General features: G+C 66.1%; 37 protein-coding genes, 5 tRNA genes and 2 pseudogenes. 18 read left to right on the top strand and 26 right to left on the bottom strand.

The window, feature by feature from the left end; translation table 11 throughout:
- Positions 1-281: pseudogene (locus G3N92_RS06230) on the bottom strand (DNA mismatch repair protein MutS); the annotation flags it as partial.
- A gap of 174 nt (positions 282-455) precedes the next feature.
- The gene (gene trxB, locus G3N92_RS06225) at positions 456-1418 is read right to left on the bottom strand and encodes a thioredoxin-disulfide reductase (RefSeq protein ID WP_206126581.1); all 963 of its coding nucleotides are present in this window, start codon (positions 1416-1418) and stop codon (positions 456-458) included.
- 294 nt (positions 1419-1712) lie between these two features.
- Here trxB and G3N92_RS06220 point away from each other — a divergent pair, with 294 nt between their 5' ends.
- From G3N92_RS06220 to G3N92_RS06175, 10 genes are all read left to right on the top strand, one after another.
- Positions 1713-4016 carry a DNA translocase FtsK gene (locus G3N92_RS06220; RefSeq protein ID WP_206126580.1) on the top strand — a complete coding sequence of 768 codons (2304 nt, stop codon included), beginning with the start codon at positions 1713-1715 and terminating at the stop codon, positions 4014-4016.
- A 44-nt stretch (positions 4017-4060) separates the two neighbouring features.
- On the top strand, positions 4061-4744 hold the full coding sequence (gene lolA / locus G3N92_RS06215) for an outer membrane lipoprotein chaperone LolA (protein WP_206126579.1): 684 nt from the start codon (positions 4061-4063) through the stop codon (positions 4742-4744).
- 219 nt (positions 4745-4963) lie between these two features.
- Positions 4964-6274 (top strand): replication-associated recombination protein A, encoded by a 1311-nt coding sequence (locus G3N92_RS06210; protein ID WP_206126578.1) that lies wholly within the window; start codon positions 4964-4966, stop codon positions 6272-6274.
- 97 nt (positions 6275-6371) lie between these two features.
- Positions 6372-7661, top strand: coding sequence for a serine--tRNA ligase (gene serS, locus G3N92_RS06205; RefSeq protein ID WP_206126577.1), 1290 nt, complete (start codon positions 6372-6374; stop codon positions 7659-7661).
- A 149-nt stretch (positions 7662-7810) separates the two neighbouring features.
- Positions 7811-7901: transfer RNA gene (locus G3N92_RS06200), tRNA-Ser, on the top strand.
- 328 nt (positions 7902-8229) lie between these two features.
- The gene (locus tag G3N92_RS06195) at positions 8230-8868 is read left to right on the top strand and encodes a GNAT family N-acetyltransferase (protein WP_241014616.1); all 639 of its coding nucleotides are present in this window, start codon (positions 8230-8232) and stop codon (positions 8866-8868) included.
- 163 nt (positions 8869-9031) lie between these two features.
- Positions 9032-9805 carry a septum site-determining protein MinC gene (minC, locus tag G3N92_RS06190; RefSeq protein WP_206126575.1) on the top strand — a complete coding sequence of 258 codons (774 nt, stop codon included), beginning with the start codon at positions 9032-9034 and terminating at the stop codon, positions 9803-9805.
- Positions 9806-9863: 58 nt separating this feature from the next.
- Positions 9864-10679 (top strand): septum site-determining protein MinD, encoded by an 816-nt coding sequence (gene minD, locus G3N92_RS06185; RefSeq protein WP_206126574.1) that lies wholly within the window; start codon positions 9864-9866, stop codon positions 10677-10679.
- Positions 10680-10691: 12 nt separating this feature from the next.
- On the top strand, positions 10692-10946 hold the full coding sequence (minE, locus tag G3N92_RS06180; RefSeq protein WP_206126573.1) for a cell division topological specificity factor MinE: 255 nt from the start codon (positions 10692-10694) through the stop codon (positions 10944-10946).
- A 295-nt stretch (positions 10947-11241) separates the two neighbouring features.
- Positions 11242-11562: a YXWGXW repeat-containing protein gene (locus G3N92_RS06175; RefSeq protein ID WP_206126572.1), complete on the top strand. Its 321-nt coding sequence runs from the start codon at positions 11242-11244 to the stop codon at positions 11560-11562.
- A 168-nt stretch (positions 11563-11730) separates the two neighbouring features.
- Here the strand turns inward: G3N92_RS06175 and G3N92_RS06170 are convergent, their stop codons facing one another.
- The 10 genes and pseudogenes from G3N92_RS06170 to rph form a co-directional block, all read right to left on the bottom strand.
- Positions 11731-13041, bottom strand: a complete 1311-nt coding sequence (locus G3N92_RS06170; RefSeq protein WP_206126571.1) for an MFS transporter — start codon at positions 13039-13041, stop codon at positions 11731-11733.
- 276 nt (positions 13042-13317) lie between these two features.
- A complete protein-coding gene (locus G3N92_RS06165; RefSeq protein ID WP_206126570.1) occupies positions 13318-13797 on the bottom strand; it encodes an energy transducer TonB in 480 nt (159 codons plus the stop codon).
- Between the two features lie 170 nt (positions 13798-13967).
- Entirely contained in the window at positions 13968-14333 is a 366-nt protein-coding gene (locus G3N92_RS06160) for a hypothetical protein (protein WP_206126569.1), read from the bottom strand.
- Between the two features lie 621 nt (positions 14334-14954).
- Complete coding sequence (locus G3N92_RS34875) at positions 14955-15155, bottom strand: HNH endonuclease (RefSeq protein ID WP_241014615.1); 201 nt, start codon at positions 15153-15155, stop codon at positions 14955-14957.
- A gap of 683 nt (positions 15156-15838) precedes the next feature.
- Positions 15839-15949, bottom strand: a pseudogene (locus G3N92_RS06150) (tail assembly protein); the annotation flags it as partial.
- A 61-nt stretch (positions 15950-16010) separates the two neighbouring features.
- Entirely contained in the window at positions 16011-17213 is a 1203-nt protein-coding gene (locus tag G3N92_RS06145; RefSeq protein ID WP_206126567.1) for a phage major capsid protein, read from the bottom strand.
- 120 nt (positions 17214-17333) lie between these two features.
- Positions 17334-17421, bottom strand: a tRNA-Ser gene (locus G3N92_RS06140).
- A gap of 66 nt (positions 17422-17487) precedes the next feature.
- The gene (gene hemW, locus G3N92_RS06135; RefSeq protein ID WP_206126566.1) at positions 17488-18729 is read right to left on the bottom strand and encodes a radical SAM family heme chaperone HemW; all 1242 of its coding nucleotides are present in this window, start codon (positions 18727-18729) and stop codon (positions 17488-17490) included.
- A complete protein-coding gene (gene rdgB, locus G3N92_RS06130; RefSeq protein WP_206126565.1) occupies positions 18726-19355 on the bottom strand; it encodes an RdgB/HAM1 family non-canonical purine NTP pyrophosphatase in 630 nt (209 codons plus the stop codon). Before rdgB ends, hemW begins: the two co-directional genes overlap by 4 nt.
- A 1-nt stretch (position 19356) precedes the next feature.
- Positions 19357-20088, bottom strand: coding sequence for a ribonuclease PH (gene rph / locus G3N92_RS06125; protein ID WP_206126564.1), 732 nt, complete (start codon positions 20086-20088; stop codon positions 19357-19359).
- Between the two features lie 197 nt (positions 20089-20285).
- On the opposite strand from rph, the gene G3N92_RS06120 reads away from it, so the two are divergent.
- The 4 genes from G3N92_RS06120 (at position 20286) to G3N92_RS06105 (ending at position 24587) form a co-directional block, all read left to right on the top strand.
- Positions 20286-21209: a YicC/YloC family endoribonuclease gene (locus G3N92_RS06120; protein WP_206126563.1), complete on the top strand. Its 924-nt coding sequence runs from the start codon at positions 20286-20288 to the stop codon at positions 21207-21209.
- A 6-nt stretch (positions 21210-21215) separates the two neighbouring features.
- Positions 21216-21890, top strand: a complete 675-nt coding sequence (gmk, locus tag G3N92_RS06115; protein ID WP_206126562.1) for a guanylate kinase — start codon at positions 21216-21218, stop codon at positions 21888-21890.
- A gap of 59 nt (positions 21891-21949) precedes the next feature.
- Positions 21950-22153: a DNA-directed RNA polymerase subunit omega gene (gene rpoZ / locus G3N92_RS06110; RefSeq protein WP_006400783.1), complete on the top strand. Its 204-nt coding sequence runs from the start codon at positions 21950-21952 to the stop codon at positions 22151-22153.
- Positions 22154-22217: 64 nt separating this feature from the next.
- Positions 22218-24587: a bifunctional (p)ppGpp synthetase/guanosine-3',5'-bis(diphosphate) 3'-pyrophosphohydrolase gene (locus G3N92_RS06105; RefSeq protein ID WP_206126561.1), complete on the top strand. Its 2370-nt coding sequence runs from the start codon at positions 22218-22220 to the stop codon at positions 24585-24587.
- 201 nt (positions 24588-24788) lie between these two features.
- On the opposite strand, the gene G3N92_RS06100 is transcribed toward G3N92_RS06105, so the two are convergent.
- Together G3N92_RS06100 and G3N92_RS06095 are read right to left on the bottom strand one after the other, a co-directional pair.
- Positions 24789-24865, bottom strand: a tRNA-Arg gene (locus G3N92_RS06100).
- A 62-nt stretch (positions 24866-24927) separates the two neighbouring features.
- A tRNA-Arg gene (locus G3N92_RS06095) sits at positions 24928-25004 on the bottom strand.
- Between the two features lie 125 nt (positions 25005-25129).
- Between G3N92_RS06095 and greB the strand changes: the two genes are divergently transcribed.
- On the top strand, positions 25130-25693 hold the full coding sequence (gene greB, locus G3N92_RS06090) for a transcription elongation factor GreB (protein ID WP_206126560.1): 564 nt from the start codon (positions 25130-25132) through the stop codon (positions 25691-25693).
- A 91-nt stretch (positions 25694-25784) separates the two neighbouring features.
- On the opposite strand, the gene G3N92_RS06085 is transcribed toward greB, so the two are convergent.
- Both G3N92_RS06085 and G3N92_RS06080 read right to left on the bottom strand, forming a co-directional pair.
- Entirely contained in the window at positions 25785-26936 is a 1152-nt protein-coding gene (locus G3N92_RS06085; RefSeq protein ID WP_206126559.1) for a porin, read from the bottom strand.
- A gap of 543 nt (positions 26937-27479) precedes the next feature.
- Positions 27480-27725: a hypothetical protein gene (locus G3N92_RS06080; RefSeq protein WP_206126558.1), complete on the bottom strand. Its 246-nt coding sequence runs from the start codon at positions 27723-27725 to the stop codon at positions 27480-27482.
- Positions 27726-28123: 398 nt separating this feature from the next.
- On the opposite strand from G3N92_RS06080, the gene G3N92_RS06075 reads away from it, so the two are divergent.
- Together G3N92_RS06075 and G3N92_RS06070 are read left to right on the top strand one after the other, a co-directional pair.
- The gene (locus G3N92_RS06075; RefSeq protein WP_206126557.1) at positions 28124-28327 is read left to right on the top strand and encodes a cold-shock protein; all 204 of its coding nucleotides are present in this window, start codon (positions 28124-28126) and stop codon (positions 28325-28327) included.
- A gap of 116 nt (positions 28328-28443) precedes the next feature.
- On the top strand, positions 28444-29613 hold the full coding sequence (locus G3N92_RS06070) for an exonuclease domain-containing protein (RefSeq protein ID WP_206126556.1): 1170 nt from the start codon (positions 28444-28446) through the stop codon (positions 29611-29613).
- Between the two features lie 82 nt (positions 29614-29695).
- On the opposite strand, the gene G3N92_RS06065 is transcribed toward G3N92_RS06070, so the two are convergent.
- From G3N92_RS06065 to pepN, 6 genes are all read right to left on the bottom strand, one after another.
- Positions 29696-30283 carry a chorismate mutase gene (locus G3N92_RS06065; protein WP_206126555.1) on the bottom strand — a complete coding sequence of 196 codons (588 nt, stop codon included), beginning with the start codon at positions 30281-30283 and terminating at the stop codon, positions 29696-29698.
- A gap of 224 nt (positions 30284-30507) precedes the next feature.
- On the bottom strand, positions 30508-30654 hold the full coding sequence (locus G3N92_RS06060; RefSeq protein ID WP_206126554.1) for a hypothetical protein: 147 nt from the start codon (positions 30652-30654) through the stop codon (positions 30508-30510).
- Between the two features lie 368 nt (positions 30655-31022).
- Positions 31023-31274 carry a GlsB/YeaQ/YmgE family stress response membrane protein gene (locus tag G3N92_RS06055; RefSeq protein WP_206126553.1) on the bottom strand — a complete coding sequence of 84 codons (252 nt, stop codon included), beginning with the start codon at positions 31272-31274 and terminating at the stop codon, positions 31023-31025.
- A 317-nt stretch (positions 31275-31591) separates the two neighbouring features.
- A tRNA-Thr gene (locus G3N92_RS06050) sits at positions 31592-31667 on the bottom strand.
- Between the two features lie 313 nt (positions 31668-31980).
- Complete coding sequence (locus G3N92_RS06045) at positions 31981-33000, bottom strand: class 1 fructose-bisphosphatase (protein ID WP_206126552.1); 1020 nt, start codon at positions 32998-33000, stop codon at positions 31981-31983.
- Positions 33001-33217: 217 nt separating this feature from the next.
- Entirely contained in the window at positions 33218-35923 is a 2706-nt protein-coding gene (gene pepN, locus G3N92_RS06040) for an aminopeptidase N (protein ID WP_206126582.1), read from the bottom strand.
- A 209-nt stretch (positions 35924-36132) separates the two neighbouring features.
- Between pepN and G3N92_RS06035 the strand changes: the two genes are divergently transcribed.
- Positions 36133-36840: a DUF4136 domain-containing protein gene (locus G3N92_RS06035; RefSeq protein WP_206126551.1), complete on the top strand. Its 708-nt coding sequence runs from the start codon at positions 36133-36135 to the stop codon at positions 36838-36840.
- Between the two features lie 97 nt (positions 36841-36937).
- Here the strand turns inward: G3N92_RS06035 and guaD are convergent, their stop codons facing one another.
- The 4 genes from guaD to xdhC all read right to left on the bottom strand — a co-directional run bounded on the left by guaD (position 36938) and on the right by xdhC (position 41852).
- A complete protein-coding gene (gene guaD, locus G3N92_RS06030; protein ID WP_206126550.1) occupies positions 36938-38275 on the bottom strand; it encodes a guanine deaminase in 1338 nt (445 codons plus the stop codon).
- 37 nt (positions 38276-38312) lie between these two features.
- Positions 38313-39689 carry an NCS2 family permease gene (locus tag G3N92_RS06025; RefSeq protein WP_206126549.1) on the bottom strand — a complete coding sequence of 459 codons (1377 nt, stop codon included), beginning with the start codon at positions 39687-39689 and terminating at the stop codon, positions 38313-38315.
- A 101-nt stretch (positions 39690-39790) separates the two neighbouring features.
- Positions 39791-40816 carry an adenosine deaminase gene (locus G3N92_RS06020; protein ID WP_206126548.1) on the bottom strand — a complete coding sequence of 342 codons (1026 nt, stop codon included), beginning with the start codon at positions 40814-40816 and terminating at the stop codon, positions 39791-39793.
- Between the two features lie 19 nt (positions 40817-40835).
- On the bottom strand, positions 40836-41852 hold the full coding sequence (gene xdhC / locus G3N92_RS06015) for a xanthine dehydrogenase accessory protein XdhC (protein ID WP_206126547.1): 1017 nt from the start codon (positions 41850-41852) through the stop codon (positions 40836-40838).
- Positions 41853-41989: the final 137 nt, after the last annotated feature.

Raw genomic sequence — 41989 nt, 5'->3', positions numbered from 1 at the left:
CGCGGCGCGGCGGCCAGCGGCGTGATCGCGCCGATCTCGTTGCGGAACAGGTTGGCGTTGACGGCGGCTTCGCGCGCCTCGCGCGCGGCCTGCGCCTGCTGCTTCTCGCGCCGCTCGGATTCGCCCTTCAGCGCATCGCGCAGCGAGCCGAGGCCGGACAGGCCCTGGCCCTTCAGCGCGCCGGGCGCGGGCATGGGAGCGGCCGGCACGATCGGCTCGGCCGGCTTGAGGGCGGCGCGGCGCTTGGCCGGGTCGCTCGGATGGTGCTGGTTCTTCGCCATGATGGTCTACGGATCGAAGTGGGGCGGGAGTGCCCGGGAAACGGGAGGCGGCCCGGCTGGCCGGACGCGCATGCAAAAAGGCCGCTGCGCGGGGCAGCGGCCTTCGGAAAGCGGAAGCGGGCTGCGGCGCATGGCTGCGACATTGTAGCGTCGCAGCCCGGCCGCGTGGCCGGCTTACTTGCCGTCGTGCAGGCTTTCGAGGTAGCGCTGGGCGTCCAGCGCGGCCATGCAGCCCGTGCCGGCGCTGGTGATCGCCTGGCGGTAGATGTGATCCTGCACGTCGCCGGCCGCGAACACGCCCGGGATGTTGGTGGCGGTGGCGTTGCCGGCCAAGCCGCTCTTCGTGACGATGTAGCCGTCCTTCATTTCGAGCTGGCCCTGGAACAGGTCCGTGTTCGGCTTGTGGCCGATCGCGACGAACACGCCCTGCAGCGCGATCGCCTCGGTTTCGCCGGTGCCGGTGTGCTTGATCTTCACGCCCGTCACGCCGGACGCGTCGCCGGTCACTTCGTCGAGCACGTGGTTCCACTTGATCTCGACCTTGCCTTCCTTTTCCTTTTCCAGCAGGCGGTCGATCAGGATCGGCTCGGCGCGGAACTTGTCGCGGCGGTGGATCACGGTGACCTTCCTGGCGATGCCGGTGAGGTACAGCGCTTCCTCGACGGCCGTGTTGCCGCCGCCGATCACGGCGACTTCCTGGTTGCGGTAGAAGAAGCCGTCGCAGGTGGCGCAGGCCGACACGCCCTTGCCCATGAACGCTTCTTCCGACGCCAGGCCGAGATACTGGGCCGACGCGCCGGTCGAGATGATCAGCGAATCGCAGGTGTACTCGCCCGAATCGCCGATCAGGCGGATCGGCTTTTCTTCCAGCTTGGCCGTGTGGATGTGGTCGAACACGATTTCCGTGTTGAAGCGTTCGGCGTGTTCGAGGAACCGCTGCATCAGTTCGGGGCCTTGCACGCCGTTCGGATCGGCCGGCCAGTTTTCGACGTCGGTCGTGGTCATCAGTTGACCGCCTTGCGCGAGGCCCGTGATCAGGAGCGGCGACAGGTTGGCGCGGGCGGCGTACACCGCGGCGGTATAGCCGGCGGGGCCGGAACCGAGAATCAGGACTTTCGCGTGTTTGGGCATGGACATGTGCAGGATCCGTAAAAAGCGGCCGAACGGGCGGGTGACGCGGCGAACGGCGGGGACGGCATGCGGGCCGGCTGCGCGATCCGCGCGCCGGGGACGATGCCGTAGATGGGTACCAGACGCGCATTATAAAGGGGCGTTTGCTGCACTGCCGGATCGATGTTTTTATCGATCCGATAGAACGCATCGATCGGCCGGTTACCGTCATTTACACTTGGCCGATCGCGCCAGCGTTTACAATATTCGCGATCGAACGATCGGCGGCGCCCGGCGCGGCCGCCCTCTCTACACGGATTCATGGCAAAAGCACCCTTTACGGCTCAGGCGCAGGCGCTGCCGCACCGCATGTCGCGGCTGTTCGTCGAGATTCGCTGGATTCTTCAGGTCGCGGTGTTCGCGTTCCTGCTGATGGCGCTGCTGAGCTACAGCCGTCGCGACCCGAGCTGGACCCACGCGGTCCAGATCGACCACATTTCGAACTGGGCCGGGCGCGTCGGCGCCTGGACGGCCGACATCCTGCTGCTGCTGTTCGGCATCTCCGCCTATTGGCTCGTCGTGCTGCTGGCGCGCCGCGTCGCCGCCAATTACCGGCGCATCACGCGCCACGAGGCGTTCGACGAGGAACCGGCGCGGCCGGCCGGCTGGCTGGCCGAGGGCTTCGCGTTCGTGCTCGTGGTGCTGGCGAGCGACGGCATCGAGGCGCTGCGCATGTGGTCGCTGAAGGTGCCGCTGCCGCGCGCGCCGGGCGGCGTGATCGGCGAAACGGTGGCGCGCGGCGTATCGCATGCGCTCGGTTTCACGGGCGGCACGCTGTTCCTGCTGATCGCGCTGGCGATCGGCCTTTCCCTGTATTTCCGCTTTTCCTGGCTGTCGGTGTGCGAACGCGTCGGCGACGGCATCATCAACGCGTTCACGCTGGCCAAGCTGCGCCGCGAGGCCGGCCGCGACCGCAAGCTCGGCGAGGCCGCCGCCGTGCGCCGCGAGGGCAAGGTCGAGGAGGAACGCGTGCGGATCGAGGATCACGAGCCGGTCACGATCGTGCCGCCGATCGTCACGCCGGCCAAATCCGAGCGCGTCGAGCGCGAGCGCCAGGTGCCGTTGTTCACGGATCTGCCCGGCGATTCCACGCTGCCGGCCATCGGCCTGCTCGATCCGGCCCAGCAGAACCAGGAAGCGATTCCGGCCGATACGCTCGAATTCACGTCGCGTCTGATCGAGAAGAAGCTCAAGGATTTCGGCGTCGAGGTGGGCGTGGTGGCCGCGTATCCGGGCCCGGTCGTCACGCGCTACGAAATCGAGCCGGCCACCGGCGTGAAGGGCAGCCAGATCGTCGGCCTGGCCAAGGATCTGGCGCGCTCGCTGTCGCTCGTGTCGGTGCGGGTGGTCGAGACGATCCCCGGCAAGAACTACATGGCGCTCGAACTGCCGAACCCGCGCCGCCAAACCGTGCGCCTGTCCGAAATTCTCGGCTCCGAGGTGTACGCGGCCTCGGCGTCGGCCTTGACCATGGGCCTCGGCAAGGACATCGGCGGCAAGCCCGTGTGCGCTGATCTGGCCAAGATGCCCCACCTGCTCGTGGCCGGCACCACCGGTTCGGGCAAGTCGGTCGGCATCAACGCGATGATCCTGTCGCTGCTCTATAAAGCCACGGCCGAGCAGGTGCGGCTGATCCTGATCGATCCGAAGATGCTCGAAATGAGCGTCTACGAAGGCATCCCGCACTTGCTTTGCCCGGTCGTCACCGACATGCGGCAGGCCGGCAACGCGCTGAACTGGACCGTCGCCGAAATGGAGCGGCGCTACAAGCTGATGAGCAAGCTCGGCGTGCGCAACCTGGGCGGCTACAACAACAAGATCGACGAAGCGGCCAAGCGCGAGGAGAAGATCCCGAACCCGTTCAGCCTGACGCCCGAGGAGCCTGAACCGCTGGGCCGCCTGCCGAACATCGTGGTGGTGATCGACGAGCTGGCCGACCTGATGATGGTGGTCGGCAAGAAGGTCGAGGAACTGATCGCGCGGATCGCCCAGAAGGCGCGCGCGGCCGGCATCCACTTGATCCTCGCCACGCAGCGCCCGTCGGTCGACGTGATCACCGGCCTGATCAAGGCCAACGTGCCGACGCGGATGGCGTTCCAGGTGTCGTCCAAGATCGACTCGCGCACGATTCTCGATCAAATGGGCGCCGAATCGCTGCTCGGCATGGGCGACATGCTCTATCTGCCGCCCGGCTCCGGCCTGCCGGTGCGCGTGCACGGCGCGTTCGTGTCCGACGATGAGGTGCATCGCGTGGTCGAGAAGCTCAAGGAGCACGGCGAGCCGAACTATATCGAGGGCCTGCTCGAAGGCGGCGTGGCCGAGGGCGAGGACGGCGCCGCGGGAACCGGCGAAGGCGGCGGCGAGTCCGATCCTCTGTACGATCAGGCGGTCGAAATCGTCGTCAAGAACCGCCGCGCCTCGATCTCGCTGGTGCAGCGCCATCTGCGCATCGGCTACAACCGCGCCGCGCGATTGCTCGAACAGATGGAGCAATCGGGGCTGGTGTCGGCCATGTCGTCCAGCGGCAATCGCGAAATTCTCGTACCGGCCCGCGACGCGGAATGACGCCGCGTCGGCGCCGGTCCGCCAATCAGGGAGAAAACCACCCCATGCAAGCTTTTCCGTTCGTGAAGTCCTCCTCCGTTCGCCGCTTCGCCGCGGCGCTCGCCGGCACCGCGCTGATGGCCGTGGCCTCGCACGCGTTCGCGGGCGGCACCGACGAGCTGAAGTCGTTCGTCGCGCAGGTCAAATCGGCCAAGGGCAACTTCACGCAGCAGATCGTCAAGGCGCCGTCGAAGGCGGCCAGCGGCGCGATCGCCACGTCCAAGCCGAACGACAACTCGAGCGGCAGCTTCGTGTTCGCGCGCCCCGGCAAGTTCGTCTGGGCCTACGAAAAGCCGTACCAGCAACTGTTGCAGGCCGACGGCGACACGCTGTTCGTCTACGACAAGGATCTGAACCAGGTCACCGAGCGCAAGCTGGCCGGCGCGCTCGGCGCGAGCCCGGCGGCGATCCTGTTCGGCAGCAACGACGTCGACAAGAACTACACGCTGCGCGACGGCGGCGTGAAGGGCGGCATCGACTGGGTCGAGATGCTGCCGAAGTCGCAGGACACGCAGTTCCAGCGCATCGGCATCGGCTTCAAGGGCGGCGTGCTCGCCGCGATGGAACTGCACGACGTGTTCGGCAACGTCACGCTGCTGACGTTCACGAACATCCAGACCAATCCGTCGCTGCCGGCCGACCAGTTCCGCTTCGCGGTGCCGAAGGGCGCCGACGTGATCAAGGGCTGAGCGCCCTCCGGCGTTCGCACGGGCCTGCCAGCGATGGCAGGCCCGTTGCGTTTCGGGCGCCGCGCGCGCCGCCTGGCGTTGCGCCCGCCGGGGCCGCCGCCTGTCGCCAGACGCCGAGTCGCTGTCCGATCGGCCGAGGGTGCGCCGGCCGACCGGCTGTCATAATGTCCGGCTGCGCGGCGATGTGCGCCGCGCCGGCCATTCCAGGAGTCGAGGTCCATGTCCGACCTGTTTGAAACCGAACCGCGCCGACCGCTCGCGGAGGCGCTGCGCCCGAAGACGCTCGACGAGGTCATCGGCCAGACGCATCTGCTCGGCGAGGGCAAACCGCTGCGGCTCGCGTTCGAATCGGGCCGGCCGCACTCGATGATCCTCTGGGGGCCGCCCGGCGTCGGCAAGACCACGCTCGCGCGCCTCACCGCCCACGCGTTCGATTGCGAGTTCATCGCGCTGTCGGCCGTGCTCGGCGGCGTGAAGGACATCCGCGAATCGATGGAGCAGGCCAAGGACACGCTGAACCGCAACGGCCGCCACACGATCCTGTTCGTCGACGAAATCCACCGCTTCAACAAGGGCCAGCAGGACGCGCTGCTGCCGTTCGTCGAATCGGGCCTCGTCACGTTCATCGGCGCCACCACCGAGAACCCGAGCTTCGAGGTCAATTCGGCGCTGCTGTCGCGGGCGCAGGTCTATGTGCTGAAGTCGCTCGACGAGGCCGAGATGCGCCAGTTGCTCGCGCGCGCGCAGCAGATCGCGCTCGACGGCCTGAGCTTCGACGAGAAGGCGGTCGATACACTCATCGGCTATGCCGACGGCGACGCGCGGCGCTTCCTGAATCTGCTCGAACAGGCGCAAACGGCCGCGCTGTCGGCGCGCACCAACCGGATCGACGCCGATTTCGTCTCGAACGCGATGACGCTGAACGCGCGCCGCTTCGACAAGGGCGGCGACAACTTCTACGACCAGATCTCGGCGCTGCACAAATCGGTGCGCGGCTCGAGCCCGGACGGCGCGCTGTACTGGTTCTGCCGCATGATCGACGGCGGCGCCGATCCGAAATACCTCGCGCGGCGCATCGTGCGAATGGCCTGGGAAGACATCGGCCTGGCCGATCCGCGCGCCATGCAGATCGCCAACGACGCCGCCGAAACCTTCGAGCGGCTCGGCTCGCCCGAAGGCGAACTGGCGCTCGGGCAAGCCGTCATCTATCTGGCCTGCGCGGCCAAGAGCAACGCCGGTTACAACGCGTTCAACGCGGCGATGGCGTTCGTCAAGCAGGACAAGTCGCGCGAGGTGCCGGTGCACCTGCGCAACGCGCCCACCAAGCTGATGAAGGAGCTCGGCTACGGCCACGCGTATCGCTACGCGCACGACGAGCCGAACGCCTATGCCGCCGGCGAGAGCTACCTGCCCGACGACATGCGCGAGCCGCGCTGGTATCAGCCGGTGCCGCGCGGGCTGGAAAGCAAGATCGCCGACAAGCTCGCCTGGCTGCGCGAACTCGACCGCGAAGCCGGCAAGCCCGAATAAGCACGCGTTTCGCGCCGATTGCGCGCGCCGGGGCTGCCGGGCGCGCCCCGCGGTGCGTTAGAATTCGCGTCTCACACAACGAAACTTCTGTCCTCCCATGCTCGACATCCAGTTGCTGCGCAAAGACCTCGACGGCGTCGCCAAGCGCCTCGCCGATCGCGGCTACACCCTCGACGTCGCCAGGTTCTCCTCGCTCGAGGCGGATCGCCGCGCGATCCAGACCCGTACCGAAGAACTCCAGGCACGCCGCAACAGCCTGTCGAAGCAGATCGGCGCGATGAAGGGCCGGGGCGAGGACACGTCGGCCGTGATGGCCGAAGTGGGCGGGATCGGCGACGAGATGAAGGCCTCGGCCGTGAAGCTCGACGAGATCCAGGCCGCCGTGCAGGCGCTGATGCTCGAAATGCCGAACGTCGCGCACGAGAGCGTGCCGGTTGGCCGCGACGAGGCGGACAACGTCGAGGTGCGCCGCTGGGGCACGCCGCGCAGCTTCGATTTCGAGGTGCGCGATCACGTGGATATCGGCACGCCGCTCGGCCTCGATTTCGAAACCGGCGCGAAGCTCTCGGGCGCGCGCTTCACGATGTTGCGCGGCCCGATCGCGCGCCTGCACCGTGCGCTCGCGCAGTTCATGATCGACACGCACACGCAGCATCACGGCTATACGGAAACCTACACGCCGTACATCGTCAACCCGGAAATCCTGTTCGGCACCGGCCAGTTGCCGAAGTTTGCCGACGACATGTTCCGCGTCGAGAAGGGCGGCGACGACAACACCGTCACGCAGTATCTGATCTCCACATCGGAAATCACGCTGACCAACAGCGTGCGCGATTCGATCCTCGATCCGGCCGCGCTGCCGGTCAAGCTGACCGCGCATTCGCCGTGCTTCCGCTCGGAGGCCGGTTCCTACGGCCGCGACACGCGCGGCATGATCCGCCAGCACCAGTTCGACAAGGTCGAGATGGTGCAGGTCACGTCGCCCGATGCGTCGTACGCGGCACTCGACGAGATGGTCGGCCACGCCGAGGCGATCCTGCAGAAGCTCGAGCTGCCGTACCGCGTGATCACGCTGTGCACGGGCGACATGGGCTTTTCGGCCGCGAAGACGTTCGACCTCGAAGTGTGGGTGCCGGCGCAGAACACCTACCGCGAGATCTCGAGCTGCTCGAACACCGAAGCGTTCCAGGCGCGCCGCATGCAGGCGCGCACGCGCAACGCGCAGGGCAAGCCGGAACTCGTCCACACGCTGAACGGTTCGGGCCTGGCCGTCGGCCGCACGCTGGTCGCGGTGCTGGAGAACTATCAGAACGCCGATGGCTCGGTCACGATCCCGGTCGCGCTGCGTCCGTACTTCGGCGGTCAGGAGACGATCGCGGCCGCGTGATCGTGCGAGAACGGCGCGTCGTGCCGGCCCGATCCCGCAGCTGAAAATTTTTTGCGGAAAGGGCTTGGAAAAACGAAACGAGTTGTTCTATAATCTTTGCTTCGCCGGGACGAAGACCTACGGAACGGTGAAGCAGCAAAGCAGTAGAAGGAAAGGTGGCAGAGAGGTCGAATGCGCCGGACTCGAAATCCGGTGTACGGTTATTCCGTACCGTGGGTTCGAATCCCACCCTTTCCGCCAGAATACGAACCCCTCGGTTCCGAAAGGAATCGAGGGGTTTTTGCTTTTCGGGCGGTAGTTGCGCGCGCATCGAAAATCGCGCCATCGATTACCTCGATGAAAAGCGCATGGGTGAATGCCTGCGCAACAGGCCGCCGCCGATTCGGATGAAAATACCAATCCGAAAATCGATAGGTGACTGAAGAATCGATATTGCTGCGACGCCGCATTTTCTCCGGCGAAGCCGCGTCGAGCCGCGGCTGGCGGGCATTGCGCGTGACCGGAAATACCTGACGCGAAAGAGAATTGGGCGTGGTGTTATAAGCGGTAATACGATGTGCGTCGCACCATGCGCTTTCCGTTGCGCGGCTTGGCTTTCCGCCTCTCTCGATTTGCCCGATCGTTTGAAAATAACGATTTGACTCATACCCCGCTTTCGGTTGAAGCTAATAGCTTGCTGTTCGAAGGATGTCCCCGCATGAGTTCGACTTTGACCGTCCGCCGCATCGCCGCCGATCAGGGCAGTGTGTACCGTGAACTGCGCGCCGCATCGCTGCGCGAGCCGTATGCACCCGGCGAAGCACCCGAGGCCGAATTGGCCGTGGACGCGGACGCGGCCGACGCGATCGCCGCGCAGCGCGCCGGTTCCGATCAGTCCACCACGTTCCTGCTGTATACCGAAGGCCACCCCGCCGGCATGATCGGCGCGTATTTCGACAGTTCCGCCGAGCGCCGCGCGTTCGTCAGCGAGCTGTGGGTCGCGCACGCCGTGCGTCACCTGCGCGGCGGCGTGCTGCTCGTCAACACGGCGCGCAACTGGCTGGCCGGGCAGGGCGCCACCGAGATCTACGCCTGGATCGCCGAGCAGAACCGCAACGCCATCCGTTTCTACGAGCACATGGGCTTCACCAACCTCGGCGAGCACGCGCCGATCGCCCGCGTGCCCGGCGCGATGAAGTCGCTGTTCGTCTGGCGCTTCGATGCCTGAGCCCGCGTTGCCGTCCGCCTCGTTCGAGCCTTCCCAAGCCTGAATTTTCCTCGCCCGTCGTGTTGTCCCGCCGTTGTACGCGGCTTCGTCCGCGTCATCCCGAAAATGATGGCCGCCCGCCCGGACGCCTGTAAAATACGCAAAAATTTTTTGCAGGACGTTCATGTCGCTTAAAAAATCGCCATTCTTCGAGCTTCGCAGCGGCTCGGTCGACTCCTTGCTGTTCGTCGTGAAGACGGCCGACCTGGACGCGCTGCGAACCGAACTGGTCAAGCGTTTCGAGGCGACGCCGGAATTCTTCGCCGACGACGTGGTGGCGATCGACGTGCGGCGTCTGGCCGAGGGCGAGCAGGTCGAGCTCGACGCGATTCAGCAGATGCTCAACGACGTGCGGATGCGCCCGATCGGCGTGGTGGCCGATGCGGCCCAGCGCGAGTGGGCCGGCGCGAGCCGCTTGCCGCTGCTCGAAGCGCGCGACCGCCGCGCCGCGCCGGCCGCCAAGGCGGCGCCGGACGAATCCGCAGCCGACGAGCCGCAGCCGGCCACGCCGGCTTCGGCATCTGTCGCGCAGGACGCACCGGCGCAGGGCCCCGTGACAGCGGTTCAGACGCTCGTGATCGACCGGCCGTTGCGTTCGGGCCAGCAGATCTACGCGAAGGGCGACCTGGTCGTGCTCGCGCCGGTCAGCAACGGCGCCGAGGTGATCGCGGAAGGCAACATCCATGTGTACGCGCCGTTGCGCGGCCGGGCGCTGGCCGGCGTGCTCGGCAATCACGAAGCGCGGATTTTCTGTACGTGCCTCGAGCCGGAACTGATTTCGATTGCAGGCATCTATCGAACCACCGAGAACCCGCTGCCGGCCGATGTGCGCGGCAAGCCGGTGCAGATCCGGCTCGAAGACGAAAAACTGATGATCGAACCGCTGCGACTGACCTGAGCGCCCAAGCGCGACGCGGCGGATCGATCGACCTCATTGACGAACACAGGGTAGGGTAATGGCAAAAATCATCGTGGTGACTTCGGGCAAGGGCGGTGTCGGCAAGACGACGACGAGCGCGAGCTTTGCCTCCGGACTGGCGCTGCGCGGCCACAAGACGGCCGTGATCGACTTCGACGTCGGCCTGCGCAACCTCGACCTGATCATGGGCTGCGAACGCCGCGTGGTGTACGACCTGGTCAACGTGATCCAGGGCGAAGCGAACCTGAACCAGGCGCTGATCAAGGACAAGCAGTGCGAGAACCTGTTCATCCTGCCGGCGTCGCAAACGCGTGACAAGGACGCGCTGACGCGCGAGGGCGTCGAGAAGGTCATCAACGACCTGATCGCGATGGATTTCGACTACATCGTCTGCGATTCGCCGGCCGGTATCGAATCGGGCGCGCTGCACGCCATGTACTTCGCCGACGAGGCGGTGGTGGTGACGAACCCGGAAGTGTCGTCGGTGCGCGACTCGGACCGCATCCTCGGCATCCTGTCGTCGAAGACCAAGCGCGCGGCCGACGGCGGCGATCCGATCAAGGAACACCTGCTGATCACGCGCTACAACCCGAAGCGGGTCAGCGAAGGCGAAATGCTGTCGCTCGAAGACATCAGCGAAATCCTGCGCATCAAGCTGATCGGCGTGATCCCCGAATCCGAAGCCGTGCTGCACGCGTCGAACCAGGGCCTGCCCGCCGTTCACCTCGACGGCACCGATGTCGCCGAAGCCTACAAGGACGTGGTGTCGCGCTTCCTCGGCGAGGAAAAACCGCTGCGTTTCGTCGATTACATCAAGCCGGGCCTGCTGCAGCGCCTCTTCGGCAGCAAGTAACGGAGACGCCCTATGTCGATCCTTTCGTTTCTCCTTGGAGAGAAGAAGAAGTCCGCCGCCGTCGCGAAAGAGCGCCTGCAGCTGATCATCGCGCACGAGCGCATCGGCGGCCGTCCGCCGGCGGATTACCTGCCGGCGCTGCAGAAGGAGTTGCTCGAAGTCATTCAGAAGTACGTGAAGATTTCGAACGACGACATCCGCGTCAGCCTCGAACACCAGGACAACCTCGAAGTGCTCGAGGTCAAGATCGAGATTCCGCAGTCCTGATCGATCGCCGCGCATCGTGCCTCGCGATGCGCGGTTTTTCTTCGTACGCCGTACTTTCCCGCCTTGCCCGCGCGGTTCGTCTCGCGCTCATTCCTCCGACGTTTTCGCCGTGTTTGCCGCCGATTCTTTCGAATCGCGCGCGCCGTCTTTCATTCCTATTTCCGTACTTACCGGCTGTTGCACTTTGCCCCGCGCCGTAACACGGCGTCTGTCGGCCATTGCCCGGGCTCGCGCATTGAACCGGTATGCACGCGTTGAATGCGTGTCCGAATCGAACGACGACAAGGAGGTTCATATGATTCGCACTGCTGCCCGTTATCTGGTTCCGCTCGCACTGGCCGCCGCGACGCTGAGCGCGGCCGTCGCGCCGCTGTCGGCGAGCGCCGAGGAAGTCGTGATCGTGGCGCCGAGCGCGCCGCCGCCGGTGCGCTACGAAGTGGTGCCGGCCGCGCGCGTCGGCTACGTGTGGGATCACGGCCATTGGCGCTGGGATCACGGCCGCTACGTGTGGGTGCGCGGCCATTGGGAGGCCGAACAGGTGGGCCTGCACTGGGTGCCGGGCCACTGGGATGCGCGCGGCCCGAACTGGTTCTGGGTGCGCGGCCACTGGGCCTGAGGAGCGCGATCATGAAACGAACCCTGTTCGTCGTCGCGCTCGCCGCGATCGTGCTGGCCGGCTGCGTGGTCGTGCCGGCGCGGCCCGTGTATTACCACCCGGCGCACGTCGTGGTGTATTGATCGGCGGCAACCGCGGGCAGGCGTCGCGCCTGCCCGCCGCCGTCGATCACATCAGCTTGGCGTCGCGCGTCTCGCGCATCAGCAGCACGCCGATCACGCTGATCACCGCGGCCGTCGACACATAGCCGCCGACCCACGACAGCCCGCCCTGCGCGGCCAGCACCTGCGCGATATACGGCGCGATCGACGCGCCGAGGATCCCGCCGAGGTTGTAGGCCACGCCGGCGCCCGTGTAGCGGACGTGGGTGGGGAACAGCTCGGGCAGCAGCGCGCCCATCGGCGCGAACGTCACGCCCATCAGGAACAGCTCGATGATCAGGAACAGCGCGATCAGCGGCATCGAGCCGCTGCCGAGCAGCGGTTCCATCGTGAAGCCGGACAGCAGCGCGGCGATGCCGCCCGCGATCAGCACCGGCTTGCGGCCGAAGCGGTCCGACGCCCAGGCCGACAGCGGCGTGGCGATCGCCATGAACACCACCGCGATGCAGAGCAGGCCGAGGAAGCTCGGGCGCGCGATATGCAGCGCGCTGACGCCGTACGACAGCGAGAACACCGTCGAGATATAGAACAGCGTGTAGCAGACCACCATCGCCAGCGCGCCGAGCAGCGTCGGCGCCCAGTGCTGCGAGAGCAGCGAGGCGACCGGCATGCGCACGCGTTCGTTGCGATCGATCGCTGCCTGGAACGCCGGCGTTTCCGTGATCTTCAGGCGCACGTACAGGCCGACGGCCACCAGCGCCGCGCTGACCAGGAACGGCACGCGCCAGCCCCAACTGCGGAACTGCTCGTCCGACAGGCCGAGCGCGAGCGCGAAGAACAGGCCGTTCGACATCAGGAAGCCGATCGACGGGCCGAGCTGCGGGAACATGCCGAACCAGCCGCGCTTGCCGGCCGGCGCGTGCTCGGTGGCCAGCAGCGCCGCGCCGCCCCATTCGCCGCCGAGGCCGATGCCCTGGCCGAAGCGCAGCACGCAGAGCAGCACCGGCGCGAGCGCGCCGATCGTGTCGTAGCCGGGCACGAAGCCGATCGCCGTGGTCGACACGCCCATCACCAGCAGCGAGGCGACCAGTGTCGATTTGCGGCCGAAGCGGTCGCCGAAGTGGCCGAACAGGAACGAGCCGATCGGTCGCGCGATGAACGCGATGCCGAACGTGACGAACGCCGACAGCGCCTGCGCCGTGGCCGAGCCGTGCGGGAAGAACACCGGGCCGATCACGAGCGCGGCGGCCGTGGCGTACACATAGAAATCGTAGAACTCGATGGCGGTGCCGATGAAGCTCGCGAACACGATGCGCCGGTGGCTGACCGGCTGCGAGCCGTGCGACGCAGTGCCGGCGGCGGGAGAGGTAGAGGACATGATGGTTCCGTGGTGCGGGTTCGAACCGCGTGCGGGGCGGCTCGGGTGATCGGGTCTCAATTCGTTTCATCCCGCGGCGCTGCGCAAGGCGGCGGCGCGGGTGCCGGCTTCGAGGGCCGGCGATGCATCCGGGGCGGGCTGCGCGCGTCGCGCAAGCGGCCTTGTCGGGCTCGCGCGACGGGCCGGCCGGGTAGGCGGAACGTGGCGAGCCGTCCTGAACGACGGATCGGGTAGCGGCGAATTATAGCAAGCGGGATTGGCGCGCTTTCGGCGCGGTCAATCGATCGTCTGGGCCTGCTGCTCGGCCCGCGTGCGCAACTGGAACTGGCCGTTGTCGTTGAACAGCCAGCTTTCCATCATGTCGAGCTGGCCGTGCCCGTCGAGCAGGCCCGCGGGCGGGCGCGGCAGCGGCGCGGCACGGCGCAGCGATTGCAGGGCGATCGCCTCGGCGCCGTCGTCGCCGTTGCTGCGATAGACCGACGAACGCACCAGCCGCCCGTCGCGATCGACGGTGAACGCCACCACCACGAGCGAGCGCAGCATCGCCTGCGGCGCGCCGTGCAGCACGCGCGAGGCGTTCGCGTCGAGGATCTGCCGGGCCACTTCGTCGCGATAGCCGGCCTGCGACGCGGCGCTCGCGCCCGGGGTGGGCGACAGGATCAGCGCGCGCTGCGGCAGCGTGACGGTGCAGCCGGCGGCGACGAGCGCGCCGGCCAGCAAGGCGGCCAAGCGCGAGACGTGATGTATCCGTTTCATCGGCCATGCCGACGAAACGGAGCGCAGACGGGAAAAAGCGGAGAGCGGGAACATGGAAACGACCGTGCGCGAGCGTTCGGACGTTTCCAGCATAGACGCTGGCGGCGCGGAGTACAGCGGAACGCGCATCGCGCCCGCTGCGCCGCACGGCCGGCGGCGATGCCCGGCGATCAGGCCGGCTGCGCGTCCGGATCCTTCTTGAACGTGCCGAGCTGCGCCCAGATCCGGCCGCCGTCGCCGGTCACGTAGGCCGAATAACGGTGCTTGGACGTGGAACTCGTCGCGGCGGCGCAGGCCAGCGACAACGCTTCGGCGCGCGCCGAGACGGGATCCATCGCGGTGATTTCGAGGTTGTATTCCCCGGGCGGCAAGCGGTACATCACCTGGCTGCTGTCGTCGATCACGTAACGGACGTAACCGCGCGCATGCATTTCGGCATGCAGCTTCTTGTACTCCTTGGAATCGAGCGGATATTCCTTGGACCGCTTGTCATCCATGAACAGCATGACGCGGGCGGTGACGTAAAACTCCGGCATTTCGTGGCTCCCAATGGCAGAAACAGGATTTCGGGTTCGGGGAATTGCTTGGCGGTGCGCCGGAAGGCGGGCTTGGCGGCCCGACCGGCGAACAGTGACAAACCAGGGATTCGCGTGCGCATTGCCGTGCCGCCGCAATGCGTGCCATTGCAAGGTGCAGGCGCGATTGCGCACGCGCTGAAATGGGTGCCATCTGGCTTATAGCACAGGGCGTTAATTGACGTGATGAAATGCGCGATGGGTGCCGGGCGGGGATGACGCCGTAACTGGCCGGCTGGTGGCGTGCGCTGAGTGACCCTGATGCAGATCCGAAGCCCTCGGCCCCGTCGGGGGCTTTTTTCGCTGGCGTGGCTGGGAAGGGGGGAGCCCCGTTTGAGTAACGTTCCTCGCACGCTGCCAGGGCGGGATGGTTTAACGTCCGGGGCTCGTGATCCCCGTTTGAATAAGGCACCTCCCGCCTCGTGGCAGTCGGCTCACCCCCGGGAATCAACCTCGATTGTAGCGGCACGCGAACGGTGCGCAAGGCGGCTACGTTGTTGACACGTTGAAGAAACGGCGGTTACGCGTCTGGATCGCGAGTCAAAATCGGGAGCCTATACCCAGTGACATCTCCAGCCCCGCTCACGAGGAGATTGAAGCGGTCTGGATGTTCGACGGATCAAGCCGCAAGCGATTGTCACCACGGTGCGGTATGACGTGATCGCCGATGTTGCCGAGCGGCTCAACGACACCACGCATCGCACACTCGATTACCACAGCCTCGGGCGACCAACCAGCCATGCCAATATCGCGTAGGCAAAACACACAATGCGGATGCGCCATGAGGTGCGCCGCTCGCAACTTCTGCCACTTGTAGTCGTATCCTCGGGCGGAACTGCTCGTCTTTCCGGCTCGCCATGAGCCCACCTCGACAGCCTTGACCCGAGCACCAAGCTGAGATAGTCGCGGCGCGAGAGTCTTGAGACGAGGCACATCACCACCTGTAAAATCGGCGAGCCGGAATGGCCGGCAATACAAATGCACGGAGGACGAAATGCAAGGCAACGGAGGCCCAGCTTTTCCCGTACCAGAAATTCACGCAACCGCACCATCACGCCCCGCACAACACGCGGGACAAACGCTTCGCGATTATTTTGCTGCCGCAGCCTTGGGAAGCATCCTCCTGAGAACGCCAGAGGGGTACAAGCCTGACAATGGCAGCTCACCGCAAGACGAAGTTGCACGCCACGCGTATCTCATCGCCGACGCCATGATCAAAGCACGCGGCTAAGCTAAAACAAAAAGCCCCGCGCAGCTTTCACCGGGCGGGGCTTTCATGTAAGGCGCAAACTCGAAATTCTGGTGCTTCACCACGAGAGATGTACCATCGGTTGCCCGAACCGTCTCTCTCAACGTGCGAAACGATGGCGAAGCACGGACGATTTTACATCGCCCAAGCAAAAAGCCCGCTGGGTTTTCACCTAGCGGGCTGAAGTTATGTTCTCGCTGTCTGTCTTTCACATCACGAGCGCGCGCACGGCCTCTGCCGTCGACGAGACGGCCAGCCGAAACACCCGTCCAAACGTTTTTGCCAAGACGCCATACAAGCGAATTGTGCGCAGCTTTTCGTTTTTCATCTGTAAATCTCCTGATGAAGTGGAAACCGCCCCTGAAAACTCAGGAGCGGCTCGCTGTGAGTTAGCTTGCGACAGCCTCAATCACGGTGATCGCCTGCGGGTAGTTCGCGATCACGTCGACGCGGGCGTGGCAGAGAAAGCCGATTTCACCGGTCTTTGCGTAAGCTTCGCGCAGCAGTCCGATATTCAGCGTCTCGCGCAGAGCGTATTGCACTGTCGAGAAGTTGCCGACGAATACCAGGCTCTTGGCGTTTCCGTCGCCCAGATTCGTCGGAACGCCATTGGTTGCCAGTTGGCGCACGTTCGATAGCAAAGGCGGTGCGCTGAGCGGCTGGCCGGTCGTGTCCACCAAGCCGGCCAGGCCCACAAGCGTGCGCGGGGCCATGATCGCGGCCGTCGGTGCCGGCGCCTTGCGCTCGAGCTGCGTTTGGTACGCGGCCAGCATGTCACCATAGGCGAACTTGGCGCCGATCTGCTCGATCTTGTTGACCGCCTCCATGCCGTACAGGCCAAGCGGTTGCGGCGCCACACCATTACCCACCAGGCCGGCGCGGTCGAACTCCAGCGCGAACGCCTGCGAGATAGCCTGAGTCACTGCGCGCGAGACGTCGTCTGCATCGGCAAGCAGTTCGCGGCTGATACGAACGATGCAAGTCAGCGACCGGGGCGTCGCCACCACGCCGCGGAACGTCGGTTCGCTTTCGGCGACAGCGCCCAGCTCGTTACGCCATGCCGGCGTGGGCAGCGTGTCGATGCCTGCCACCGTCACGCTTTTCGCGCCATCCGTCACAGGCAGGATCCCCGCACCAGCGGTAAGCAGCGCGCTTTGATCGACCAACGCGTCGAGGATCTTCGGCATCACCACATTCGGAACGGCATAGCCGCCTGCCGAATCCGTACCGACAGACAGCGACGCTTTGACCGCATCCGAGCACTTCATGCCCGCCACGCCGCGCAGGAAGTCGGCCATGTTGATGCTGGTGTCTTCACCGGCCGCCTTGGCGCGCTGGTTGTAGTGCGCCGAGATTTGCGCAGCACGCAGGCCGCGAGCCGCATAGATCGGCTGCTGCTCATCGCGCGCCGCACTACCAGCACCAGCGCCGCTCATCTGGTGCGCAGCCATCATCACCGAATGCGTGTCGACAGCCTCGCGAAGCTCGGCGATTTCGGTCTGGTGGGATTGCTTGAAGTCGGCGAAGGCCTTGGTGAGGTTTGCCGCGATGACGTTGATGTCCGGCGCACCGCCTTCCGCTCGAACGGCCATGATGCCGCGCTGGACTTGACTTGAGACAACGAAAAAGCGGCTAGACGGGCTGAATGCCTTGTCTGGCTTGGCTTTGGGAGATTTGGTGAGTTGGGCTGAGACGCCCTGAGAATGATGCGGTGGCGGAAGCGGTGAGATTCGAACTCACGGACGGTTGCCCGTCGCCGGTTTTCAAGACCGGTGCCTTAAACCACTCGGCCACGCTTCCACGGCCGGCATTGTAACCGAAATGCCGGCGCTGTCCTCGGCTTTGCGAGCGATGCCGCGCCGCGCATCAACCCGCGTTGCCGTCCTTGTCATCCTCGTCGTCACGCAGGAACAGCTCCTGCAGATCGTTGAGAAAACGCTGCCCGAGCGGCGTCGGCGCGATGCGTTCGTAGTCGCGCACGATCATCCCGCGCCGTTCCGCCTCCGCCAGCGCCGGCTCGATGGTGGAGAGCGGCAGCCCGGTGCGTTCGGCGTAGCTGGCCACCGGAAAGCCTTCGGCCAGCCGCAGCGTGTTCAGCATGAACTCGAACGGCAGATCGCGCGGCCCGACTTCGCGCTCCTCCTGCACCGGCGTGCCGGCCATCGCCTGCTCCATGTAGGTGCCGGGATGCTTGTAGCGCGCCTGGCGCAGGATGCGATTCGGAAACGAGAGCTTCGTGTGCGCGCCCGCGCCGATGCCGAGGTAATCGCCGAAGCGCCAGTAGTTGAGGTTGTGCTTGCACTGCCGGTTCGGCTGGGCATACGCAGACACTTCATAGCGCCCGTAGCCCGCCTCTGTCGTGCGCTCGTGGATCCATTCCTGCATGTCGGCCGACGCGTCGTCGTCGGGCACGACCGGCGGGTACTTCGCGAACAGCGTGTTCGGCTCGAGCGTCAGGTGGTACAGCGACAGATGCGGCGGCGCGTACGACAGCGCGGTTTCGATGTCGGCGCGGCATTCGTCGAGCGTCTGCTTCGGCAGCGCGAACATCAGGTCGAGGTTGAAATTGTCGAACGTGTTCGCGGCGATCTCGACGGCGGCGCGCGCCTGCGCCGTGTCGTGAATGCGCCCGAGCGCCTTCAGGTGCGCCTCGTTGAAGCTCTGGATGCCGATCGACAGCCGGTTCACGCCGCTTGCGCGGAACTGCGCGAATTTGGCCGCCTCGAAGGTGCCGGGGTTCGCCTCGAGCGTGATTTCGGCGTCGGCGTCGAGCGGCAGCAGCGCGCGCACGTCGCTGAGCAAGCGGTCGAGGCCGGCAGCCGACAGCAGGCTCGGCGTGCCGCCGCCGATGAAGATCGTGTGCACCTGGCGGCCCCACACGAACGGCAGCGCCTGTTCGAGATCGGCGCGCACGGCGTCGAGGTACTGCTGCTCGGGAAAGCGCTCGCCCTTCCATTCGTGCGAGTTGAAATCGCAGTACGGGCACTTGCGCACGCACCACGGGAAATGCACGTAGAGCGCGAGCGGCGGCAGCGCGGTGAGACGCACCTTGCCCGGCGATGCGAAGGTCGCGACGATGCGCTGACCGGTGTCGGCGGCCTGGCTCACGCGTCGTCTCCGAGCCGCGCGAGCAGGGCGCGCAGCGCGAGCGCGCGATGGCTGACGGTGTTCTTGACGGCCGGCGCCAGCTCCGCCACGGTGGCGTTCAGCGCCGGCAGCAGAAAATGAGGATCGTAGCCGAAGCCGTGCTCGCCGCGCGGCGCGTCGACCACCTCGCCATGCCAACGGCCCTCGGCGAACAGCGGCTCGGGATCGTCGGGATGACGAACCAGCGCCAGCACGCAGCAGTAATAGGCACGGCGGTCGTCGACGCCCTGCAACTGCGAAACCAGATGCGCGTTGTTCGCCGCGTCGCTCTTCTCGAAGCCGGCGCGTTGCGCATAGCGCGCCGAATGCACGCCCGGCGCGCCGTGCAGCGCACGCACGCACAGGCCCGAATCGTCGGCGATGGCGGGCAGCCCGGTGGCGCGCGATGCATGACGCGCCTTGGTCAGCGCGTTTTCGATGAAGGTCAGATACGGCTCGTCGGCCTCGCTCACGTCGAGCTGGCCTTGCGGGACGATCTCGATGCCGACCGTCTCGAACAGCGCCGCGAATTCACGCAGCTTGCCCGCGTTGTTCGACGCGAGCACGATCCGCGACAAGCCGCCGGCGGGCGTGGTGGGATGCGTCATGTCAGGCGTCCCGCGCGGCTTGCTGCAGCGCGATCAGTTCGCCGATGCCCTTCTGCGCGAGATCGAGCAGCACGTTCATCTCGTCGCGCGTGAACGGCACGCCTTCGGCCGTGCCCTGCACTTCCACCAGGCCGCCCTTGCCGGTCATCACCACGTTCATGTCGGTGTCGCACTTCGAATCCTCGGCGTAATCGAGATCGAGCACCGGCGTGCCCTGATAGACGCCCACCGAGATCGCGGCAACCGAATCGTTGATCGGCGACTTGGCCAGCTTGCCCGCGGCGATCAGCTTGGCGACGGCATCCTGCACGGCGACGAACGCGCCGGTGATGCTGGCCGTGCGCGTGCCGCCGTCGGCCTGGATCACGTCGCAATCGATATGGATGGTGCGCGGGCCGAGCTGCTCGAGGTCGACCACGGCGCGCAGCGCGCGGCCGATCAGGCGCTGGATTTCCTGGGTGCGGCCGGTTTGTTTGCCGCGCGCGGCTTCGCGATCGCTGCGCGTATGGGTGGCGCGCGGCAGCATGCCGTATTCGGCGGTCAGCCAGCCCTGGCCGCGATCGCGCAGGAATTCGGGCACGCGCTCGGCCACGCTGGCCGTGCAGATCACCTTCGTATCGCCGAATTCGACGAGCACCGAGCCTTCGGCGTGCTTCGTGTAGTTGCGGGTCAGGCGCACGTCGCGCAGCTGGTTCGCCGGGCGGCCGCTCGGGCGGGAAGAGGAATTCGTCATGGGGAAGTGAGGCATCCGGAGGGAAACCGCGATTTTACCGCGCATGCCGCCGCCGCACCGGGCCGCGATGCAGCGCTCACACGGGCGGGGGCGCCGCCAAAAATGGGATAATGGCGGTTTCGCGCCCCGTGCCTCGTGCGCACCGGGCGCCTCTGGATTTCCGGGCCGTATCGGCCCTCTCACCGGCGAGACCAACCATGATCTATAGCATGACGGGCTATGCGAGCGCGACCCGCGAACTCGTGGCCAACTCCGGTAACGGCGCCACCAGCGTATCGGTCGAACTGCGTACGGTGAATTCGCGTTTCCTCGACCTGAATTTCCGCATGCCCGACGACGTGCGCGTGTGCGAACCCGCCCTGCGCGAGATGCTGATGAACAAGCTCTCGCGCGGCAAGGTGGATGTGCGCATCAACCTGCAACGCAGCGAACAGATGAGCCAGGCCGGCGCGCTGAACCGCGCCGCGCTCGACCAGCTCGCCGAACTCGAGCGCGCCGTGCTCGTGTCGTTCCCCGATTCGGAGCGCCTGCGCACCGGCGAAATCCTGCGCTGGCCCGGCGTGCTCGCCGAGAGCGGCGTGTCGGCGGAAACGCTGCGCGAAGCCGTGCTCGCCTGCGGCAAGGAAGCGATCGGCGAGCTCGTGGTGGTACGCCAGCGCGAAGGCGCGCAACTGGCCACGATGCTGCTCGGTAACGTGACGGAGATGGAAGCGATCGTCGCGCGCATCACGCCGCTGGTGCCGGAGCTGATCGCCAAGCATCAGCAGAAGATCGTCGAGCGCCTGCAGGAAGCGCTCGGCCTGGCCGCCTCGGAAAGCGGCCAGACGGTCGTGACGCGCGAGGAAGCCGCCGAGCGGATCCGCCAGGAAGTGACGATGTACGGCATCCGCATCGACATCGCCGAAGAACTGCAGCGGCTCACCGCGCACCTGAACGAAACGCGTCACGTGATCGAGAAGGGCGGCCGCGTCGGCAAGCGTCTCGACTTCATGATGCAGGAACTGAATCGCGAAGCGAACACGCTCGGTTCGAAGGCCGCGGCGAAGGAGCTCGCCGATGCGTCGATGGCGCTGAAGCTGTTGATCGAGCAGATGCGCGAGCAAGTGCAAAACCTGGAGTAAAGCAAGATGACCGAATCGAACCGCGACGCGCACGCGCTGCATGCCGGCGCGTATCCCGGCAACCTGTTCATGGTGGTGGCGCCGTCCGGCGCGGGCAAGTCGACGCTCGTGAACGCGCTGCTCGCGAAGGACAGCGAAATCTGCCTGTCGATCTCGTACACGACGCGCAAGCCGCGTCCGGGCGAGCAGGACGGCGAGCATTACCACTTCACCACCGTCGAGGATTTCCGCGCGCGTCACGCGCACCACGAATTCCTCGAAAGCGCCGAGGTGCACGGCAACTACTACGGCACCTCGCGCGTGTGGATCGAGCAGCAGATGCAGAGCGGCCGCGACGTGCTGCTCGAGATCGACTGGCAGGGCGCGCAGCAGGTCAAGAAGCAGTTCCGCAATGCGGTCGGCATCTTCATCCTGCCGCCGTCGCTCGCGGCGCTCGAGGAGCGTCTCAAGAAGCGCGGCCAGGACGAGCCGAACGTCATCACGCGCCGCCTGCTTGCCGCGGGCAGCGAGATCGCGCACGCATCGGAAGCCGAATACGTCGTGATCAACGAGCACTTCGAGACGGCGCTCTCGGAGCTGCAGCGGATCGTGGCCGCCACGCGTCTGCGCGTCGCCTCGCAATACGCACGCCACACCGAGCTTTTCATCGAGCTCGGCATCCATCTCCCGCACGCCGAGTGACGGCGGCGGACGAGGGACATAAGGTAGAATAGCCACCATATTCAGAAGGAATACCCAACATGGCTCGCATTACCGTCGAAGACTGCCTGAAGCAAATCCCCAACCGCTTCGAACTGGCGCTCGCCGCCACCTATCGCGCGCGTCAGCTCGCGCAAGGCCACACGCCGAAGATCGAAAGCCGCGACAAGCCCACCGTCGTCGCGCTGCGCGAGATCGCGGCCGGGCAGGTCGGCCTCGAGATGCTGAAGAAAGTGCCGGTTTAAGGCACACTCGGTTCTTACCGTCATGTAATCCGCACAACCGGCGTGCCAACCTGAGGAGGCGAACATGAGCAACTCAACATCGTCCGCTTCCGCGGAGGCCGGCCAGGCGGAAGACGCCACGGCCGCTTCGCCGGCGCGGCAATACATCGACGCGGTCCTCGAACAATCGTTTCGCCATCTGTTCGGGCCGACCAATACACCGGAGCAACCTCGCAAGCACGGCGTCGTTTCGATCGCGAAACTGACCGCCGCGCTTGCCGAGTATCTCGGTCCGGAAGACATCAAAGAGGTCAAGGCGGCGTTCCACTTCAGCGACGAAGCCCACCTCGGTCAATATCGCCAGAGCGGCGAGCCCTACATCACCCATCCCGTTGCCGTCGCGGAAATCTGCGCCGGCTGGAAGCTCGACGCCCAGGCCATCATGGCCGCGTTGCTGCACGACGTGATGGAAGATCAGGGCGTGACCAAGAGCGAGCTGGCCGAGCGGTTCGGCCCGAAGGTCGCGGAGCTGGTGGACGGCCTGTCGAAGCTCGACAAGATGGAGTTCCGCAGCCGCGAGGAAGCGCAGGCGGAAAACTTCCGCAAGATGCTGCTGGCGATGGCGCGCGACGTGCGCGTGATCCTCGTGAAGCTGGCCGACCGCCTGCACAACATGCGCACGCTCGGCGCGGTGCCGATGGAAAAGCGCCGCCGCGTCGCGCGCGAGACGCTCGACATCTATGCGCCGATCGCGCACCGTCTCGGCCTGAACAACACCTATCGCGAGCTGCAGGACATGAGCTTCGCGAACTTCAACCCGCACCGCTACGCCACGCTCGAGAAGGCCGTGAAGGCCGCGCGCGGCAATCGCCGCGAAGTGATCGGCAAGATCCTCGAATCGGCGCAGCGCGCGGTGGGCGAGGCGAAGCTCGACGCGGAGATCATGGGTCGCGAGAAGACGATCTACAGCATCTACCGCAAGATGCGCGACAAGCAGTTGTCGTTCTCGCAGGTGCTCGATGTCTACGGGTTCCGCGTGGTGGTCGAGCATGCGCTCGAGTGCTACACCTGCATCGGCGCGCTGCATGCGCTCTACAAGCCGGTGCCGGGCAAGTTCAAGGATTACATCGCGATCCCGAAGGTGAACGGCTACCAGTCGCTGCACACGACGGTGGTCGGCCCGTTCGGCGCGCCGATCGAATTCCAGGTCCGCACCCGCAAGATGCACGAGATCGCCGAAGCCGGCGTGGCCGCGCATTGGCTCTACAAGAACGGCGGCGCGGATCTCAACGACGTGCAGATGCGCGCGCATCAGTGGCTCAAATCGCTGCTCGACATTCAGAGCGAAGCCGGCGATTCGAGCGAATTCCTCGAACACGTCAAGATCGACCTGTTTCCGGATGCCGTCTACGTATTCACGCCGAAGTCGAAGATCATGGCGCTGCCGCGCGGCGCCACGGCGCTCGACTTCGCCTATTCGGTGCACAGCGATCTCGGCAACCAGTGCGTGGCCGTCAAGATCAACAACGAGTTGCTGCCGTTGCGCACCGAGTTGAAGAGCGGCGACATCGTCGAGGTGATCACCGCGCCGTATTCGAAGCCGAACCCGGTGTGGCTGGGTTTCGTGCGTACCGGCAAGGCGCGTTCGGCCATTCGTCACTATCTGAAGACGATGCGCCTGACCGAATCGGTGCAGCTGGGCGAGCGCCTCGTCGATCAGAGCCTCAAGAGTTACGGGCTGGCGCTGGCCGACATCGAGCCGGAAATCTGGGAAAAGCTCGTGCAGTGGACGGGCAACAAGAGCCGTCAGGAAATCTTCGCGGATATCGGCCTCGGCCGCCGCGTGCCGCAGGTGATGGCCAAGCGCATCGAGGTGCTGATGAGCGGGCGCGATGCCGACGACGACCTCTCGCGCGGCGACCGTCCGGCCCACAACGCGCCGCCGGTGGCGATCACGGGCACCGAAGGCATGTCGGTGCAGTTGTCGGCCTGCTGCCGACCGATCCCGGGCGACGCGATCATGGGTTACATCGGCATCGGCCTCGGCATGGCGATCCACACGACCGATTGCCGGGTGGCGCAGCGTATCCACCGCCGCGATCCGGGCCGCTGGATCGACGTCGCCTGGGCGCCGCAACCGGGCCGCCTGTTCGACGTCACGGTCAAGGTGCTGGTCAAGAACACCAAGGGTATCTTCGCGCGCGTGGCGGCCGACATCACCTCGGCCGACGCGAACATCGTGCATATCGCGATGGACGAAGATCTCTCGCACGAATCGACGATCCTGCGCTTCGTGATCCAGGTGGGCGATCGTGTCCACCTCGCCAACGTCATGCGCCGCGTGCGCACGAACCCGGACGTCATGCGGATCATGCGCGAGCGCTCGAGCGACGATACGGCCCATGCGCGCCACGATGGCGGCATGCGGATCGATCGGGACCGGCAGGACTATTGAGCGGGGCTGTACGGGGCTGGCGGCGTGTTGGCGAGGGTAGATCCAGCGGCGGTGAGCGAGAGCGGTACGAGGCTTCGGCGTCGTGCCGCTTTTTTCATGGTGCGGCGGAGGGGAGGGGCGGTGGATTGTGCGGCGCGGCGAAGCAACATAAACGGCGCGCGCAAAACAAAAGGGCCTTCCCGGAGGAAGGCCCTTCAAAGGTGGCGCGGCTGGCAGGATTCGAACCCACGACCCCTTGGTTCGTAGCCAAGTACTCTATCCAACTGAGCTACAGCCGCACGCAAAACGGTTACTGCTTTGTACTGCCGGGAGATCCCGTAGGACAACCCGTTTTAAAAAGTGGCGCGGCTGGCAGGATTCGAACCCACGACCCCTTGGTTCGTAGCCAAGTACTCTATCCAACTGAGCTACAGCCGCACGCAGAAGTGAGAATATAGCAAGGTTTTTCGGGAAAGGGAAGTGTTTCGTCACAATTTCTTCGCGGGAAGCGTTCGTGTACTCTTGCACGATCCCATTGGCAGTCGAAAGGTAGCCGGAACAGCATGAACAAGGCGTTTGTGAAGGAGTCGGACGGCGATGACGACGACGATCTCGGTCAAGGATTGCCCGCCATCCCGGCCGGCGCGAAAAACTACATCACGCCGGCCGGCCACAAGCGGCTGCGCGACGAGTTGCTGCATCTGATCGACGAAGCGCGGCCCGAGGTCGTCAAGCTCGTGTCGTGGGCCGCGTCGAACGGCGATCGCTCCGAGAACGGCGATTACATCTACGGCAAGCGGCGCCTGCGCGAGATCGACCGGCGCATCCGCTTCCTGACCAAGCGGCTCGATCTGGCCGAAGTGGTCGACGCAAGCCGCCAGGAAAGCGCCGATCAGGTGTTCTTCGGCGCCACGGTCGATTACGCCACCGAGGACGGCGACGAGCACACGATCACGATCGTCGGCGTCGACGAGGTCGATCTCGACCAGGGCCACGTGAGCTGGGTGTCCCCGATCGCGCGTGCATTGCTGAAATCGCGCATCGGCGAGACGGTCACGCTGATGACGCCGGCCGGCGCGCAGCCGGTCGACGTGCTCGACGTGCGTTATCCGGCGCCGAGTGCCTGACGCATCCGGGCGGCCTAGCCCGTTCGCATGAGCAGTAAAAACAAAAGCGCCCCACGGGGCGCTTTTGTCATGGTGCGGCGGTTGCTTGGCGTCAGAAACGGTGACGCAGGCCGGCCGTGACGGCGATCTGCTTGTTGGTCGACGAGGCGCCGCCCAGGCCGTTCACGTAGGCGCCAATGCCGAGGCCGTCGGTGCTCACGTGTTGATACTCGCCCTGCAGATAGATGTCGGTGCGCTTCGACAACGCGTAGTCGGTCTGCAGGTTGAACTGATTCCAGCCCGGATGGCGGCCGTCCAGGAAGCCCGCCGTGTAGGTCCACGAACCGGCCACCGACAGCGCCGGCGTCAGCGAGTAGCGGGCGTTGACTTCGTAGTTGTTGAAGCGCGCGAAGGTGCCGTCAAGGCCGATGCCGGCCGACGTGCCGGACGCGCCCGCGCCGATGCCGAGCGCGCGGTTCACGCGCGTCTGCGTGAACACGAAGCCCGCGGTGGCCGGGCCGAACGTGTAGGTCAGGCCGCCGCCGAACACGCGCTGGCGCTTGCCGACGAACGTGTTGTCGCCCGCCACCGCGCCGTTCGCGTTGCTGACGGCCGCGGTGGTCAGGCCGCTGATGTCGTTGTTCAACTGCATGTAGCCGGCAGCCAGGTTGAAGCCCATGTAGTTGTACGACACGCCCGCGCTGTACACGCGATTGTTCGAGAACTGGCTGCTGTTCGAGAAGCCGTACAACGCGCCGAACTTCAGGCCGTTCCAGTTGGTGCTGCTGTACTTGACCGAGTTGTTGACCCGGAACGAGTTGTTGAGGTTGTCGTTGTCGAACGGGTGAGCGAACTGCGTGCCGCCGTATTGCGTGCCGGTCAGCGACAACGGCCCGATGAAGTCGACCACGCTGTCGTATTGGCGACCCAGCGTGACCGAGCCGAACTGGCTTTGCGCGAGGCCGACGAAGGCCTGGCGGCCGAATTCGCGACCGTTCTGCTTCAGCGTGCCGTTGTTGATGCCGAAACCGTTCTCGAGCACGAAGATCGCCTTCAGTCCGCCGCCGAGATCTTCATTGCCGCGCAGCCCCCACCGGCTGCCGTTGACCGAACCGCTCGTCTCCGACCACGAGCTGTGACCGCCCTGATTGTTCGTGTACGTGATGCCGGCGTCGATCAAGCCATACAGCGTCACGCTGCTTTGCGCGTGCGCCGCCGTTGCGCAGACACCCGATACCGCCGCTACGATTAGCGTCTTTTTCATTGCTGCGTCTCCGTCTGACGAGGAAGCTCGGCTTCCTCTTTTTCATCGAGGTGGTGACCCGCACCGGGAGCGGCGGTGTGGCGTGAGAGGGTGGCGCCCGAGGCGCCGCAAATCTCCAGACCCGAACGCAGTGTTGAGCCGCTGGCCTGCCGGCGTCGATTCCACTTTAAGCAATAATGAATTTAAATTTGAGAAATGGTCTGGCGGCGGGCTGAAACCGTTGCCAGACAAGGCTGTGGCGCGTGAGCGGGATTTTGATCAGGATGCCGAATCGATTTTCGCGTTGCGCGATGGCGACAGAAGCAGGGCGAGGGAGGCGTGGCGATCGCCGCGGCGGCGATTGTTGAGGCAACGGCAATAGAGGTTTGTGAAGACCGCCGATAATGGTGCGCGAAGCACTCGCTATACTGAAGCCTCTGCTTTCCGAAGCAGACTTTTTCGTTGACGGAAAAGATCTCCAAACCTTTGTCGGCGCGACCTTCCAGTCGCGCTTTTTTTTGCCCGTCGGGTTTGTCGGGCCGGGCTGGCGCCCGGCCGTGCCGTCTAGCGGCGGCGCGCTGGCGTATCGGCTGGCTCGCCGAACGGCATCATGGCCGGTTGCGCCCAATCCTCCATCACGTAGTGACGGGCATCGAGCGGCGAAGCAAGCAGGTTCTGCCAGTGATCGCCGTGCCAGGTCGTTTCGAACTCGGCGTCGAATGCGGAAGTCGACGGTGCTGCCGGTGCAATCGATTTGTGGCGGCGCAGCATGCCGATCCGGTGCGCGAAGCGTTTCATTGCGTCAAACATTTTCGCCCCCTGTCCAACTGTAAGCGCTTCGAGCTTCGCAAATCAAAATGCCCGCGACAACCCGGAAAAATACCGAGCTACCGCTATTTTTTACTTGTCCGGTATTTTTTGCTATTTTGTTAATTAAAAATCACCACCCTAGTAATAATGACAGGTCAGACAAGGCTAATTGCCGCATTTTTCTGGCCGTGAGCCGCTCTCATAGGGATCCGCATCAAATCGAATAAGAAGATGTGAAGAATTTTCTTGACGAGCCTTGAGCGTCGCATTTATAAAAGCACCACGAAGTCTGCGGTGCTTACTGCTCATCGTCCACAAGGTTTGGCGGGGCCGGGGCTTTCGGTGACGGCACACTCAAGGGTTGCTCGTTTTATTCAATTGTTTGGGGAATGAAGAATATGGATACCGGTATCGTGAAATGGTTTAACGATGCTAAGGGCTTTGGCTTTATCACGTCGGACAACGGTGGCGAGGATCTGTTCGCGCACTTTTCGGAAATCCGTATGGATGGCTTCAAGACGCTGAAGGAAAACCAACGCGTTTCGTTCGAAGTGAAGACGGGCCCGAAAGGCAAGCAGGCTGCCAATATTCAGGCTGCTTAATCCGGGTTAACCCGTGATTCCAAGCCCCCGCATTAGCGGGGGCTTTGTTTTTGGCGGGTAGAATCGCTACCGTGCGCGATGTCGCGCGTCATCAACCGGTATCGCTTTCCGCAGACATGTCCGATCTGTCCTCGTCTCTTCCCGTCATCGACGCGCCGCTCGTCTTCGTCGACCTCGAAACCACCGGCGGCTCCGCAGCCGACCATCGCATCACCGAGGTCGGTGTCGTCGAAGTGGGGCCCGATGGCGTGTCCACGTGGACGTCGCTGATCGATCCGCGCCAGCCGATTCCGGCGTTCATCCAGCAACTGACCGGCATCACCGACGAGATGGTGCGGGGCGCGCCGACCTTCGCATCGATCGCGGCCGAACTGTATGCGCGGCTCGACGGCAAGCTGTTCATCGCCCACAACGCGAGTTTCGACCGCGGCTTCCTGCGCGCCGAGTTCGAGCGGGCCGGGCTCGCGTTCAATCCCGACATGCTGTGCACGGTGCGCCTGTCGCGCGCGCTGTTTCCGCGCGAGGCGCGGCACGGGCTCGACGCGTTGATCGAGCGCCATGCGCTGGTGCCGAACGCGCGGCACCGCGCGCTCGCCGATGCCGATCTCGTCTGGCAGTTCTGGCAGCGGCTGCCGGCGCTGGTGCCGGCCGGCCGGCTGGCCGAGCAGATCGATCAGGCCACGCGCCGTTATCGCCTGGGCGGCAATCTGACCGAGGACGACCTGGAGCGCGCGCCGGCCGGTTGCGGGGCGTATGCGCTGTTCGGCGAGGACGACGCGCCGCTGTTCATCGGGCGCAGCGTGCGGGTGCGCAATCGGCTGCGTGCGTTGCTGACGGGCGAGCGGCGTTCGGCGAAGGAGCGCAAGCTGGCCGAACAGGTGCGGCGCATTGCGTGGCGCGAGACGCGCGGCGAACTGGGGGCGATGCTGGCCGAGGCGGCCTGGATCGCCGAACTGAAGCCGCCGCTCAACCGGAAGGCGAGCGATGCGCGGCGCAGCGCGACTGGCAGCAGCACGCCCTGGCCGTTCGACGGGCCGGTGGCGATCGTGGAGACGGAGGGCGGCGTGGCGTCGTACCTCGTGGCCGACAACTGGCGCTACCTCGGGGCGGCCGCCAGCATCGCGCAGGCGAGCGAGCTGGCCGTGGCGCTGGCGCCCGGCGCGGGCGCGTTTCATGCCGGGATCTGCCGCATCCTTCAAACGCATCTCGCGCGCGGCCTGGAAACGGTGCCGCTGGCGCCGGCAGCCGCCACGGCTGCAACCGCCGAGGCCTCGGCCGCCGAATAACGCCGCGCCGAACCGCGTCCGGCGCCGAATCGAATCGGGTCGAATCGGTTTTGCTCCGAGCGGCCTGCGCGCTCGAAACCCCTCACCCCATCGAACTCGCCCCGCCGCCCGTGCAGACGTGCGAGAGCGCCGCGTTGAGCGCCGGTGTCTGCCGCGAGTCGTAACGCGTCAGCGATTTCCAGTTGGCGATGCTGCCCGCGACGCGCGACTGGCAATCGGGCGCGTCGCGCAGCGGTGCAACGCGGGCGAGTGCGGCGATCAGCGATTGCGTCAGCTTGTCGAACTGCGGGCGCGTGGTCGTTGCGAGATCGGGCGGCGTGCCTTGCGGCGGCTGGCCCGCGCGCCAGCTCTCGAACAGTGCGTTCTGCATGATCTTGCTCGCCTCGATCTGATCGGCGAAGAACGCATGCGCGTAGTCGCGGTCGATCCCGCTCGCCACCGCACGGCGCTCGACGTCGGCCAGCAATTGCGCTTCGCGCGGCTTGTCCTCGATCGGCTTGTGATTGGCCCACTTCCATTGCGCGACCGGCTCGGCCAGCGCGATCCGTTGTGAGGCGAGCGCGACGAGGTTGGTCAACGGCGTATCGTCGCCGTCGGCGCTGGCTGGCAGCGCGACGAGCAGGGCGGCCAGCGATGCGCAGGCGCCGGCAAAGCGAAGCGGGAAAGTCATGGGATTGGATGTGCGCCGGCAGGCAGCCGGGCCAAGCGGAAAACGACGAGGATAAACGATTGCGTGGTGCGCGGACGCGCCCAGGCGAAGTTCAGTGCGCCAAAACGCGCGCGCCCGAGCGGCCGACGAGGCCGGGGCGGCGCGAAACGTGCCGAAGCGAGCAGGCGTGCGGGCGCAAGAAACGGGCCGCGATCGGGCGGCGGTTCAGGACGCGCAAGCCGACATCACTTAGGCGTGCCGAGCTTGTGCTGCTCGTCGAAGAAGGCGCGCACATGGTCGGGCAGTTCGGCGAGAAACTCGACGGCCACCGGTTCCGGGTCCGGGCTCATCACTTTCTCGGGAGGTGGCATGCGAAGTGGTTTCTCATCCATGATCAATCTCCTTGCGGTGTATCGATTATCGATCTCCTAACTCGAAGATTTCCAGCAGGGAATCGTTTCAATTTGTCGTTGTTGCTTAAACCGCACAGCTGCTGCGATGTCGGCGTGCGGCACGCGGGCAAAATGGATGCGCGCGCACCTATCTCGTGAGGGTTTGCACGGATTCGTCGGACGGCTCGACGCCGAAAAAACGGGGAAGGGTGCGGAGCGCAGGCGGCTCGAGGATGCGGCGCGATGCATCCGGCGATGCGAGAGCGCGGTGAGGTGAGGGTGAAGCGGGGGTGAGGCGGCGGCGAGGCGCCGATGAGAGGCGCCCGGCGGCGCGCTGACGCGCGAGCCGCCGGGCGGTGCTGCCGGTGCTACGCGCGCCTGAACAGCCGGATGATGAACAGCAGGATGACCGCGCCGATCACGGCCACGATGATCGAGGCGAAGAAGCCGCTGCCGACCGCGATGCCGAGCTTCGCGGCGAGCCAGCCGCCGATGATCGCGCCGACGATGCCGACGATGATGTCGACGATCAGCCCGAACCCGCCGCCCTTCACGAGCAGGCCGGCAAGCCAGCCGGCAATCGCGCCGATGATGAGCCACATAATCAAGCCATGAGCCATGGTGGTTCTCCAGGTTGCTGTTGGTATGTCGAGAAACGAACGAACCGGCCGCGGGCATCGCACTGCCTGACGGTGCGCTGCACCGCCGGCTCCCGGCCCGTTGCCCACGCAATTTACTGCAATAGCCGGGTCAGGAGCGTTAAGTAATGTTAGGCAGCCGGCAAAGGCGTAACCAAAGATTTTTTCGAGGAGAAACCCTTGTCCAGGGCCTTTCGGCGGGCTTTCGAGGCAAGCGCGGGGAACGGGAGGGCGGGGTGAACGGCGGCGGAAAAACAAAAAGCCCGATCACGAGGATCGGGCTTTCTGCTTGATTCGGATGGTGCCGGAGATAGGAGTCGAACCTACGACCTTCGCATTACGAATGCGCTGCTCTACCAACTGAGCTACACCGGCAACAAAGAGATGAAATTATAGGGTGATTTCTGCGAGGCTGGCAAGAGGTTTGGCGAAGAAATTTTCAAATTTCTGCGTTGCTTCGACTAAGTGCTTGATCCGGAAGGGATCCAGACTCGCGATCGATCGCCACGCATCGCCCAACTTCACGCCCGTACCGCCTCGCGCTTCGACAACCGTTGCCGATCATCTGACCCTGCGCCTTTCAACGCGGCGAATTCTACGCTGAAAGCCGTGCGCGAGGGAAGGGGCTTGGCCCCTCCCGGCGCACTTTTTTGCGGCGCTGCAATACCTCGCGCGCGCCGCCGCTGCTTTACTTGGCGGCCGCTTCCTGGTGGTAGCGCGCCACGCGCTCGACTTCGTTCTTCGAGCCGAGGATCACCGGCACGCGCTGGTGCAGGCCGGTCGGCTGCACGTCGAGGATGCGCTCGGTGCCCGTGGTGGCCGCGCCGCCCGCCTGCTCGACGATGAACGACATCGGATTCGCTTCGTACATCAGGCGCAGCTTGCCCGGGCGATCGGGCGTGCGCGCGTCGGCCGGGTACATGAAGATGCCGCCGCGATTCAGGATGCGGTGCACGTCGGCGACCATCGAGGCGATCCAGCGCATGTTGAAGTTCGCGCCGCGCTCGCCGTCGGCGCCGGCATTCAGCTCGTTGACGTAGCGCTGCACCGGCTCGTACCAGTGGCGCGCGTTCGAGGCGTTGATCGCGTATTCGCGCGTGTCGGCCGGAATCTGCATGTTGCTTTGCGTCAGCACCCACGAACCCACTTCGCGGTCGAGCGTGAAGCAGTTCACGCCGTGGCCGGTGGTCAGCACCAGCACGGTTTGCGGGCCGTACACCGCATAGCCGGCCGCGACCTGCTGCGTGCCGGGCTGCAGGAACGATTCCTCGGTGGCTTCCTTGCCGTCCGGGCAGCGCAGCACCGAGAAGATCGTGCCGATCGACACGTTCACGTCGATGTTCGACGAGCCGTCGAGCGGATCGAACACCAGCAGGTATTCGCCGCGCGGGTAGTTGTCGGGGATCGGGAAGAACGTTTCCATTTCTTCCGAGGCCATCGCGGCGAGGTTGCCGCCCCATTCGTTGGCGTCGAGCAGGATTTCGTTCGACAGGATGTCGAGCTTCTTCTGCACTTCGCCCTGCACGTTTTCGCTGCCGGCGGTGCCGAGCGCCTCGCCGAGCGCGCCCTTCGAGACGTTGTAGCTGATCGCCTTGCAGGCGCGCGCCACGACTTCGATCAGCAGGCGCAGGTCGGCCGGGAGATTGTGATTCTCGCGTTGCTGCTCGATCAGGAATTTCGACAGCGTGGTACGTCGGGAAATGGACATGGCTGAACTCCGAGAGGCGGGGAAATCTTGGTAGGCCGCAATTTTACCCGGCTCGACCCGGCCTGCCGCCTTTTTGTGGCGAAGCAGCATGGCGCGCGAGCCAATACGGTGAGGCCCCAATAAAAAACGGCCGGCGCCGCGCGAGCGGGCCGGCCGTTTCGTCATGCGGACGGCACCGGCGGTGCCGATCCTGCCGTCAGGTCCTGCGGGCGGCGGTTCAGGCGAGCGCCTTTTCGACGATCTCGCGCACGTCGCGCGACTTCGCGCCGGCCGCGACGCGTTCGAGCGCCTCGCGCATGCGCTCGCGCAGCGCCGGCGTGTAACGCCGCCAGCTTTCGAGCGAGCGCGCCAGACGCGCCGCGACCTGCGGGTTGATCGCGTCGAGCGCGAGCACCTGGTCGGCCCAGAACGCGTAGCCGGAGCCATCGGCGGCGTGGAACTGCGCCGGGTTCGCCGCGCAGAAGCCGAAGATCAGCGAGCGCGCGCGGTTCGGGTTCTTCAGATTGAACGCAGGGTGGTCGAGCAGCTCGCGCACCGTGGCCAGGGTCGGATGCTCGGCCGTGCCGCGCCGCGTGGCCTGCATCGAGAACCACTTGTCGATCACCAGCGCCTCCTTCTCGAAGCGCTGGTAGAAATCGGCCAGCGCCTGCTGGGCCGGCGCTTCGGCGGCGGCATGGGCCGCCGAGGCCGACAGCAGCGCGCCGAGCGCGGCCGCGCGATCCGTCATGTTGTCGGCGGCTTCGTATTGCGCGGTGGCGAGGCGCACGGCGTCGGCCGGCTGCTCGCGTTCGGCCAGATAGGCGAGCGCCAGGTTCTTCAGCGCGCGGTGGCCGCCGTCTTCGGGCGTCGGCGCGTATTCGCCGGGCGTGCAATGGCGTTCGTAAATCGCGAGCCAATCGGCATGCAGCGCCTCGGCCAACTGGCCGCGCACGAACTGGCGCGCGCGATGCACGGCGGCCGGATTCGCCTCGCGCATCTGATCGGCCAGATAGGCTTCGGACGGCAGCGTCAGCGCCAGCTCGCGGAACGCCGGCGACAGCGTGTCGTCGGTCAGCACGCGGCGGAACGCATCGGTGAACGTGGCGTCGAGCGTCAGCTCGCCGCCGGCGGCCGCGCGGTCGGCCAGCGTCAGCAGGGCGCGCGTGGCGAGGCGCTGGCCGGCTTCCCAGCGGTTGAACGGATCGCTGTCGTGGGCGAGCAGGAACGCCAGTTCGTCCTCGCGGTAGTCGTACTCGACGACCACCGGGGCCGAGAAATTGCGCAGCAGCGACGGCAGCGGCTCGGCCGCCACGTCGACGAACGTGTAGGACGCCTCGGTTTCAGTCAGCTCGATCACGCGCGTGGTGCCGGCGGCGGCGGCTTCGCCGTCGAGGCGCAGCGGCAGATCCTGGCCGTCGGCGCCGATCAGGCCGATCGCGAACGGGATCAGCAGCGGGCCTTGCTGGGTTTCGCGCGCGGCGGCCGAGGCCGATTCGCCGTAGCCCTGGCGCAGCGTGACGGTGTAGCGCTTGGCGGCGGCGTCGTAGGCGGTCTTCACCGACACGCGCGGCGTGCCGGCCTGGCTGTACCAGCGCTCGAACTGCGCGAGATCGCGGCCGTTCGCGTCGGCCATCGCGTGGCGGAAATCGTCGCAGGTGACGGCCTGGCCGTCGTGGCGCTCGAAGTAGAGATCCATGCCGCGCCGAAAGCCGTCGCGGCCGAACAGCGTCTGGTACATCCGCACGACTTCCGAACCCTTCTCGTAGACGGTCATCGTGTAGAAGTTGTTGATCTCGACGTAGCTTTCGGGGCGCACCGGGTGCGCCATCGGGCCGGCGTCCTCGGCGAACTGGAGCTGGCGCAGCACGCGCACGTCCTCGATGCGCTTGACCGCGCGCGCGCCGGCGTCGTCGGCGTCGCCGGCCGACATGTCGGCCGAGAATTCCTGATCGCGGAACACCGTCAGGCCTTCCTTGAGGCTCAACTGGAACCAGTCGCGGCAGGTCACGCGGTTGCCCGTCCAGTTGTGGAAGTACTCATGGCCGACCACGGCCTCGATGTTCGCGAAATCGGTGTCGGTCGCGGTTTCGGGGTTCGCCAGCACGTACTTCGTGTTGAAGATGTTGAGCCCCTTGTTCTCCATCGCGCCCATGTTGAAATCGCCGACCGCGACGATCATGAAGCGGTCCAGGTCGAGCTCGAGGCCGAAGCGCTTTTCGTCCCAGTGGATCGAATGGATCAGCGAATCCATCGCGTGACGGGTTTTGTCGAGATCGTGCGGCTCGACCCACACCTGCAGCAGCTTCTTCGCGCCCGAGCCGGTGGTGATGGTTTCCTCGATCGACACGAGCTTGCCCGCGACCAGCGCGAACAGGTAGCTCGGCTTGCGGAACGGGTCTTCCCATTTCGCGAAGTGGCGGCCGTCGGGCAGCTCGCCCGACTCCACCAGGTTGCCGTTCGACAGCAGCACCGGGTAATCGGCGCGGCTCGCGCGCAGCGTGACCGTGTAGGTGGACATCACGTCCGGGCGGTCGAGGAAATAGGTGATGCGGCGAAAGCCTTCCGCCTCGCACTGCGTGAAGAAGTTGCCGCTCGACACGTAGAGGCCCGACAGCGTGGTGTTGACGGCCGGCGCGCAGGCGCTGTCGATCGTCAGCTCGAACGTGTCGGGCAGGTTCTCCACGGTCAGCCCGTGCTCGTGCGCGCGCACCGTGTCGACCGGCTGGCCGTTCACGCGCGCGGCGACGAATTCGAGCGATTCGCCGAGCAGTTCGAGGTGCGGCGCGGGCGCGGCGTCCGGATTGCGGCGCACACGCATGGTGTTGCGCACCAGGGTGCGCTCGGGCACGAGGTCGAATTCGAGGGCGACGCTGTCGATGAGGAACGCGGGCGGCGTGTAGTCGGCGCGGCGGATCACGGCGGAATGGGCGGCGGTATCGGACATGTCGAGCGTGGGCAGTAGGGGTTCGGGATTCGCCACCGGCCGCTCGTGGCGGCGGGGCGGGGCTGTCCATTGTACAAAGGCTTGGCGTGGCCCGCGCGGTTCGAACTTTCGGCGCGCCGGCGGGTCTGCTGATGATCCGGCGGGCGGCGCGCGGCGTATGATGCGATGCCGTCCGACGGGGCGGCATCGAATCGAACCCAAGGATCAAGATGAAAGCGAATCGTACGTTCCGCGCCGCGTTCTGGCTCGCGAGCGCCTGCGTCGTGCTGCTGTCGGGCTGCGCGAGCTATGTGAACACGCAGGTCACGGCATTTTCCGACTGGAGCGGCAGCGATGCGACGCGCACCTACGCGTTCGCGCGCGCCACGGGCGAGCAGAACAGCCTCGAGCAGGCCACCTACGAGAACATCGTGGCCGGCGAATTGTCCTCGCTGTCGTTCCGGCGCGTGCCGGCCGGCGACGCGCGCTATCTGGTGGCGCTGACCTACGGCATCAAGGGCGATCTGGTGGCGGTGCCGCAGCCTGTCTACTACGATCCGTGGTTCGGCCCCGGCCCGTTCTGGCGCGGCGGCATGTGGGGCGGCTGGGGCCCGTGGGGGCCGCAACCGGCCGGCTATGTGAACCAGACCTATCGCGTGTTCGAGCGCACGCTGAATATCCGCATGACCGAGCGCGCGACGGGCCGCGAGGTCTACAACGTCAGCGCCCGCAATTCGGGCGGCAACGGCTCGCTGGTGGCGGCCATGCCGTTCCTGGCGCACTCGGCGCTGGCCGATTTCCCGCTCGGCAACGGCGCGACGCGCACGGTGCGCCTGCCGGTGGACCGCAACGGCGGCGGCCCGGCCGCGGCGCCGGCCGGTTCGAACGAGCGGGCGGTGCCGGCCGCGCCTGCATCGGCGGCGAGCGGCGCGAAGTAACGCAGCCCCGACACCGAACCTGCAGGTACAAAAAACGGGCCTGGCGCAGCAGCATGCGCCAGGCCCGTGTTTGTATCGGGATCGGGGGAGCGCCCGCTCAGGCCGCCGCTGCCGCCATCGCCTCGCGCGCCGGCTGCGGCGCGTCACGCCGGTGCACGCAGCGGCCGGCCGCATAGGTGCTGTGCACGGCGCGGTCGTCGCCGAGCATCGCCAGCGCGAACAGCAGCTCCTCCAGCGATTCGGCCCGCGCGCTGCGGCGCGCCAGCAGCGGCGTGGCGGCCGGGTCGAGCACCACGAAATCGGCTTCCGAGCCGGGCGCGAGCGTGCCCACCTCGGCATCGAGCGCGAGCGCCTGCGCCGCGCCGGCCGTGGCCAGCCAGAACATGCGCGTCGCGCTCAAGTGATAGCCCGACAGCCGTGCGACCTTGTGCGCCTCGTTCATCGTCTGCAGCATCGAGAACGAGGTGCCGCCGCCCACGTCGGTGGCCAGTGACAGCGGCGCGCGCTGCGCCGTCGCGCGATCGAAATCGAACAGCCCGCTGCCGAGGAAGAAGTTCGAGGTCGGGCAGTGCGCGATCACCGTGTTGGTTTCGGCGATGCGCCGCCGATCCTCGTCGTCGAGGTGGATGCAATGGCCGTACACGGCGCGCGGGCGCAGCAGCCCGTGACGGTCGTAGATGTCGAGATAGCTGCGATGGCCGGGGAACAGCTCGGCCGCCCATTTCACCTCGTCGACGTTCTCCGCCACGTGGCTCTGCACGAACACGTCGGGATGGCGGCGCGCGAGATCGGCGCAGGCCTCCAACTGCTCGACGGTCGAGGTTGGCGCGAAGCGCGGCGTGAGCGCGTACATCTGCCGGCCGCGGCCATGCCAGCGCGCGATCAGCTCGGTGCTGTCGTCGTGGCCCGAACGCGCGGTGTCGCGCAGGAATTCCGGGCAGTTGCGGTCCATCAGCACCTTGCCGGCGATCATGCGCAGGTTGTGCGCCTCGCTGACCTCGAAGAACGCGTCGGCCGATTGCTTGTGCACCGTGCAGTAGACGAGCGCCGTGGTGGTGCCGCTTGCCAGCAACTGCTCGACGAAGAAGCCCGCCACCTCGCGCGCATGAGCCGGATCCTCGAAGCGGCGCTCGGTCGGGAACGTGTAGGTGTCGAGCCACGGCAGCAGGCCTGGCGCCGGCGAGGCGATCATGTCGGTCTGCGGATAGTGGATGTGCGTGTCGATGAAGCCGGGCACGATCAGCTTGTCGCGCAGCGTCAGCACCTGCGTGTCGGGCGCGAGGCGGCCGGCCAGCGCCGCGTAGGCGCCGGACGCGGCCACCCGGCCGTCCTCGACGATCACGAGGCCGTCGTCCTCGAACGCGGCGGCGTCGCCGGTATGCGCCGGATCGCCGCGAAACGTCAGCAGGCGGGCGCGAAAGGCGGTTTGGGTCATGAGGCGAACTCCAGCATCGAAGAAATGAGGCGCGGGCTCACAGCTGCGCGAGCAGCACGCCCGACAGCGCGGCGACGATCCACATCGCCGGCTTGATCTCGCGGCGGCGGCCGGTGAACAGCTTCAGCACCACGAACGCGAGAAAGCCGTAGGCGATGCCGTCGGTGATCGAATAGGTGAGCGGGATCAGCACCATCGCGATGAACGCCGGAATCGCCTCGTCGAAGCGGTGCCATTCGATCTTCGTGATCGACTCCATCATGAACACGCCCACCAGGATCAGCGCCGGCGCGGTGGCGATCGCGGGCACCAGCGACAGCAGCGGCGAGAGCACCAGGAACGGCAGGAAGCAGAGCCCGGCCACCACCGCCACCAGGCCGGTGCGGCCGCCCGCCGAAATGCCGGCCGCCGATTCGATGTAGGCGTTGGCCGGGCTGGTGCCGAGCGGCGCGGACACCACCGCCGAGAACGCGTCGACCATCATCGACTGGCGGATGTTGCGCGGGTTGCCGTCGCGGTCGACGAGGTTGCCGGCTTCGGAAATCGCCATGAACGTCGAGAGCGCATCGAAGAACGCCGTGAACAGCATCACGAAGATGAACGGCCAGTAGGCCAGCTTCAGCGCGCCGATCAGGTCGAGCTGGCCGATGCCGGAGAAATCGGGCGCGGCGATCAGGCCGTTCCAGTTGACGAGCGTCCTGGTGGCGATCGCGGCGGGCCAGTAGGCGGTGCCGTCGCCCCACACGCGGCCGATCGGAATCGCCAGCAGCGTGGTCACGACGATGCCGATCATCAGCGCGCCCGTCACGCGGCGCACCACCAGCACCGTGGTGACGGCCAGCCCGATCAGGAACGTGATCACCACCGGGTTCAGCGACGCGCCGTGCACGACCGTGACCGGGTCGCCCACCACGAACTTCGCGTTGACCAGCCCGATCAGGCAGATGAACAGCCCGATGCCGCACGACACGGCGTGGCGCAGGTTCGGCGGGATCGCGTCGACCACCAGCTTGCGCGCGTTGAACGCGGCCAGCACGGCGAAGATCACGCCGGCCCAGAACACGCAGCCGAGCGCCGTCTGCCACGGCATCTTGCCGCCGTGCACCATCACGAACGCGAACAGCGCGTTCATGCCCATGCCCGGCGCGACCAGCACCGGGTTGCGCGCGTAGAGGCCCATCGCGCAACTGCCGAGGAAGCTGACGATCACGGTGGCGGTCAGCGCGGACGCGAACGGCACGCCGGCCTGCGCCAGGATGCCCGGATTGACGACGATGATGTACATCGCCGTCAGGAACGTCGTGATGCCCGCGACGATTTCCGTGCGCAATCGCGAACCGGATTCGCGGATGCCGAAGAAGCGCTCGAGCGCGCTGCTCGACGCCGGGGCCTTGCTGCCGTTGTACGTGTCCATCGGAAAAGCTCTCCTCAGTCTCTGTTATGGGGACGACGGTGCGCGCGCGCCCTGGGGCGCGTGTCGCGAATTGCACCGGCCGCCCCGGCAGGACGTGGGTGTCATGCCGGATGCCAGTGCGAATCGAGTTTTGCGATCAGCGCGGCGCGCTCGTCCTCGGTGACGAAGGACGCCTCGAAGCCGTTGCGGATCACGGTGTAGACGTCCTGGTCGCCGAGCGACAGCGCCGCGACGGTCGCGAAGTAGTTCTCGTTGACGTAGCCGCCGAAATAGGCGGGATCGTCGGAATTGATGGTCACGGCCACGCCGCTGTCGAGCAGCACCTTCAGCGTGTGCTGGGTCATGTCGTCGAACACCTTGAGCTTCAGGTTCGACAGCGGGCACACCGTCAGCGCGATGCGCGCATCGGCCAGGCGCGCCACCAGCGCGGCGTCCTCGATGCTGCGCACGCCGTGGTCGACGCGATCCACCTTGAGCAGGTCGAGCGCCTCGATCACGTATTCCGGCGGGCCTTCCTCGCCGGCATGCGCCACCAGCTTCAGGCCCATCGCGTGGGCCTTGGCGAACACGCGCGCGAACTTCGAGGGCGGATGGCCGCGCTCGGACGAATCGAGGCCCACGCCGATCAGGCGATGCGCGTACTTCTCGAACAGCGGCAGTGCGGCGTCGAAGGTGGCGAGCGCGTCGTCTTCCGACAGATGGCGCAGGAAGCAGAGGATCAGCTTGCTCGACAGGCCGCGCCGCTCGGCGTCCGCCAACGCGCGGTCGATGCCGGCCACCACCGTCTCGATCGGCACGCCGCGTTCGGTGTGCGTCTGCGGGTCGAAGAAGATTTCGGTGTGGATCACGTTGTCGGCCAGCGCGCGCTCCACGTAGGCGGCCGTCATGTCGTAGAAATCCTGCTCCTTCAACAGCACGCTCGCGCCGGCGTAATAGATGTCGAGGAACGATTGCAGATCGGTGAACGCGTACGCGGCGCGCAGCGCCTCGACCGATGCGTAGGCGAGCTTCACGCCGTTGCGTTCGGCGAGCTTGAAGATCAGTTCCGGCTCCAGCGAGCCTTCGATGTGGATGTGCAGCTCGGCCTTCGGTGCGAGCGCGATCTTCTCTTGAAAATTCGGAGTCATGGGGCGGTGTCCTGGTCGGTCAGAATTGGGGGGCGGCCGGTTCGCCGGCGGCCTGGGTGGCGTGCTGGTCGACGACCTGCAGAATTTGCGCGGCCACCGAGATCGCGATCGTCTCGGGCGCCTTGTCGACGATCCCTTCCACGCCGATCGGGCAGCGCATGCGCGCCGTTTGCGCCGGATCGATGCCGCTGGCGGCGAGGCGCTGGTCGAACTGGATGCGCTTCGAGCGCGAGCCGATCATGCCGAAATAGGCGTAATCGGCGCGGTGCAGGATGTGCTGGGCCAGTTGGAAGTCGAACGCGTGATCGTGCGTCATCACCACGAAATAGCTGTGCGGCGCGGCCTCGGCCACGGCGCTTTCGGGCGCGTCGCGCGGTTCGACGCGCAGGTTGCCGATGCCGGCCAGCGCCTGCGGCTCGGGAAACGGCGCATCGCGCCCGTCCACCCAGCGCACGCGGCACGGCAGCGTCGCGAGCACGCGCACCAGCGCGGCCGAGGCGTGGCTCGCGCCGAACAGCTCGACGGCGAACGTGTGCGGCGCGATGGTCTCGGTCATCAGCGAGACGTCGCCGGTGGTCCAGAGCAGGCAATCGGCGCGCGTCACGTCCGTTTCCGGTTCGCTCAGCATCACCGGGTCCGGCGTCGGGCCGAACGCGATGCTGCGCACCGTGGCGCTGCCGGCCGCCACGCGCTTGGCCAGCGACGTGATCCAGCCGAGATCGGCGATGTCGAGCCGCTCGAACGCCAGCGTCACGGCGCCGCCGCAGCACTGGCCGAGGCTCGGGCCGAGCGGCAGCCGTTCGAGGCGGCGCGCGTGAGGCAGGTGCGAGCCGTCCTTGAGCAGTTGCCGCGCGATCTCGATCGCCTTCCATTCGAGATGGCCGCCGCCGATCGTATGGCGGGCCGTGTCGCGCGTGACGAGCATCTTGGTGCCGGCTTCGCGCGGCACCGAGCCTTCGGCGCGCGCGACCGTCACCAGCACGGCCGCTTCGCCGTGCGCGATCAGGTGTTGAACATCGGTGAGCCAGGTTTCCATGGCGTGGCCTCCTTCAATGCCGCGCCGCCGCGCGGGGCGCGACGGGCGAGGCGGATGAAACGGCCACGCGGGACGGATGCCCGGCGAGCGAGCTGGCCGCGTTCGGCGCCGGCGCGGGCTGGCGCGCGGCATCGGAC

Source organism: Burkholderia sp. Ac-20379, from assembly GCF_017104645.1.
Classification (GTDB): Bacteria; Pseudomonadota; Gammaproteobacteria; order Burkholderiales; family Burkholderiaceae; genus Burkholderia.
This window is presented reverse-complemented; position numbering and strand designations above follow the sequence as displayed.

Bases quoted from the DNA above. Each gene is read 5' to 3' on its own strand.
- G3N92_RS06105 (WP_206126561.1), top strand. From the start codon at position 22,218: ATGAGCAACTCAACATCGTCCGCTTCCGCGGAGGCCGGCCAGGCGGAA.
- G3N92_RS06045 (WP_206126552.1), bottom strand. From the start codon at position 33,000: ATGTCCATTTCCCGACGTACCACGCTGTCGAAATTCCTGATCGAGCAG.
- rdgB (WP_206126565.1), bottom strand. From the start codon at position 19,355: ATGACGCATCCCACCACGCCCGCCGGCGGCTTGTCGCGGATCGTGCTC.
- pepN (WP_206126582.1), bottom strand. From the start codon at position 35,923: ATGTCCGATACCGCCGCCCATTCCGCCGTGATCCGCCGCGCCGACTAC.
- minE (WP_206126573.1), top strand. From the start codon at position 10,692: ATGTCGATCCTTTCGTTTCTCCTTGGAGAGAAGAAGAAGTCCGCCGCC.
- serS (WP_206126577.1), top strand. From the start codon at position 6,372: ATGCTCGACATCCAGTTGCTGCGCAAAGACCTCGACGGCGTCGCCAAG.
- G3N92_RS06055 (WP_206126553.1), bottom strand. From the start codon at position 31,274: ATGGCTCATGGCTTGATTATGTGGCTCATCATCGGCGCGATTGCCGGC.
- G3N92_RS06020 (WP_206126548.1), bottom strand. From the start codon at position 40,816: ATGACTCCGAATTTTCAAGAGAAGATCGCGCTCGCACCGAAGGCCGAG.
- trxB (WP_206126581.1), bottom strand. From the start codon at position 1,418: ATGTCCATGCCCAAACACGCGAAAGTCCTGATTCTCGGTTCCGGCCCC.
- G3N92_RS06065 (WP_206126555.1), bottom strand. From the start codon at position 30,283: ATGACTTTCCCGCTTCGCTTTGCCGGCGCCTGCGCATCGCTGGCCGCC.
- lolA (WP_206126579.1), top strand. From the start codon at position 4,061: ATGCAAGCTTTTCCGTTCGTGAAGTCCTCCTCCGTTCGCCGCTTCGCC.
- G3N92_RS06120 (WP_206126563.1), top strand. From the start codon at position 20,286: ATGATCTATAGCATGACGGGCTATGCGAGCGCGACCCGCGAACTCGTG.
- xdhC (WP_206126547.1), bottom strand. From the start codon at position 41,852: ATGGAAACCTGGCTCACCGATGTTCAACACCTGATCGCGCACGGCGAA.
- G3N92_RS06195 (WP_241014616.1), top strand. From the start codon at position 8,230: ATGCGCTTTCCGTTGCGCGGCTTGGCTTTCCGCCTCTCTCGATTTGCC.
- G3N92_RS06220 (WP_206126580.1), top strand. From the start codon at position 1,713: ATGGCAAAAGCACCCTTTACGGCTCAGGCGCAGGCGCTGCCGCACCGC.
- minD (WP_206126574.1), top strand. From the start codon at position 9,864: ATGGCAAAAATCATCGTGGTGACTTCGGGCAAGGGCGGTGTCGGCAAG.
- G3N92_RS34875 (WP_241014615.1), bottom strand. From the start codon at position 15,155: ATGGCGCATCCGCATTGTGTGTTTTGCCTACGCGATATTGGCATGGCT.
- G3N92_RS06085 (WP_206126559.1), bottom strand. From the start codon at position 26,936: ATGAAAAAGACGCTAATCGTAGCGGCGGTATCGGGTGTCTGCGCAACG.
- minC (WP_206126575.1), top strand. From the start codon at position 9,032: ATGTCGCTTAAAAAATCGCCATTCTTCGAGCTTCGCAGCGGCTCGGTC.
- G3N92_RS06175 (WP_206126572.1), top strand. From the start codon at position 11,242: ATGATTCGCACTGCTGCCCGTTATCTGGTTCCGCTCGCACTGGCCGCC.
- gmk (WP_206126562.1), top strand. From the start codon at position 21,216: ATGACCGAATCGAACCGCGACGCGCACGCGCTGCATGCCGGCGCGTAT.
- G3N92_RS06145 (WP_206126567.1), bottom strand. From the start codon at position 17,213: ATGGCCGTTCGAGCGGAAGGCGGTGCGCCGGACATCAACGTCATCGCG.
- G3N92_RS06210 (WP_206126578.1), top strand. From the start codon at position 4,964: ATGTCCGACCTGTTTGAAACCGAACCGCGCCGACCGCTCGCGGAGGCG.
- G3N92_RS06060 (WP_206126554.1), bottom strand. From the start codon at position 30,654: ATGGATGAGAAACCACTTCGCATGCCACCTCCCGAGAAAGTGATGAGC.
- guaD (WP_206126550.1), bottom strand. From the start codon at position 38,275: ATGACCCAAACCGCCTTTCGCGCCCGCCTGCTGACGTTTCGCGGCGAT.
- G3N92_RS06170 (WP_206126571.1), bottom strand. From the start codon at position 13,041: ATGTCCTCTACCTCTCCCGCCGCCGGCACTGCGTCGCACGGCTCGCAG.
- G3N92_RS06160 (WP_206126569.1), bottom strand. From the start codon at position 14,333: ATGCCGGAGTTTTACGTCACCGCCCGCGTCATGCTGTTCATGGATGAC.
- G3N92_RS06035 (WP_206126551.1), top strand. From the start codon at position 36,133: ATGAAAGCGAATCGTACGTTCCGCGCCGCGTTCTGGCTCGCGAGCGCC.
- rpoZ (WP_006400783.1), top strand. From the start codon at position 21,950: ATGGCTCGCATTACCGTCGAAGACTGCCTGAAGCAAATCCCCAACCGC.
- G3N92_RS06070 (WP_206126556.1), top strand. From the start codon at position 28,444: ATGTCCGATCTGTCCTCGTCTCTTCCCGTCATCGACGCGCCGCTCGTC.
- G3N92_RS06165 (WP_206126570.1), bottom strand. From the start codon at position 13,797: ATGAAACGGATACATCACGTCTCGCGCTTGGCCGCCTTGCTGGCCGGC.
- greB (WP_206126560.1), top strand. From the start codon at position 25,130: ATGAACAAGGCGTTTGTGAAGGAGTCGGACGGCGATGACGACGACGAT.
- G3N92_RS06075 (WP_206126557.1), top strand. From the start codon at position 28,124: ATGGATACCGGTATCGTGAAATGGTTTAACGATGCTAAGGGCTTTGGC.
- rph (WP_206126564.1), bottom strand. From the start codon at position 20,088: ATGACGAATTCCTCTTCCCGCCCGAGCGGCCGCCCGGCGAACCAGCTG.
- G3N92_RS06025 (WP_206126549.1), bottom strand. From the start codon at position 39,689: ATGGACACGTACAACGGCAGCAAGGCCCCGGCGTCGAGCAGCGCGCTC.
- G3N92_RS06080 (WP_206126558.1), bottom strand. From the start codon at position 27,725: ATGTTTGACGCAATGAAACGCTTCGCGCACCGGATCGGCATGCTGCGC.